46 protein-coding genes and 3 pseudogenes (2 of these 49 cut by a window edge) are annotated in these 57,288 nt (G+C 72.5%); 21 read left to right on the top strand and 28 right to left on the bottom strand.

All coding sequences use genetic code 11. The features are described from left to right. The 6 genes from ACIGQF_RS09230 to ACIGQF_RS09205 all read right to left on the bottom strand — a co-directional run. Window positions 1-761, bottom strand: partial view of an APC family permease gene (locus ACIGQF_RS09230; RefSeq protein ID WP_399707405.1) — the 5' portion only. Its footprint begins 748 nt before the window's first position; the window shows 761 of its 1,509 coding nt (coding positions 1-761); its start codon is at window positions 759-761; its stop codon lies beyond the left edge, outside the window. Further along, window positions 761-2,305 (bottom strand): GMC family oxidoreductase, encoded by a 1,545-nt coding sequence (locus ACIGQF_RS09225; RefSeq protein ID WP_399707403.1) that lies wholly within the window; start codon window positions 2,303-2,305, stop codon window positions 761-763. The genes ACIGQF_RS09230 and ACIGQF_RS09225 overlap by 1 nt, the downstream gene beginning before the upstream one ends. Before the next feature lie 36 nt (window positions 2,306-2,341). Next, the gene (locus ACIGQF_RS09220; RefSeq protein ID WP_399707402.1) at window positions 2,342-3,808 is read right to left on the bottom strand and encodes an aldehyde dehydrogenase family protein; all 1,467 of its coding nucleotides are present in this window, start codon (window positions 3,806-3,808) and stop codon (window positions 2,342-2,344) included. Between the two features lie 108 nt (window positions 3,809-3,916). After that, window positions 3,917-4,762, bottom strand: a complete 846-nt coding sequence (locus tag ACIGQF_RS09215) for a cytochrome c oxidase assembly protein (RefSeq protein ID WP_399707400.1) — start codon at window positions 4,760-4,762, stop codon at window positions 3,917-3,919. Then, window positions 4,762-5,295 (bottom strand): DUF2243 domain-containing protein, encoded by a 534-nt coding sequence (locus ACIGQF_RS09210; protein WP_399707398.1) that lies wholly within the window; start codon window positions 5,293-5,295, stop codon window positions 4,762-4,764. Before ACIGQF_RS09210 ends, ACIGQF_RS09215 begins: the two co-directional genes overlap by 1 nt. A gap of 75 nt (window positions 5,296-5,370) precedes the next feature. Further along, window positions 5,371-5,970, bottom strand: a complete 600-nt coding sequence (locus tag ACIGQF_RS09205) for an AAA family ATPase (protein ID WP_399707396.1) — start codon at window positions 5,968-5,970, stop codon at window positions 5,371-5,373. Window positions 5,971-6,077: 107 nt separating this feature from the next. Here ACIGQF_RS09205 and ACIGQF_RS09200 point away from each other — a divergent pair, with 107 nt between their 5' ends. Both ACIGQF_RS09200 and ACIGQF_RS09195 read left to right on the top strand, forming a co-directional pair. Beyond that, a complete protein-coding gene (locus tag ACIGQF_RS09200) occupies window positions 6,078-6,872 on the top strand; it encodes an SDR family NAD(P)-dependent oxidoreductase (protein ID WP_399707395.1) in 795 nt (264 codons plus the stop codon). A 115-nt stretch (window positions 6,873-6,987) separates the two neighbouring features. After that, window positions 6,988-7,950: a YihY/virulence factor BrkB family protein gene (locus tag ACIGQF_RS09195; protein ID WP_399707393.1), complete on the top strand. Its 963-nt coding sequence runs from the start codon at window positions 6,988-6,990 to the stop codon at window positions 7,948-7,950. A 126-nt stretch (window positions 7,951-8,076) separates the two neighbouring features. On the opposite strand, the gene ACIGQF_RS09190 is transcribed toward ACIGQF_RS09195, so the two are convergent. Then, window positions 8,077-8,388, bottom strand: coding sequence for a hypothetical protein (locus ACIGQF_RS09190; protein ID WP_399707391.1), 312 nt, complete (start codon window positions 8,386-8,388; stop codon window positions 8,077-8,079). Window positions 8,389-8,625: 237 nt separating this feature from the next. Here ACIGQF_RS09190 and ACIGQF_RS09185 point away from each other — a divergent pair, with 237 nt between their 5' ends. After that, window positions 8,626-13,101: an HAD-IC family P-type ATPase gene (locus ACIGQF_RS09185; RefSeq protein WP_399707390.1), complete on the top strand. Its 4,476-nt coding sequence runs from the start codon at window positions 8,626-8,628 to the stop codon at window positions 13,099-13,101. Window positions 13,102-13,122: 21 nt separating this feature from the next. On the opposite strand, the gene mdlC is transcribed toward ACIGQF_RS09185, so the two are convergent. Continuing rightward, on the bottom strand, window positions 13,123-14,715 hold the full coding sequence (gene mdlC / locus ACIGQF_RS09180; protein WP_399707388.1) for a benzoylformate decarboxylase: 1,593 nt from the start codon (window positions 14,713-14,715) through the stop codon (window positions 13,123-13,125). A 125-nt stretch (window positions 14,716-14,840) separates the two neighbouring features. Between mdlC and ACIGQF_RS09175 the strand changes: the two genes are divergently transcribed. From ACIGQF_RS09175 to ACIGQF_RS09165, 3 genes are all read left to right on the top strand, one after another. Further along, window positions 14,841-15,740 (top strand): LysR substrate-binding domain-containing protein, encoded by a 900-nt coding sequence (locus ACIGQF_RS09175; protein ID WP_399707386.1) that lies wholly within the window; start codon window positions 14,841-14,843, stop codon window positions 15,738-15,740. A gap of 107 nt (window positions 15,741-15,847) precedes the next feature. Further along, on the top strand, window positions 15,848-17,233 hold the full coding sequence (locus tag ACIGQF_RS09170) for an MFS transporter (protein WP_399707384.1): 1,386 nt from the start codon (window positions 15,848-15,850) through the stop codon (window positions 17,231-17,233). 52 nt (window positions 17,234-17,285) lie between these two features. After that, a complete protein-coding gene (locus ACIGQF_RS09165) occupies window positions 17,286-18,314 on the top strand; it encodes an alpha/beta hydrolase fold domain-containing protein (protein WP_399707382.1) in 1,029 nt (342 codons plus the stop codon). A 24-nt stretch (window positions 18,315-18,338) separates the two neighbouring features. On the opposite strand, the gene ACIGQF_RS09160 is transcribed toward ACIGQF_RS09165, so the two are convergent. Continuing rightward, window positions 18,339-19,799: an aldehyde dehydrogenase family protein gene (locus ACIGQF_RS09160; RefSeq protein WP_399707380.1), complete on the bottom strand. Its 1,461-nt coding sequence runs from the start codon at window positions 19,797-19,799 to the stop codon at window positions 18,339-18,341. A gap of 279 nt (window positions 19,800-20,078) precedes the next feature. Here ACIGQF_RS09160 and pstS (ACIGQF_RS09155) point away from each other — a divergent pair, with 279 nt between their 5' ends. The 4 genes from pstS (ACIGQF_RS09155) to ACIGQF_RS09140 all read left to right on the top strand — a co-directional run bounded on the left by pstS (ACIGQF_RS09155) (window position 20,079) and on the right by ACIGQF_RS09140 (window position 25,482). Next, window positions 20,079-21,239 carry a phosphate ABC transporter substrate-binding protein PstS gene (gene pstS, locus ACIGQF_RS09155; RefSeq protein ID WP_399707378.1) on the top strand — a complete coding sequence of 387 codons (1,161 nt, stop codon included), beginning with the start codon at window positions 20,079-20,081 and terminating at the stop codon, window positions 21,237-21,239. 438 nt (window positions 21,240-21,677) lie between these two features. Continuing rightward, the gene (locus ACIGQF_RS09150; protein WP_399707376.1) at window positions 21,678-23,153 is read left to right on the top strand and encodes an APC family permease; all 1,476 of its coding nucleotides are present in this window, start codon (window positions 21,678-21,680) and stop codon (window positions 23,151-23,153) included. Between the two features lie 113 nt (window positions 23,154-23,266). Further along, window positions 23,267-24,616 (top strand): S1 RNA-binding domain-containing protein, encoded by a 1,350-nt coding sequence (locus ACIGQF_RS09145; protein ID WP_399707374.1) that lies wholly within the window; start codon window positions 23,267-23,269, stop codon window positions 24,614-24,616. 134 nt (window positions 24,617-24,750) lie between these two features. After that, on the top strand, window positions 24,751-25,482 hold the full coding sequence (locus ACIGQF_RS09140; RefSeq protein WP_399707372.1) for a TetR/AcrR family transcriptional regulator: 732 nt from the start codon (window positions 24,751-24,753) through the stop codon (window positions 25,480-25,482). A gap of 28 nt (window positions 25,483-25,510) precedes the next feature. Here ACIGQF_RS09140 and ACIGQF_RS09135 read toward each other — a convergent pair whose 3' ends face one another. Then, window positions 25,511-25,999 carry a hypothetical protein gene (locus ACIGQF_RS09135; protein WP_399707370.1) on the bottom strand — a complete coding sequence of 163 codons (489 nt, stop codon included), beginning with the start codon at window positions 25,997-25,999 and terminating at the stop codon, window positions 25,511-25,513. A gap of 107 nt (window positions 26,000-26,106) precedes the next feature. On the opposite strand from ACIGQF_RS09135, the gene ACIGQF_RS09130 reads away from it, so the two are divergent. Further along, a complete protein-coding gene (locus ACIGQF_RS09130; protein ID WP_399707369.1) occupies window positions 26,107-26,976 on the top strand; it encodes an alpha/beta hydrolase fold domain-containing protein in 870 nt (289 codons plus the stop codon). 33 nt (window positions 26,977-27,009) lie between these two features. Here the strand turns inward: ACIGQF_RS09130 and ACIGQF_RS09125 are convergent, their stop codons facing one another. Next, window positions 27,010-28,131, bottom strand: coding sequence for an NADH:flavin oxidoreductase (locus tag ACIGQF_RS09125; RefSeq protein WP_399707367.1), 1,122 nt, complete (start codon window positions 28,129-28,131; stop codon window positions 27,010-27,012). Between the two features lie 203 nt (window positions 28,132-28,334). Further along, window positions 28,335-28,919, bottom strand: a complete 585-nt coding sequence (locus tag ACIGQF_RS09120) for a nucleosidase (protein ID WP_399707365.1) — start codon at window positions 28,917-28,919, stop codon at window positions 28,335-28,337. Window positions 28,920-29,082: 163 nt separating this feature from the next. Here ACIGQF_RS09120 and ACIGQF_RS09115 point away from each other — a divergent pair, with 163 nt between their 5' ends. Next, on the top strand, window positions 29,083-30,279 hold the full coding sequence (locus ACIGQF_RS09115; RefSeq protein ID WP_399707363.1) for an ROK family protein: 1,197 nt from the start codon (window positions 29,083-29,085) through the stop codon (window positions 30,277-30,279). Between the two features lie 31 nt (window positions 30,280-30,310). Here ACIGQF_RS09115 and ACIGQF_RS09110 read toward each other — a convergent pair whose 3' ends face one another. The 3 genes from ACIGQF_RS09110 to ACIGQF_RS09100 form a co-directional block, all read right to left on the bottom strand. Beyond that, entirely contained in the window at window positions 30,311-30,445 is a 135-nt protein-coding gene (locus ACIGQF_RS09110) for a hypothetical protein (protein ID WP_399707361.1), read from the bottom strand. Window positions 30,446-30,786: 341 nt separating this feature from the next. Beyond that, window positions 30,787-32,112 carry a DUF1479 domain-containing protein gene (locus ACIGQF_RS09105; protein WP_399707359.1) on the bottom strand — a complete coding sequence of 442 codons (1,326 nt, stop codon included), beginning with the start codon at window positions 32,110-32,112 and terminating at the stop codon, window positions 30,787-30,789. A gap of 130 nt (window positions 32,113-32,242) precedes the next feature. Beyond that, window positions 32,243-32,794, bottom strand: a complete 552-nt coding sequence (locus ACIGQF_RS09100) for a helix-turn-helix domain-containing protein (RefSeq protein ID WP_399707357.1) — start codon at window positions 32,792-32,794, stop codon at window positions 32,243-32,245. A gap of 122 nt (window positions 32,795-32,916) precedes the next feature. Between ACIGQF_RS09100 and ACIGQF_RS09095 the strand changes: the two genes are divergently transcribed. Next, on the top strand, window positions 32,917-34,197 hold the full coding sequence (locus ACIGQF_RS09095) for a benzoate/H(+) symporter BenE family transporter (protein WP_399707355.1): 1,281 nt from the start codon (window positions 32,917-32,919) through the stop codon (window positions 34,195-34,197). 22 nt (window positions 34,198-34,219) lie between these two features. Here the strand turns inward: ACIGQF_RS09095 and ACIGQF_RS09090 are convergent, their stop codons facing one another. Next, entirely contained in the window at window positions 34,220-34,819 is a 600-nt protein-coding gene (locus tag ACIGQF_RS09090) for a helix-turn-helix domain-containing protein (RefSeq protein WP_399707353.1), read from the bottom strand. Here ACIGQF_RS09090 and ACIGQF_RS09085 point away from each other — a divergent pair. Then, the gene (locus ACIGQF_RS09085) at window positions 34,818-35,366 is read left to right on the top strand and encodes a GNAT family N-acetyltransferase (RefSeq protein ID WP_399707351.1); all 549 of its coding nucleotides are present in this window, start codon (window positions 34,818-34,820) and stop codon (window positions 35,364-35,366) included. The two genes, ACIGQF_RS09090 and ACIGQF_RS09085, sit on opposite strands and share 2 nt — an antisense overlap. On the opposite strand, the gene ACIGQF_RS09080 is transcribed toward ACIGQF_RS09085, so the two are convergent. Beyond that, window positions 35,344-36,834 carry an MFS transporter gene (locus ACIGQF_RS09080; protein ID WP_399707350.1) on the bottom strand — a complete coding sequence of 497 codons (1,491 nt, stop codon included), beginning with the start codon at window positions 36,832-36,834 and terminating at the stop codon, window positions 35,344-35,346. The genes ACIGQF_RS09085 and ACIGQF_RS09080 overlap by 23 nt on opposite strands. Window positions 36,835-36,847: 13 nt before the next feature. Next, window positions 36,848-37,366, bottom strand: coding sequence for a MarR family winged helix-turn-helix transcriptional regulator (locus ACIGQF_RS09075; RefSeq protein ID WP_399707348.1), 519 nt, complete (start codon window positions 37,364-37,366; stop codon window positions 36,848-36,850). A 113-nt stretch (window positions 37,367-37,479) separates the two neighbouring features. On the opposite strand from ACIGQF_RS09075, the gene ACIGQF_RS09070 reads away from it, so the two are divergent. Both ACIGQF_RS09070 and ACIGQF_RS09065 read left to right on the top strand, forming a co-directional pair. Further along, a complete protein-coding gene (locus tag ACIGQF_RS09070; protein WP_399707346.1) occupies window positions 37,480-38,004 on the top strand; it encodes a hypothetical protein in 525 nt (174 codons plus the stop codon). Between the two features lie 370 nt (window positions 38,005-38,374). Beyond that, window positions 38,375-38,587: pseudogene (locus ACIGQF_RS09065) on the top strand (hypothetical protein); the annotation flags it as partial. A gap of 215 nt (window positions 38,588-38,802) precedes the next feature. On the opposite strand, the gene pstS (ACIGQF_RS09060) reads toward ACIGQF_RS09065, so the two are convergent. The 7 genes from pstS (ACIGQF_RS09060) to ACIGQF_RS09030 all read right to left on the bottom strand — a co-directional run bounded on the left by pstS (ACIGQF_RS09060) (window position 38,803) and on the right by ACIGQF_RS09030 (window position 49,462). Continuing rightward, window positions 38,803-39,945, bottom strand: a complete 1,143-nt coding sequence (gene pstS / locus ACIGQF_RS09060; RefSeq protein ID WP_399707344.1) for a phosphate ABC transporter substrate-binding protein PstS — start codon at window positions 39,943-39,945, stop codon at window positions 38,803-38,805. A gap of 169 nt (window positions 39,946-40,114) precedes the next feature. Next, complete coding sequence (locus ACIGQF_RS09055; protein ID WP_399707342.1) at window positions 40,115-41,836, bottom strand: chitinase; 1,722 nt, start codon at window positions 41,834-41,836, stop codon at window positions 40,115-40,117. 115 nt (window positions 41,837-41,951) lie between these two features. Next, window positions 41,952-43,151 (bottom strand): alpha/beta hydrolase, encoded by a 1,200-nt coding sequence (locus tag ACIGQF_RS09050; RefSeq protein ID WP_399707340.1) that lies wholly within the window; start codon window positions 43,149-43,151, stop codon window positions 41,952-41,954. Window positions 43,152-43,327: 176 nt separating this feature from the next. Next, window positions 43,328-44,830, bottom strand: a complete 1,503-nt coding sequence (locus ACIGQF_RS09045) for a CoA transferase (protein ID WP_399707338.1) — start codon at window positions 44,828-44,830, stop codon at window positions 43,328-43,330. Window positions 44,831-44,837: 7 nt separating this feature from the next. After that, complete coding sequence (locus ACIGQF_RS09040) at window positions 44,838-46,988, bottom strand: FUSC family protein (RefSeq protein ID WP_399707336.1); 2,151 nt, start codon at window positions 46,986-46,988, stop codon at window positions 44,838-44,840. 119 nt (window positions 46,989-47,107) lie between these two features. After that, window positions 47,108-47,842 (bottom strand): nitroreductase family protein, encoded by a 735-nt coding sequence (locus ACIGQF_RS09035; RefSeq protein ID WP_399707334.1) that lies wholly within the window; start codon window positions 47,840-47,842, stop codon window positions 47,108-47,110. Between the two features lie 66 nt (window positions 47,843-47,908). Then, window positions 47,909-49,462, bottom strand: coding sequence for a purine-cytosine permease family protein (locus ACIGQF_RS09030; protein ID WP_399707332.1), 1,554 nt, complete (start codon window positions 49,460-49,462; stop codon window positions 47,909-47,911). A 240-nt stretch (window positions 49,463-49,702) separates the two neighbouring features. On the opposite strand from ACIGQF_RS09030, the gene ACIGQF_RS09025 reads away from it, so the two are divergent. Next, window positions 49,703-50,950 carry an ANTAR domain-containing protein gene (locus ACIGQF_RS09025; protein WP_399707330.1) on the top strand — a complete coding sequence of 416 codons (1,248 nt, stop codon included), beginning with the start codon at window positions 49,703-49,705 and terminating at the stop codon, window positions 50,948-50,950. Between the two features lie 27 nt (window positions 50,951-50,977). On the opposite strand, the gene ACIGQF_RS09020 is transcribed toward ACIGQF_RS09025, so the two are convergent. Next, complete coding sequence (locus ACIGQF_RS09020; RefSeq protein ID WP_399707328.1) at window positions 50,978-51,877, bottom strand: helix-turn-helix transcriptional regulator; 900 nt, start codon at window positions 51,875-51,877, stop codon at window positions 50,978-50,980. Between the two features lie 87 nt (window positions 51,878-51,964). Here ACIGQF_RS09020 and ACIGQF_RS09015 point away from each other — a divergent pair, with 87 nt between their 5' ends. From ACIGQF_RS09015 to ACIGQF_RS09005, 3 genes and pseudogenes are all read left to right on the top strand, one after another. Further along, window positions 51,965-53,464, top strand: coding sequence for a UbiD family decarboxylase (locus ACIGQF_RS09015; RefSeq protein ID WP_399707326.1), 1,500 nt, complete (start codon window positions 51,965-51,967; stop codon window positions 53,462-53,464). A gap of 136 nt (window positions 53,465-53,600) precedes the next feature. Further along, a pseudogene (locus ACIGQF_RS09010) lies at window positions 53,601-54,287 on the top strand (hypothetical protein); the annotation flags it as partial. Window positions 54,288-54,324: 37 nt separating this feature from the next. Then, entirely contained in the window at window positions 54,325-54,684 is a 360-nt protein-coding gene (locus ACIGQF_RS09005) for a hypothetical protein (RefSeq protein ID WP_399707324.1), read from the top strand. Here the strand turns inward: ACIGQF_RS09005 and ACIGQF_RS09000 are convergent. Continuing rightward, window positions 54,666-54,833: pseudogene (locus tag ACIGQF_RS09000) on the bottom strand (VOC family protein); the annotation flags it as partial. The gene ACIGQF_RS09005 and the pseudogene ACIGQF_RS09000 overlap by 19 nt on opposite strands. Window positions 54,834-55,066: 233 nt before the next feature. Here ACIGQF_RS09000 and ACIGQF_RS08995 point away from each other — a divergent pair. Continuing rightward, on the top strand, window positions 55,067-56,623 hold the full coding sequence (locus ACIGQF_RS08995; RefSeq protein ID WP_399707638.1) for an APC family permease: 1,557 nt from the start codon (window positions 55,067-55,069) through the stop codon (window positions 56,621-56,623). A 71-nt stretch (window positions 56,624-56,694) separates the two neighbouring features. On the opposite strand, the gene ACIGQF_RS08990 is transcribed toward ACIGQF_RS08995, so the two are convergent. Next, window positions 56,695-57,288: the 3' portion of a prephenate dehydrogenase gene (locus ACIGQF_RS08990; RefSeq protein ID WP_399707322.1), read on the bottom strand. The gene runs 279 nt beyond the window's last position; 594 of the gene's 873 nt are visible here — the last part of the coding sequence; its start codon lies off the right edge, out of view; the stop codon is at window positions 56,695-56,697.

Here is a 57,288-nt window from a genome sequence, read left to right as displayed (position 1 = left end):
TGGGCGACCTCCTCGGCGGTGTCGCCGCACGCCTCGAAGCCGTAGTACTGGTAGAAGCCGATGATCGCGGCGGCGAGGAAGACCGGCAGGTAGCTGCCGTCGCCCTCGGTGCCGTAGGTGTCGAAGAGCACGCCCAGGTTGTGCTCGCGGTGCGTGACGAGCAGGTAGATGCCGACGATCAGCGCACCGATCAGCTCCGCGGCGAATCCGATCATGGCCGCCCACGAAAGCCATCTGGTGCCCGCATAGTTGATCAGTACGGCGATGATGATGAGCACCACCGTGCACAACACCGTGGTGTGCACGGTCGGTTCAAAACCGATCAGGATCGCGATGTACGGCCCTGCGCCGTACGCGACCGAGGTGATGGTCACCAGCAGCGCCCACATGTAGACCCAGCCGGTCATCCACGCCCAGCGCTTGCCCCACAGATGCCGGGCCCATGGATAGACCCCGCCCGCGATGGGGAACTGCGCCACGACCTCGCCGAAGACCAGCGCGACGAGGAACTGCCCGCAACCCGCCAGTAGGAACGCCCACACCATCGGCGGGCCGCCCTCGCCGAGCGCGGTGGCGAAGAGGGTGTACGTGCTGACGACGGGGGAGAGGTAGGTGAAGCCGAGCGCGAAGTTCGCCCAGGGCCCCATGTCCTTGCGGAATTCGGAATCGGGCACGGAGCCGTCGTCCGGCGTCCCGTCCGCCACCGCGTCCGGGCTTCCCTTGCCGTGTGCGTCGTCCGCCGGTGTGCTCGCCGAGGCCATCAGTGCCGCCCCCCGCCCGCGCCGACCCGGATCAGGTCGGCGGCCCGCTCGGCCGCCAGCAGCACCGTCACCATCGGGTTGATCGTCGGCATGGTGGGGAAGAGCGAGGCGTCGACGACCCGGAGGCCGTCCGTGCCGCGCACCCGAAGCTGCGGATCGAGTACCGCCATCGGATCGCCGTCGCCGCCCATCTTGCAGGTGCCGGCCGGGTGGTAGACGGTGTGCGCGGCGCGCCGCCCGTACTCCGACAGCGCCTCGTCCGACGTCACGTCCGGGCCCGGCGAGACCTCCCGCTTCAGCCAGTCCCGCAGCGGCGCCGTCGCCGCCACCTCCCGCGCCACCTTCAGCCCGTCCACGATCGTCTTCTCGTCGTGGCCCTCCGGGTCGGTGAAGTACCGGAAGTCCAGAGCCGGCTTCTCCGCCGGGTCCGCGCTGCGCAGCCACATCCGGCCCACGGACCGGGCCCGCGGCACGTTCGGCGTCATGCACACGCCGTGCTCCACCGGCGGATAGCCCAGCCGCTCCGTGTTGACGCTGAAGGGCACCTGGTAGAAGTGGAACATCAGGTCCGGGCGCGGCCCGCCCGCCGGATCGCGGCGCAGGAACAGCCCGGCGTCGGAGTCCATCGCCGAGTTCGGCGGCAGTGGTCCGTCCGTCTCCCAGATGATCACCGACTCCGGGTGGTCCAGCAGGTTCTCGCCCACCCCCGGCAGGTCGGCCCGTACCTCGATGCCCAGCTCCCGCAGCCGGTCCGCGGGGCCGATGCCGGACAGCATCAGCAGCCGCGGTGTGTCGATGGCGCCCGCGCACAGCAGCAGTTCGCGCTGCGCCCGCAGTGTCGATTCCGTGCCGTCCGCTGCCCGGACGCGTACGCACGTCATCCGGCCGTCGCCGTCCGGCACCACCTCATGCGCCCAGGTCTCCAGCTTCAGCGTCAGGTTCGGCCGGTCCATGACCGGGTGGAGGTACGCCACCGACGCCGAGGAGCGCTTGTTCTCCTCCGGCTCGTACGCCAGCGAGAAGAACCCCACCCCGTCGGCGAACGGCCGGGCGTTGAAGTCGTCCACGACCGGCACGCCGAGCGAGGCGGCAGCGGCCGTCACGAAGTCCTTCGCGATCGGATTGCGGTCCTTCTCCGCCACCGGGACGATGTTGTTCCGCAGCCGTTCGCGGTAGGGCAGGACCGTCGCGGCGTCCCAGCCCGTGCAGCCCAGCGCCGCCCACTCGTCCATGTCCTCGGGCAGCGGCAGGAAGCTGATCAGGGTGTTGTGCGAGGAGCAGCCGCCCAGCACGCGCGCCCGCGAGTGCAGGATGTGGGAGTTGCCGCGCGGCTGCTCCTCGGTCGTGTAGCCGTAGTCGTACTCCGAGTCCAGCAGGTTGATCCAGTTGCGCAGCCGCAGGATCTTCTCGTCGCCCACGTCGCTGGGCCCGCCCTCGACCACGCACACCCGGCACTCCGGGTCCTCGGTCAGCCGTGCCGCGAGCACACAGCCCGCCGTTCCGCCGCCCACGATGACGTAGTCGAACTCCGTACCGTCACCCATGTTCCGCTCCTCGGTCCTTCCGGTCACCGCGTCGCCTCAGCCCTTGAACCAGCCGGAAGGGGCCGGCCGGAGGTTCTGGTAGATGTGCTTCGCCTCCTGGTACTCGCGCAGCCCGGTCGGCCCCAGCTCGCGGCCGACGCCGGAGTGACCGAAGCCGCCCCACTCGGCCTGCGGCACGTACGGATGGAAGTCGTTGATCCAGACCGTGCCGTGCCGCAGCCGCTGAGCCACCCGCTGCGCCCGGCTCGCGTCGCTGGTCCACACCGCGCCCGCCAGCCCGTACTTGGTGTCGTTGGCGAGGCGTACCGCGTCCTCCTCGTCCCGGAACCGTTCGACCGTCACCACCGGGCCGAACACCTCCTCCTGCACGATGCGCATCGACCGGTCGCAGTCGGCGTAGATCGTGGGCAGGACGAAGAAGCCGCGGGAGAGCTCGGGGTCGTCCGGGCGGGCTCCGCCGCACACCAGCCGCGCGCCCTCGGAGCGTGCGACCTCCAGATAGTTCTCGACCTTTTCGCGGTGCTCGGGGGAGCTGAGCGGTCCGCTCTCGGTGTCCTCGTTCATGCCGTTGCCGAGCCGGATGCGCCGGGCCCGGTCGGCGAGTGCCTCGACGAACCGGTCGTGCAGGCCCTCCTGCACGATGAGGCGCGAGCCTGCCGAGCAGACCTGGCCGGAGTGGAGGAAGGCGGCGTCCAGCGCGTAGTCCAGTGCCGCGTCGAAGTCGGCGTCCTCGAAGATCACATTGGGGTTCTTGCCGCCCAGTTCGAGCGCCACGTTCTTCACGTCGGCCGCGGCGCCCGCCATGATCGTCCGGCCGGTGGACAGCCCGCCGGTGAAGGACACCAGGTCCACGTCCGGGTGCTGGGTCATCGCGGCGCCGACCGTGGAGCCCGGGCCGAGGACGAGGTTGGCCACCCCGGGCGGCGCCCCCGCCTCCTCCAGCAGCCGGAACAGGATGATGGTCGTCAGCGGCGTCGTCTCGCTCGGCTTCAGCACGAAGGTGTTGCCGGCCGCGAGCGCCGGCGCGACCTTCCAGGTCGCCTGGAGCAGCGGATAGTTCCACGGTGCGATCAGCGCGCACACCCCGACCGGCTGGTACACCACCCGGCTCAGCACGTCCGGGCCGACGTCCACCACCCGGCCGCCGTCCTTGTCGGCGATCTCGGCGAAGTAGCGGAAGGCGTTCGCGATGTCCTCGATGTCGAGCCGGGACTCCGCGATCGTCTTGCCGGTGTCCTGGGTCTCGGTGCGGGCGATGTCCTCCAGGTCGCGCAGCAGCAGCTCGTACACGCGGTGCAGCACGTCGGCGCGGCGCCGGGTCGGGGAGTCCGGCCACTTCCCGTCATCGAACGCGCGCCGCGCGGCCCGCACCGCCCGGTCGACGTCCGTACCGTCCGCGTCGTCGACCGTGCGCACCACGGACGCGTCGAACGGATTGACCACGTCGCGCCGGCCGCCCGCCGCCGCCCCGGTCCACTCGCCGTCGATGTACAGGTCAGCCATCTGCTGATCTCCTCGCTCCCGGGCCGTGCCGCTCCGCCTGGACTCTGGACCCGCACCATGGTCCAGAGTCCACGGCGGCGGACGGCGGGGCGCACCGAAGGACCCCGGCTACGGCGAGGAAAGTGACTCGGTCGGGCTAAGGCGCGGAGCGGCCGGGCGCCGCGGGCCGCGCGCCGGGCGCCAGGTGGCGACCAGCGCGCCCGCCAGCAGCAGCTCGGCGAGGTCGCCGCCGTAGTACATCAGCTCGGCGCCGCCCCGCACCTGGTCCACCGGTGCGTGCACGCCGATGAGGAAGCCGCCGTACAGGAGCTGCGAGAACGTCGCGTGCAGGGCGACCGCCACGCCCAGCAGCACCAGCCGGGCCGGCACCCCCGGCCGCGCCGGAGCCGGGTCGGGCCCCGCCACCACCCAGGCGAAGAGGCAGCCGGAGAGCAGGAAGTGCGCGTGCACCAGCCAGTGCAGCGCGGGGTGCGCCGCGGTCACGTCGTACAGCGGCGTGCCGTACAGGACGGCGAGCGAGCCGGTGCTCAGCAGCAGCGCGACGACCGGGTGGGCGACGCACCGGGCCGGACGGCTGCGCAGCAGCCCGGTCAGCCGCCGGGCACCAGCGGGCGGCAGCGTCCGCAGCAGCAGCGTGACGGGCGCGCCGAGTACGAGTGCGAGCGGCGCGTACATCCCGATCAGCAGGTGCTGGGCCATGTGGCCGCGGAAGTCACCGTGCGCGAACGGGCCCAGCGGCGGCAGCAGCGCCCCGGCCGCCAGGGCGCACCCGGTCAGGAAGCTCGCGGTGCGCCAGGGGTGCCGGCTCCTGCCGGGGTGCAGCCGCCCGGCCCGCCGTACGAGCAGCAGGTAGCCGGCGGCGAGCAGGAGCAGCAGGGCCACCGCGACGACGGTCGGGGCCGGGCCGCCGGGCAGCGGGTGCGCACCTCCGGTGTGGTGCGTGTGACCTCCCATCAGACGCCCCATTCAGGGTCGTAGGAGCGGCCACTGCGCTGCAGCGCCCAGCCCCCGAGCCAGAGCAGCGCCCCCAGCACCAGGAAGCCGACGTCCCACCAGACCTGGTACGGGCCGCCGTGCACATGGTGGATGCCGAGGATCTGGTGGTCCAGCAGCCCCTCGACCACGTTGAAGATCCCCCAGCCCGCCAGGATCCAGCCCCACAGCACCCTGGACGCCCACACGCGCCGCCGGCCGTGGGTGACCCGGGAGTACAACACGGCCAGGCCGATGAGCACCGCGAGCCAGCAGACGGTGTGGAAGATGCCGTCCCACACGGTGTTCATCCGCAGCCCGGACACCGTGTGCGGCGAATAGAACTTCACTCCGATGCGGTCGGTGTTGGTGCTGGTCAGCATGTGATGCCACTGCAGGAGCTGATGCAGCAGGATGCCGTCGACGAATCCGCCGAGGCCCACACCCAGTACGATCCCCGGCAGCCGGAGATTCCTCGGCGCAGGGCCTGCCCGCACCTCGCCCGTGGTGGCCATGCCCGCACTCCTTCCTGGTCGGTGCCGGGCTCCGCCGTCCCGGTCCCCGTACCGGTTCCCGGCCGCGGCGCTCCGTCACGTGTCGTTCCGGGCCCTTGCCACCCGGCGCAGCACGGACCGCACCCGCTCCTCGACCGGCGTCCGTTTCAGTTCGATCAGTTCGTAGCCGTACTCGCGGTAGGTGTCGACCATGGCCAGGTACGTCCGTTCGGCCTCCTCGGGGGACTGCTTCCGCTCCGCGTCCGCCGCGTAGATCTCCGGCCAGAAGGGCGCGACGAACACCCGGCGGTGGTAGCGGTACTCCCGCGCGGCGGCGTGCACGTGGTCCGGTACGGGCAGGCCCTGGAGCCGCAGGTAGCCGACGATGTCGGGCACTCCGCGGTCGAAGAAGACGGGCCCGGCGGGCGGCGCCGCGTGCGCCCCGGCGAGCCGGTAGGAGCGCAGCTCCCAGCTCAGCATCAGCTCGGCGAAGAGCGCCGGGTCGGTCCACGGCAGCCCGCGCCCGCCGATGGCCGCCTGATCCCGGATCACGCCCCGGCCGGCCTCCTCCGTCCGGGCGTACCCGGCCGCCGCCGCCAGCCGGTCGATCAGGGTGCTCTTGCCGGCGCCGGGCCCGCCGGTGACCACGACGAAGCGGTCGGAGTGCGCGGACGCGGGGGTGAATGACGAAGACATGCGGGGCGCCTTTCGTGCCGTTGGGGGCGGGCGGGGGTGGTACGTGGCAGCCTGCTGGCCGGGGGGGCGGCAGGCGGAGAGACGAGCCAGGAAACGGAGCGAATGCCATGCAGCTCGACCTGTCAGGACGGACGGCGCTGGTCACCGGCTCGACCCAGGGCATCGGCGCGGCGATCGCCGCGGGGCTGGCCCGCTCGGGCGCCCGGGTCGGGATCAACGGGCGGAACGCCGCCCGGGTCGACGAGGCCGTGGCCCGGCTGAGTGATGAAGTGCCCGGCGGCCGGTTCGTCGCGGCTGCCGCTGATGTGACGACAGAGGACGGGACCGCCCGGTTGGCGGACACGCTGCCGGACGTGGACATCCTCGTCAACAACCTCGGCGTCTTCGGTGCGCAGGACCCGCTGGAGATCAGCGACGCGGAGTGGCGGCGCTACTTCGAGGTGAACGTGCTGGCGGCGGTCCGGCTCACCCGGACGTACCTGCCCGGCATGACCGGGCGCGGCTGGGGCCGGATCCAGAACATCGCCAGCGACTCGGCCGTGGTGATCCCCGCGGAGATGATCCACTACGGCATGTCGAAGACCGCGCTCCTCGCGGTGAGCCGCGGCTTCGCCAAGCAGGCGGCGGGCACCGGCGTCACGGTCAACTCCGTCATCGCCGGGCCGACGCACACCGGCGGCGTGGAGGACTTCGTGTACGAGCTGGTGGACCGCGACCTGCCATGGGACGAGGCACAGCGGGTCTTCATGCGCGAGCACCGCCCGCAGTCGCTGCTCCAGCGGCTGATCGAGCCCGAGGAGATCGCGCACATGGTCGTCTACCTCAGCTCGGAGCAGGCGTCGGCGACGACCGGCGGCGCGCTCCGGGTGGACGGCGGCTACGTCGACTCCATCCTGCCCTGACCTGGCGCGGGGGCTCCGGCCGCTGTCCCTCCATACGGACCAGTCCGGCGGGCGGGCGTCCGCCGGGCGGGTGAGGCTGGAGATCCGGTCACCCGACGCGGAAGGTCCCGTACCCATGCAAGGGCATCAGCAGGACGACAACGACGGCGGCGGGTCGAGCGCCGGCATCCCCAAGGGCCCCGGCGACCTGCCCAAACAGTCGTGGAAAGCAGTGCTGAAACGCACCGCGAAGGAGTTCCAGAAGGACAACCTCACCGACCTGGCCGCCGCCCTCACGTACTACGGCGTGCTCGCCATCTTCCCCGCCGCGCTGGCGCTGGTGTCGATCCTGGGCCTGCTGGGCAGCGGGACGATTCAGCAGCTGATCGACAACGTGGGGGAGTTCGCCCCGGGCTCCACCCGCGACGTCGTCACGAACGTGCTCAAGCAGATGCAGGGCAGCGGCGGGGCCGGCATCGCCCTGATCATCGGCATCGTGGCGGCCCTGTGGTCGGCCTCCGGGTACATCGCCGCCTTCATCCGCGCCTCGAACACCGTCTACGACATCGAGGAGGGCCGGCCGACCTGGAAGGTCCTGCTGACCCGCTTCCTGACCACCGTCGTGACCGTCGTCCTGCTCGCGCTCATCAGCATGGCCGTGGTCTTCACCGGGTCGCTGGCGCAGAAGACGGGAGATGCCCTGGGGCTCGGCAGCACGGCGGTCACCATCTGGAACATCGCCAAGTGGCCCGTGCTGGTGATCCTGATCAGCTTCATCATCGCGCTGCTGTACTGGGCCGCGCCCAACGTCCGCCGGCGGTTCCGCTGGGTCACCCCCGGCAGCCTGCTCGCCGTCGTGCTCTGGCTTGTCGCCTCGGGCCTCTTCGCCCTCTACGTCGCCAACTTCAGCAGCTACAACAAGACCTACGGCAGCCTGGCCGGGATCATCATCTTCCTCGTCTGGCTGTGGATCTCCAACCTCGCCATCCTGCTCGGCCTGGAGTTCAACGCCGAGACGGAGCGGAGCCGCGCCATGGAAGCCGGCCATCCGCGGGACGAGGAGCCGTACGCCGAACCGCGCGACACCCGCAACATGTGAGTCGGCCGGCCGCTACGCACCCCGCGCGGGGTGTCCTCGGCCGGAAGACGGTGCCGGGCCCGGCTCCTTGTGGAACCGGGCCCGGCGCCGGTCTGTCCGGCGGCTCTTCCCTCCCCTTACCGGTCGTCAGTCCCGCTTCTTGGTGGGCGGTGTGGCCTGCGCGGAGGCGCTTTCCTCCGCCGGCTCGCGCCGTTCGGCCGATTCCTGCTGTCCGGAGCGCCGCAACAGGACAGTGGCGCCGCCGACGGCGAGCGCGACCGGCCACTCCAGCGCGCCCGCGACGGCGAGCGCGCCCAGGCCGCCGTAGTACCAGAGTTCCCTGGCAGGCGGCAGGGGCGGCAGCCACTCGGTCGCCGTCCGCGCGTTGTTCACCACGTCCCCGGGCGTGAAGTACGGGACGTGCAGCGGTGCGCGGACATCGAGGGTATGCACGCTCAAGCCCTGCTTGCTGCGGTGAATGTGCGTTTCCTCGGTGGGCTCTTGCGGTGCCGTCCGTTTCGCAGCGGTTTTCCGCGTGCTTTCAGCTGTACTGGGCATCCCAACTCCTTGTTTGGCCCGAGTACGGTGTGCTGTGCGTACTCCATTCTCGCGCGTCGAGGACGCGACGGGGCATCGGATCGAAGCGGGCGGGCACTGGCTTCGGGGGACCGGGTGCCAGGAGGCGGGTGGCGGACGGTGAAGGTTCCGGGGATCGGCATCGCGCGGACGGTGGCGCGGACCGCGGTGAGCGCGCTCGGCGCGCCGGCGCGACCACGCACGCGGATCATCGGCGAGCAGGCACACATCGCGGTACGCGGACTGCAGGAGGCGGACGGAACAACGGCACCGGCGGCGACGGCCGCCCTCGAACAGCGGCTGGCCGCCCTGCCCGCCGTCCGGTGGGCCGCGGCCAACGCCGTACTGGGGCACGTAGTGGTGGCGCTGGAGGCCGGGAGCGCCGCCGACCTCACCACGGCACAGGCACTGGCCGAAACGGTAGAGGCCGTCGAGGAGGAGCAGGGGCTGACCGGCCCGCTGCCCGAACACCCGGCGGCGCCAGGCGACATCCGGCGCGCCGCCCTCTCCCTCGCCCTGCAGGCAGTCGCGGTGCCGGTCGCCACCGCCGCCCGGCTCTCGCAGCACACTCCGCTGCCGGCCGGGCTCTCCGCACTGGTCAGCCTCGTCGACACCCAGCCGTCGCTGCGCCGCAGGGTCACGGCCGTGGTGGGTCCCCGCAACGTCGACGTGGTGCTCGCCGGGCTGAGCGCGCTCGCCCAGGCCGGCTCCGGAGGCTTCGCCGGACTGGGCGTGGACACCGCACGGCACGCCCTGCGGCTGGCCGAGACGGTCGCCCACCGCGAGGCGTGGGAAGCGGCGGAACCGCGCGTCACCGAGACCGAGCAGCACGCACGCGCCGCCGTGGTGCCCGATCTGCCGCGCGAGATGCCGCTGCGGGAGGGGCCGGTCGAGCGGTACGCGCGGCGGTCCGGCTGGGTGGCGGGCACGGTCTTCACCGGCACCCTCGCGGTGACCCGCAAGGCGATGCCCGCGGCGAGCGCGGCCGTGGCCGCCCTGCCCAAGCCGCCCTGGACGGCCCGTGAGGCCTTCGCCGGGACCCTCGGCCGGGGCCTGTCCCAACGCGGCACGCTGGTCGCCGCCCCCGGAGCGCTGCGGCGCCTGGACCGGGTACGCACCGTCGTCCTGGACACCGACGCGCTGCTGACGGGCAATCACCTCCTCGCGGATCTCTTACCGCTGGACGAGGAGCGTTCCACCGGCGACCTCGCAGCGACCGCGTACCGCTTGTTCGACGGCCGCCGGCCCACGGCGGCGCACGAGGAGGACGACTGGACGCTGGCGCCCCACCGGCCGGGGAACCGCGAAGGGCAGGACCGGCCGGACACGGAGGCGATGAGGGAGGCGGAGCAACGGCTGCGCCGCGGCGGCGCCGAACACATTTTGGCGCTCGCCCATCGTGGCCGGCCGTGCGCACTGGTCGCCGTGGTGCCCGAACTGCACGAGTCCGCCGAAGGGCTCGTCATGGCGGCCCGCCGGCACGGCCTCACCCTCCTGACCGCGGGCCGCCACGTTTCCCACGTCGCGCTGTCCGACGCACACGGCACGGTGCCCGGCGGCGACCGGCTGGCAGCCTCCGTCCGCGACCTGCAACGCGACGGCTCGGGCGTCCTGCTGGCCTCCGGAAACCGCACCGCGCTGGCAGCCGCCGACGTGGGCGTCGGCGTCACCGGACGGGACGGGGTACTGCCATGGGGCGCCGCCGTGTACGTGGGGGAGGACCTCGCGCAGATCGGCGTGCTGGTGGCGGCGTGCGGCGCGGCACGCCCGGTCTCGCAACGCGGCGTACGGCTGGCGCAGGCCGCGGCCGTGGTCGGAACGGTGACGACGCTCGCCGGGCGCAGGAAGCGCGGTATGACCGAGCGCAGCCTCCTCGCGGTCAACGGGGCCGCCGCGCTGGGCATGGCGCAGGGCGTGTGGTCGGCGGCGCAGGCATTGCGCGCCAACGGCGCCCCCATACCGGCGCGCCGCCCCTGGCACGCCATGACCGCGGACACCGTACTGGGCATGACCGGCGGCACCGAGGAAGGCCTGACCAACCGTCAGGCCCGGAGCCGTACGAGGACGGCGGACGATCAGGTCCAGCAGCCCTCGCTGCTGCGGGCGGTCGCCACCGAAACGGCCAACCCGCTCACCCCGGTGCTGCTCGGCGGCGCCGCCCTGTCGGCCGGCGTCGGTGCGCTGCTGGACGCGTACATCATCATCGGCGTCACCCTGCTGTCCGGCTGCATCGGCGGTGTCCAGCGGCACCTGGCCGACCGGGCCGTCGCCGATCTGCACCGCCGCTCCGCCGTCATGGCCACCGCGCTCAGGGACGGCGAGGAGCGTCAACTCCCTTCCGAGGAACTGGTGTCGGGCGACGTGGTCGCGCTGACCGCGGGCGACGTCGTACCCGCCGACTGCCGGCTCCTCGCCGCCCGCGGCCTGGAGGCGGACGAGTCGGCACTGACCGGCGAGTCGCTGCCGGTGGCCAAGGACGTCGCTCCCGTCCTCGCCGCCGATCTCGCCGACCGTACGTCCATGGCGTACGAGGGGACCACCGTGGCGGCGGGCCGGGCGCGGGCCGTGGTCGTCGCCACCGGCGCGGCCACCGAAGCGGGCCGCGGCGCGCAGGCCGGGCGAGGCGCCGCCGCACCGGTCGGTGTGGAGCGCCGTCTCGCGCAGATCACCCGCACCACGATGCCGGTGGCGCTCGGCGCGGCCGGCACCCTGATGGCCGTGGGCCTGATGCGCGGCCGTCCTGCCCGGGAGACCGTCGGCGCCGGTGTCGGCCTCGCGGTGGCCAGCGTCCCCGAGGGGCTGCCCTTCCTGGTCTCGGCCGCCCAACTGGCCGCGGCCCGGAGGCTGTCGGCGCAGGGAGTCCTCGTCCGGGACCCCCGCACCATCGAGGCGGTCGGCCGGACGGACGTGTTGTGTTTCGACAAGACCGGCACCCTGACCCATGGGCAGATCTCGCTCACCGCCGTCTCGGCGGCCGGCCGCAGCCTCGCACTGGAACGCCTCGGCACCGAGCAGCAGGACGTCCTGGCGGCCGGGCTGCGTGCCACCCCGCGGCGGCGCCGCAAGCAGCCGCTGGCCCATGTCACCGACAATGCGGTGGTCGCGGGCGCCGAGGTGGCCGGCGTGCACCGCACCCGGTCAGCGCCCGGCTGGAAGCGCTCGGCGCAGCTGCCGTTCGAGCCGAGCCGTGGCTTCCATGCGGCGCTCGGCAGGAGCGGCAAGGAGTGGGTGCTGTCGGTCAAGGGCGCGCCCGAGGAGGTGATCCAGCGATGTACGAGCCAGGCGGGCCGCAAGCTGGAGCCCGCCGACCGTGAGGAACTCCTCGCCGAGGGGGAGAAGCTGGCCGCCGAGGGGCACCGCGTCCTCGCGGTCGCCGAGCGCCGTGTGCGCAAGGAGCCGGCGGACGAGGAGAAGCTCACCGACGAGGCGGTCGGCAAGCTCGGCTTCCTCGGCTTCCTGGCCTTCTCCGACCAGGTACGCAGCACCGCGGGCGACTCCGTGCGCGAACTCGCGGACGCCGGCGTGCACATCGTCATGATCACCGGCGACCACCCGCAGACCGCCGAGTCGATCGCCAAGGAACTCGGCCTCATCAACGGCCACCGTGTCGTCACCGGCGCCGAACTGGACGCACTGGACGACGCCGCGCTGGACAAGGCGCTGCCGGACGTCGGCGTCGTCGCCCGCGGCACACCGGTCCACAAGGTGCGTGTCGTCCAGGCCTTCCAGCGTCTGGGCCGTACGGTCGCCATGACCGGCGACGGCGCAAACGACGCGCCCGCCATCCGGATCGCCGACGTCGGCATCGCGCTCGGCGGCCGGGGCACCCCGGCGGCGCGTGCCGCCGCCGACCTGGTGGTCACCGACGACCGGCTGGAGACCATCCTCGCCGTGCTCATCGAGGGCCGGGCGATGTGGGCCTCGGTGCGCCAGGCGCTCGCCATGCTCGTCGGCGGCAATCTCGGTGAGATCGCCTTCACCGTCCTCGGCGCCACCGTCTCCGGCACCTCGCCACTGACGGCGCGTCAGCTCCTGCTGGTGAACCTCTTCACCGACCTGCTCCCGGCCATCGCCCTCGCCGTCCGCGCGCCCCATCCCGAAGCCGCCGTCCGTCTCCTGCGCGAGGGGCCGGAGGCGTCGCTGGGCGCGGCGCTGACCGACGAGACGGCGCAGCGGGCGCTCGCCACGGCCACCGGCGCCGCCGCCGGCTGGCTCGCGGCACGCCTCACCGGCCGCCCGGCCCGCGCCCGTACGGTCGCGCTCACCGCGCTGGTCGCCACACAACTCGGCCAGACGCTGCTGATCGGCGGCCGGGACCGGTCGGTCGTGGCGTCGGCGGCGGGCTCGATGGCGGCGCTCGCGGCCGTCGTCCAGACCCCGGGCCTCAGCCATTTCTTCGGCTGCACCCCGCTCGGCCCGGTCGCCTGGACGATCGCGCTGTCCGCGGCCGGTGCGGCGACGGCGGGTTCGTCGCTGCTCCCGCCGCTGATCACCCGCATGGAGGCGCTGGCCTCCCGGAAGAAGGAGGAGGAGCCGGCCCCGGAGACGGCCCCGGAGCCGGCCCCGGAGCCGGTTCCGGAGCCGGTCACGACGTGAGTCCGCCCGGGGCGCCGGGGCTCACGGCTCGGTGAGCTCCGTCGCCACCTCGATCACCGCGGGCCGGCGGCTGCCGAGCGCGTCCTTCAGGGCGCGTACGAAGGCGTCGCCGGTCCGCACCGCGGTCGCGGCGACCCCGTAACCCCCGGCGAGCTGGACGAAGTCGATGCCGGGCACGTCCATGCCCGGTGTCTCGCCGGAGTCCAGGACCTTGGAGAACCAGCGCAGCGCTCCGTACGTACCGTTGTTGAGGATGACGATGATGACCGGGATGCCGTACTGGGCCGCGGTCCACAGCGCCGTGATGCCGTAGTTCGCAGAGCCGTCCCCGATCAGCCCGATCACCTGCCGGCCGTCGTGCGCGAGCTGCGCGCCGACGGCGGCCGGGAGTCCGAAGCCCAGGCCGCCGGAGGCCGGGAAGAAGTAGCTGCCCGGCCGGGACAGGTCCAACTGGGCCCAGAAGGCGCCGGTGGTGGAGGTGGACTCCTTCACGTACACCGCGTCCTCGGGTGCGGTCCGGCGCAACAGCGCGAACAGCTCCTCCGGATGCAGCCGGTCACCGGACACGGCCGCGGGCGCGGGCCGGAAGTCCGGCAGCGGCGGCAGCGCCGGGCGCCGCCCGCCGGTCACCGCGCCGGCCAGCCGCGCCAGCGCGTCCCGCACCCCGCCCACCAGCGCCTCGCCCATCGGGGCCCGCGCGGCCTCGCCCGGGTCGCTGGTGAGCTGGATCAGCCGCGCGCCCTCGGGGAGATACGGGCCGGGCGCGAACTGGTGGTACCGGAACACCGGAGCGCCGGCCACCAGGATCACGTCGTGCCCCGCCAGCGCGTCACTCACGCCCCGCACGGCGGCCGGCAGTACGCCACGGAAGGCGGGGTGCCGGGTGGGGAACGGGCAGCGGGACGCCGAGGGCGCGATCCACACCGGTGCGCTCAGCTGCTCCGCCAGCCGCACGGCGTCGGCGTTGGCCTCCTCGGCGTCGACCTCGGGGCCCAGCACCAGCACCGGGTTCGCGGCCCCGTCGAGGGCCGCGACGAGCCCGTCGAGCTGCGCACCGCTCAGCGAACCGGCGGCGGCCGTCCGACGCACCGTCAGATGCCGGGCCTCCTCCGGTGCCTCGCGCGCCCAGTCGTCGTACGGCACCGACACGTACACCGGCCCCTTGGCCGGCAGGTTCGCCAGCTGGATCGCCTGGCTCAGGGCGCGCGGTACGTCCGCCGCGCAGGACGGCTCGCACGCCCACTTCACCAGCGGCTTCGGCAGCGCCGCCGCGTCCACGTTGGCCAGCATGACCTCCTGGCCGACCGTCGAGCGGACCTGCTGGCCCGCGGTGATCACCAGCGGGCTGTGCGCGTACACCGCGTTGGTGAGCATCCCCATCGCGTTGCCGGTACCCGCCGCCGCGTGCAGGTTCACGAACGCCGCACCGCCGCGCGCCTGCGCGTACCCGTCGGCCATCGCCAGCACCGCCCCCTCGTGCAGCCCGAGGACGTAACGGAAGTCCGCCGGCATCCCGGCGAGGAACGGCAGCTCGTTGGAGCCCGGATTGCCGAAGACCGTCGTCAGACCGTGCGCCCTCAACAGCTCGTACGACGCTTCGCTCACGGTGGCCATCGGCTCTCCCCTCCTGCGGCAGTGACCTGCCGCACGGTAGGGAGGCCGCACCCCATAGGTCCAATGACTGTCATCGATGTCCGCATGGACCGTGTCTATGCCGGCCGTGCCCTAAGGTCGGCGGCGTGACGGACCTGGACCTCAATCTCGTGAAGACCTTCGTGCTGCTCTACGAGACCCGCAGCGTCACACGGACGGCGGAGGCCCTGTTTGTCACCCAGCCCTCCGCGAGCCACGCCCTGCGGCGGCTGCGACGGCACTTCGGCGACGAGCTGTTCGTCCGCGCCACCGAAGGGCTGCGGCCGACGGAGGCCGCGGGGCGGATGTACCCGCGGCTGCGCCAGGCGCTGGAGGTCATCACGGAGACGGTCTCCGACGAGGGCAGCTTCGACCCGTCGACCTCGCGGCGCACGTTCCGGCTCAGCGCCACCGACCTCGGCGAACTGATCCTGCTCCCGGCCGTGCTCGCGGAGCTGGAGACCCGCGCGCCGCACTGCCGCGTCGAGGTCACCCCGCTGGACTCCGCCGCTGCCGCCGAGGAACTGCGCCGGGGCCGGGCCGACGCGGTGATCTGCACGCCCCGCATCGACGCGCCGGACATCCGCCGCGACCCGCTCTTCCAGGAGCGGTACGTCGGCCTCTGCGCCAAGGATCACCCGCGGATCGGCGACCGGCCCGGGCCGGGGGAGTACCTGGCGGAGCGGCACATCGCCGTCGCCCCCGCGGCGGGCCACGTCGACGCCGACCAGGTGCTGGCCCGGCTCGGTCACCCGCGCGACATCGTGGCCCACGTGCCGCACTTCGCCGTGCTGCCCGAACTGGTGGCACGTACCGGGCACTTGGCGGTCGTGCCGAGCCGGGCCGTAGGCGCGTTCACCCGCGCAGCGCCGGTGCGGACCTTCACACTGCCCTTCGACATTCCCACCGTCGAGGTCGCGCTCCACACGTACCGCAGGACGCTCCCGGCGCCGGCGGTGGAGTGGCTGCGCGACATGGTCACCGGACTGCTCACGCCCAGCCATTGACAGCCGCCGGGCGGGCCCTGACACTCATGCCACCCACTTGGTGAATCAGATTTCACCAGGCGAACAGAGCCGCATGAGTTGCACCCCCACAGACTTCAGGGACACCCATGACTTCCTCCGGCACGCCGGACCACCTGGCCGGCGACCGCCCGCCGCACACCTTCCGCACGGTCTTCCCGGTCCTGGCCCTGTGCTGGCTGGCGGTCTTCTTCGACGGGATGGACGTCAACATCTACGGCGCCGTCATGCCGCACATGCTCGACGACCCCGGCCTCGGCCTGACCCCGGCGAGCGCGGGCACGATCGGCAGCTGGACCGCCTTCGGCATGTTCTTCGGCGCGCTCGCCGCCGGCAACATCACCGACTGGCTCGGCCGCCGCGCCACCCTCGTCGCCAGCGTCCTGCTCTTCTCCCTCGGCTCCGCCGTATGCTCCGTCGCCACCGGCCCGGACATTTTCGGCGCGGGCCGGTTCATCGCGGGCCTCGGCCTCGGCGGCCTCACCCCGCTCGCCCTCGCGATGGTGCTGGAGTTCGCGCCGCCCGGCCGCGCCGCGCTCACCACCGGCCTGCTGATGTCCTCGTACCACGCGGGCGGCATGGCGGCGACCGGCATCGGGCTCGGCCTCGCCCCCGCCGCCGGCTGGCGCGCCGTCTTCTGGGCCGGCGTCCTCCCCGCCGTCATCGCCGTGCCCCTGCTGCTGAAGTACCTCCCCGAATCGCCCGGCGTGCTCCTCGCGCGCGGTGACCGCACTCGTGCCGACGCCGTCGCCGACCGCTACGGCCTGCCCCGCCCCACCCCCGTCCAGGCGCCGGCCGCCGGGGCCAGGGGCCGACTGGCCGCCGTCCGCGCCCTCTTCGCCCCCGAGTCCCGCTGGGCCACTCTCCTGCTGTGGCTGGCCTCCTTCTGCGGGCTGCTCCTGGTGTACGGCGTGTCCACCTGGCTGCCCGAGATGATGCGCGCCTCCGGCTACGGCCTCAGCTCCTCCGTCACCTTCCTGATGGTCATCAACGGCGGCGGCATCGTCGGCATGTTCGTCGCGGGCCGCGCCGCCGACCGCTTCGGCGCCGTACGGATCTCCGCACTCTGGTTCGCGCTCACCGCGGCCGGTGCGCTGCTCCTCAAGTCCCAGCTGCCGCTCGGCGTCACCTACGCCGTCGTCGCCCTCACCGGCGTCTGGCTCTTCAGCGCCCAGGTCATGGTCTACGCCGTCACCGACACCGTCTACCGCGACAGCGAGCGCGCCGCCGGGCTCGGCATGGTCACCGGCGTCGGCCGGACGGGCGCCGCTTTCGGCCCCTGGCTCATCGGCGCCCTCGCCGCCACCGGCAGCCAGTCCTGGGGCTTCACCGCCTTCGCACTGGCCGGCCTGGCCGGCGCCGCAGCCATCGCCCTGGTCCCGCTCGCCCGCCGCAGCCGGGGAACCACCGGAACCACGCCCCTCGACGGCACCGCCCCGAAGGCCGCCCGGCCGACCGCCGCCCCCGAAGCCTGAGGCCGGCCCCGGACCGGCGGCCCGACGCCCCGTCACCGGAAAGGAACGCACCGTGCTCCGACAGCTCGCGCTCCTCACGGCAGGGCTCGCCGTCCTGGCGGCCGCCGCCGGCCCGCCCGCGGCGGCGGCCGGCCGCGGCCGCCCCGTCCACGTCACCAAGGACCTGGCCTACGCGCCCGCCGAACCCGCCGGCACCCAGGGGCACCTGCTCGACCTCTACGTCCCCCGGGCCGGCCGCCCGGCACCGCTGGTGGTCTTCACCCACGGCTCGGGCTGGCTCGCCGACAACGGCCGTGACGGCGCCGACCGGGTCGCAGCCCGGCTGAACCCGCACGGCTACGCCGTGGCCGGCGTCGCCGTCCGCGCCAGCTCCCAGGCCCGCTTCCCGGCCCAGCTCCACGACATCAAGGCGGCGATCCGCTGGCTGCGCGCGCACGCCGCCGAGTACCGCCTGGACCCGGACCGCATCGCCATCATGGGGGAGTCCTCCGGCGGCTGGGCCACCACGATGGCCGCCGTGACCGGCGACGTACCGGAACTGGAGGGTGACGTGGGCGTGACCGGCCCGTCCAGCGCGGTACGGGCGGCCGTACCGTTCTACGCGCCGAGCGATCTGCTGCAGATGGACGCGCACATGCTGGACGGCTGCGCGCCGTTCAACGAGGCATTCGGCCTGACCGCCTGTCACGCCGACCCGAAGTCCCCGGAATCCCTGCTGCTCGGCTGCCCGCTGCCCGAGTGCGCCCCCGAGAAGGCCGCGGCGGCGAACCCGCTCACCTACGTGAGCGGCCGGCGGGCCGTCCCGCCCTTCCTGATCCTCCACGGCGAGCAGGACACCTTTGTGCCGTACCACCAGTCCAGGCTGCTGTACGACGCGCTGGCGGCGGCGGGCGCCGAGGCCCGCTTGCTGACCTTCCCGCACGCCGCGCACGGCACGTACCTGGAGATGCTGAGCGACCCGCCCACCCGCCGGGACGCCCGGGAGGAGAGCACGCGGGCGGGGCACCGTACGAAGCCCCGCCCGGCCACCCCGACCTGGGGCACGGTGGTGTCGTTCCTGGACCGGCACCTGCGGAGCTGAGCCCCGCGGATGCCGGCCGCCCGCTCAGAACGGGTAGTGCGCCTGCTGGGTCGCCACCGTGACCCAGCGGGTGCTGGAGAACGCCTCGATGCCCCAGCGGCCGCCGAACCGGCCGTACCCGGAGTCCTTGACGCCGCCGAACGGCGCCTGCGGCTCGTCGCCGACGGACTGGTCGTTGACGTGCACGATGCCGGTACGGATGCGGCGCGCGACGGCCAGCCCGTGGGTCGCGTTCTCGGTGATCACGCCGCAGGTCAGGCCGTTGTCGGTGTCGTTGGCCAGGTCGATGGCGGTCGCGTCGTCGGCGAACGTCTCGACCACGCAGACCGGCCCGAAGGCCTCGCCGTAGTAGAGGTCCATGTCCTTGGTGACGCCGGTCAGCACGGTCGCCGGGTGCACCGCGCCGTCCGGCGCGCCGCCGCCCGTCAGCACCGTCGCGCCCTTGTCCACCGCGTCCTTCACCAGCGCCGCGACCCGCTGCGCAGCGGTGGCGCTGACCAGCGGCCCGACCACCGTGCGCGGGTCGCGCGGGTCACCCGTCGGCAGCTCGGCGACCTTCGCCGTGAACTTGCGGGTGAACTCCTCGGCCAGGCTCTCGTGCACCAGGATCCGGTCGCCGGACATGCAGATCTGCCCCGCGTTCATGAAGACGCCGAACGTGACCGCGTCGACCGCGTAGTCCACGTCCGCGTCGTCCAGCACGAGAATGGCGTTCTTGCCGCCCAGCTCCAGCACGGCGGGCTTGAGGTGGCGCGCCGCCTGGGTGCCGATGATGCGGCCGACGCCGGTCGAGCCGGTGAAGTTGACGGCCCGTACGCGCGCGTCGGCGATCAGTGCCTCGGCGACCTCGGCGGCGTCCTCCGGCGCGTTGGTGACCACGTTCAGCACGCCGTCCGGGAGCCCCGCCTCGCGCAGCACGTCGGCGACGAACAGGCCGCAGGCCAGCGGCGCGTCCTCGCTCGGCTTCACCACCACGGTGTTGCCGGCGGCGAGCGGCGCGGCGACGGCGCGTACGCCGAGGATCAGCGGCGCGTTCCAGGGCGCGAACGCCGCGACGACGCCGAGCGGTTCGCGGATCGCCATGCCCAGCGCGCCGGTGTCCTGGGAACTGAGCACCTCACCGCGCGGCGCGGTGATCGCGGCGGCGGCCTCGCGCAGCACGTTGGCCGCGAGCGCGACGTTGAAGTGCGCCCAGGGTGCCGTCCCGCCGACCTCCAGCGCCATCAGCTCAGCGGCCTGCTCCCCCTTGGCGTCGAGCAGGTCGGCGGCCTTGAGGAAGATGGCGCGCCGGGCGAACGGGGCGAGCGCGGCCCACTCGGGGAAGGCGGCGTCCGCGGCGTCCACGGCCCGCGTGATGTCCTCGGGCCCGCCGGCGGCGACGGTGGCGTACACCTCGCCGGTGAAGGGGCTGATGTCCTCGGCGATGCGTCCGGAGGCGGCGGGCACGTCCTTGCCGCCGATGAACAGTTCACGCGTGGTGGCCATGGGGTCAATGATCCTTTGTCGCTGGCGGGAGGCGGAAGCGGGGGAGGGCCAAGGGCAGAAGGCCACCCCGGGAGGTCGCATGTTCGTATAGTGAACTGTTGTTCACTTGTACCGGAAATGCTGCTTCCGGCCCCCGCGAATGTCAAGATCCGGGCACGGCCTCCTCAGGGAGCATGGCGTGCGGGTGAAGCCTCCGCCACCCGCCGGGCACCGGCGCCGCGTGGGGGTACAGAGATCTCGTGCGTGCCCCCGTGCCGAAACCCTGAGGAGTGGTCGACCGTGACCGCACAGCGACAACGGGGCCTGCGCCCCCTGGCCGCCGGAGTGGTGGCACTTTCGGGCGTACTGGCCCTTACGTCCTGCGGCTCGGACGACTCGCCGGAGTCCGGCGGGTCCTCCGCGTCCGGGAAGGCGACCGCCTCCGGCTCCCGCACCGCGTCGCCCGGGGGCGGGGTGAGGTGCGGCAAGAAGGCGACGGTGAAGGCTTCCGGCTCGACCGCGCAGCACAACGCGATGCGGTCCTGGACCAAGAGCTACCAGAAGGCGTGCCGGGGGACACGGATCGACTACGAGGACACCGGCTCGGGCGCCGGGCAGAGGGACTTCCTGAAGGGCCGTACCGCCTTCGCGGGCTCGGACGCCGCGCTGCGGCCCGCGCAGGTGGCCACTTCGAAGAAGACGTGCAAGGACGGCGGCCGCGCCGTCCACCTGCCGATGCTCGGCGGCCCCATCGCGCTCGGGTACAACCTGCCGGGCGTCGACAAGCTCGTACTGGACGCCGGCACCCTCGCCCGAATCTTCGACGGGCGGATCACCAAGTGGAACGACTCGGCGATCGCCCGGCTGAACCCGAAGGCCGATCTGCCCGCCACCGCCATCAAGACGGTGCACCGCTCCGGCGAGTCCGGCACGACCGACAACTTCACCGCCTATCTGCACGCCGCGGCGCCGAGCGCCTGGCCCCACCCGCCGGGTCAGCGCTGGCCGGCCGAGGGCGGCACCGCCGCCGGGGGGTCGTCGGAGCTGGCCGACGAGGTAAAGCAGACCCGCGGCGCCATCGGGTACGTCGAACTCGCCTACGCGATCCAGCGGTCCCTCCCCACCGCCGCGATCGACACGGGGGCCGCCACGCCGGTCGAAGCCACCGTCGTCAACGCCTCCAAGGCGCTCGCCGGTGCGCGGACCAAGGGGTCCCAGGGTGACCTGGTCCTCCGTCTCGACCACACGACCAAGGCCGCCGGTGCCTACCCGATCGCGATGGTCACGTACGAGATCGTCTGCGACAAGGGCAACAAGGCTGCGACCTGGCCGGCCACCAAGGCGTTCCTCGCCTACACGGCCGGCCTGGAGGGCCAGCGGGAACTCTCCTTCCAGGGCTATGCCACCCTCCCCGCCAAGATCATGGAGGAGGTCCGCTCCAAGCTGAGCGGCATCTCCTGACGCACACCCCCACCATGACCGCGCCGTCCGGACGGCGCGGTCATGGCCATGCGTAGGAAACGTCCCTGACCAGGGAAAATGATCGAGGCGACCGCTCTGCGGTTCCCGTAGTGCTGCGTCGGCGCGTGAGACAGGGCCGGTGAGGAGCGGCTTTCTCCTGCGTATCCCAGGAGTTCTTGTTGCTTCAACCTGTTATTAAAAGGTTCTCGCGCGGTTCCGGTGTGGACGACTCAAGCGTCAGCCGCTGTCGCGATGTGTGGAAAGCGCATCCATAGGAGCAATTGGCGACGAATTCCGTAGGTAATCACGCCTTGACGCTCCGGATCCAGTCGGGCTTCCATGTGCGCCGGGAGCACAGCGAAGCACGACACAGCCGTCCACGGAGGCGATACCGCTCCCGCACAGCACCTGCCGCACCCAGTCGATCGGAACCGCTCCATGACCGACACCCTCAGCCAGCCACCCGCAGACGACACCGCGGCCACCGCCGCCCCCGACGCTCCCGGCGTCGACGCACGCCCCGGCGACGGTCCCGCCCCTGACGGCGCGCGTACCCTCAAGCGCTCGATCGGCGTCGTGGGTGGCACCCTGCTGACGCTGTCCTGCGTCACGCCCGCCTCCACGCTCTTCGTCGTGGTGCCGGACCTCTTCGCCGACCTGGGCACCGCCACAGCCCTGACCATCGCGATCGGCTCCGTGCTCTGCATCGCGGTGGCCTTCTGCTACTCGGAGCTGGGCACCCTGATACCGAGCGCCGGCGGCGAGTACGCCATGGTCTCGACGCTGACCGGGCGGCTGGCCGGCTGGCTGGTGTTCGTCCTGTCGCTGCTGGTCGTGATGATCGTGCCGCCGGTGATCGCCATGGGCACCGCCGACTACCTCGCCCCCGTGGTGCACGTTCCCGCACCCGTCGCCGGCGCCGCCGTGATGCTCCTGGCCACCCTCGCCGGCCTGCTGGACCTGCGCGCCAACGCCTGGATCACCGGCGTCTTCCTGGTCCTGGAGGTCATCGCCGCGGGAGTCGTCGCGGTACTCGGCTTCGCGCACACCGAGCGCGGCGGTTCCGCGCTCCTGCACGGCGCGGTCGCAGGCCCCGGTGGCGTTCCCGGCCCGGTCACCGGCCTGCTCGTCGTCTCCGGGCTGGCCATCGCCCTCTTCGTCACCCAGGGCTTCTCCACCGCGGTCTACCTCTCCGAGGAGCTGGAGGACCCGCGCCGCAGCGTCGCCCGCACCGTGCTGGCCACGCTGGCCATCTCCGCCGCCGTCATCCTCGTACCGGTCATCGCCATCACCCTCGGCGCCCCGAGCCTTCAGGCGCTGACCTCCGGTGACATCAGCACCATGGTCATCGCGTGGAGCAACTCGGCCGTCGGCACCTTCGTCAGCCTCTGTGTCGCCCTGGCCATCATCAACGCCGGAATTGTCATGGTCATCCAGAACTCCCGGGTGCTGTTCGCCTCCGCCCGCGACAAGGCCTGGCCCCAGCCGGTCAACAACGCGCTGTCCAAGCTCGGCCGCTTCGGCTCCCCGTGGGTCGCGACCCTGGTCGTCGGCATCCCCGGCGCCGCGCTCTGCTTCGTCAACCTCGACACGCTCTACGGCGTGACCGGCGTCTCCGTCTCGGGTATGTACCTGCTCGTCGCGATCGCGGCGCTGGCGTCCCGGCGCGGCGCGCACAAGAAGGCCGCGGCCTGGCGGATGCCGCTCTGGCCGGCGGTGCCGCTGCTGCTGATCGTGGTCCTGGTCTACATCCTCACGCAGCAGGAGACGCAGTACCTGCTGTGGACCGGCGGCATCATGGCCGTCGCCACCCTGTACTGGGCCTGCTACCTCCGCCCCCGCCAGGAAACCCACTGGCTGGTGACGCTCCCGGAGGACACGCACGCGGAAGAGCCCGCCGCCGGGAAGAACTGACGAGCTCCGTGTCCACCGTGCGCCCCTGAAAAGACGTCAGGCGCGAGTATTCCCGTGAAGGTAAAGCAGCATTACTTTGTTGTTCACGGTTACTGCGCCAAGGGGGACGCACGGTGGACAAAATCAAGATCGAGAGAACGGACCGCCCCGACGACAACATCGTGTTCTTCGCGATGCCTTACGGCCGCAAGTCGGCCGCCGGCGGCCCGGAACGGGACTACGACGACCTGTACGACAACGCCTACGCCGCGGCGGTCCGCGATCTCGATCTCACCCCGTGCCGTGCGGACAGCATCTTCGGCACGAGCCAGGGCGTGCTGGAGTCGGCCTGGCGGGGAATCCAACAGGCGGGCGTCGTCGTCATCGACTTCTCGACCCGCTCCGCCGACGTGGCACTGGAATTCGGCTGGGCGATGTGCCTGCACAAGCGGATGATCGTCCTCGCCCAGGACATCGAGCGGGACGTGCCCACGGACGTGACGGGGCTGCTGCGGCCCATTCAGTACTCGTTCGACGGCACCGGGATTCCGCGGATGATGCAGGACCTCAAGGCGCATATCCGGCAGGCGCTGGCGGAGCCGGTCGGCACGGAGATGACCCTCAAACCACTGGAGGGGCACGCCGAACAGGACCGTGCCGAAGTGCTCATCGCGGACCGGGACCACGTCATCGTCAAGGGGGCCCGCACCGGCCGGATCGCCGAAATGCACAAGCAGGACGTCGACTATCTGCGGGACGTACCCGTGGACATGTCGAAGCGGTACCCGGTCGGGCGCGAGGTCTCCGGCACATTCGTCACCGAGGCGGACGGCCGGCCGCGCTTCTCCCAGCGGGTGAACCAGCGCAATCCCTGGCCGGATCTGCAGAATTCCTATCCGAAGGGACATGTGTTCGTCGGGCGCGTGGTGGACATCAAACCGGCCGGCGCCTATATCGCGGTCGCGCACGGCGTGAACGGTCTGCTGCCCGGCGCCCAGACCCGCGCCGCCGATCTGCAACTGGGCATGGAGGTCGAAGCGGTGGTCACCGGCGTCGACGCGGACCGCCAGCGCATTCACCTCGCGCTCTCGCGGCAGCCCGCGCCACCCGCCGGCCGGCCCGCCGCCGACACCTACCCGCGCTACGGCGACCGGCAGGTCGGAACCGTGACCAGGGTCGTTCCCGAACAGTCCGGCGGGGGCGGCGGCTACGTCCTCATGACGCTCCAGGACTGGCCGAACCTTCCGCTCGCCGCATTCCTGCACTGCTCCCGCATGACACCGGAATTGCGTACGCGGATGAATTCCCGGCTGCTCGCCGAGGGGGACACGCTCCCGGTCGAGGTGATCCAGGTGCATCCCTCGCGCAAGAACCCGCCGTTCCATGAGGTGAAGGTGCGGGATCTGGCCGAGCTGCCGGACGTCGTGGCCGATGATCCCGCCGCCGACGACGGCGATCTCGACGGCGTCCCCGCGGCGACGTGACGGAATTCCGCCGGTAAGAGCCCTTGGGGTGGGCCGGATGACGATCCCGGGCCCACCCCGCCCGCGCGGGACCGCATATCGTCGCCCCTGAGACGCCCTTCGAGGAGACCCGAGGCAGAGGAAGGCACGGCCCGTTGCGCACCCCCACCCGACGCGACCGACTTCGCGCGCAGATGTCCGAGGACGTACGGGCCGTCGCGCGCGAGATCATCACCAAGGACGGGGTGGAGGCCCTCTCGCTCGCCGAGATCGCCCGCCGCGTCGGTGTCACGCCCGCCGCGCTGTACCGGCACTTCGACGACCTGGCCGACATCGTCCGGCACACCGCCCGCGACATCGTCACCGAGCTGACGGGTGAACTGCGGGCCGCGGTGGACGCCGAGGAACAGACCGACTACGCGGCCCGGATGATCGCCCCGTCCCGGGTGTTCCGGCGGTGGTCCCTGGCCCACCGCCAGGAATTCAGCCTGCTGTTCGGCACGCCGACGACGGCGGCGGGCGACGCGCACGGCGACCTGACCAGTGAATGGGTACGGGAACTCGCCGGTGTCTGGGGGCGGGTGTTCATGCAGTTCTGGGCCGCCCGCCCCTACCCGATCCTCGCCGACGGCGAACTCGCCCCCGCGCTGCGGCGGCAGATGGCGGCCTACCGCGCCGCCACCGGCGTCGACATGCCGCTGGGCGCCCTGGTCGTGATGCTCTCCTGCTGGCGGTCGATCTACGGCCAGGTGGCACTGGAGGTGTTCGACCACTTCGCGCCCCTCGTACCGGGCGGCCAGGAGCCGATGTTCGAGCTGCTGATGCAGGAATTGATGGCCAGGATGGGGCTGGCCGAGGACTACCGGCCGCCCGCCCCGGAGTCGTGACCCCGGCCGCGACCGGACGCCGCGGGCCTCAGCCCTTGCGTGCCGCGCCGGCCGGCCAGACGACGTCCACCGCGATCCCGCGGGCACGGGCCTCCTGCACCACATCGGCGGTCCCGCCGCCCTTGCCGGTCGGCGGCTCGCCGTTCCACACGGCCACCAGCCGGTCCGCCCGGTCCAGTACGGCCGCGTTCGCCGCCTCGTACGCGGCGCGGCCCGCCGTCTCGTACGGCATCACGCACACCTCACCGGCCGCCGCCAGCAGCCGGTCGAAGAACGGGGCGTGGGCGGGGGACACCGCGGCCTGCCGGTAGTCGCGGGAGGGCAGGACGACGACGAGCCGCCCGCCGGCCCGCAGCACCTCATCGGCGAAGAGCGAGTCCGCCCCTTCCGCAATACAGGACACCCCGACCAGCCCGTCCCCGCCGTGCCGTAGGAGCAGCGCGCGCAGCCCCTCCCGCACCGGCCCGGCGCTCGCCTCGGTGAGATCCATATGCCCTGTCACGGAAAGCGTCGTCACGCACACCACCAGCCCTTCTGTCCGGTCCTGACGCTATCGCGCGCGGGAGGGGCCGGTCGCCGTGACCCGTACCGGCCCGTTTCCGATCCGCGTCGGGTGGAACGCGTGTGTGCACAGGGACGCGCAATGAACCGCGAGGAAAGCGTGGAGAGGGAGGTGGGTGCCGTGCCCAGCTCGAGCAGCCGGGCCCTGCTGCTCGTCGCGTCGGCGTTGGGGCACAAGATGGGGTACCGCGACCTGGAAGAGGTGCGGAGGTCGCCCCGCGGGACGGCGCCGCGCGCGTACAGATTCTGTCTCTGCACGGCGGTGCCTACATCGAGGAGATCGGCGGCAACCACTGGCACCTGATCGAGCAGTTGGTGACCGAAGGGGCGGCTCGGGTGACCGTCGCGGTCCACCCGCTGGCGCCGCGCGGCACGGCTTCGGCCGTCGTCCCCGACCTGACCGCGCTGGCGGGCCGGCTCACCGCCGACGGCTCGCTGCCCACCGTCTTCATGGGCGACTCGGCCGGCGGTGGGCTGGCCGTGAAGCCGGCGCAGCGGCTGCGGGACACCGGCGGCACCCTGCCGGACGAGCTGGTGCTGATCTCGCCCTGGCTGGACGCCGTGATGGACTCCCCGGGCATCGCGGACCTGCAACCGTACGACCCCATGCTGGGCGTGGAGGCGCTGCGCTACTGCGGCTCGCTCCGGGCCGGCGAACTGGGCCTCGCGCACCCCTGGGTGGGCCCGCTACGGGGGAGCCGGGCCGGGCTGCCCCGTACGACGGTGTTCGCCGGTACCCGCGACATCCTCACCGCCGACGCCCGCCGCTTCCGCGACCTGGCGACGGCCGAGGGTGTCGAGGTGGACTACGCCGAGGCGGCGGGCCAGATCCACGTCTATCCGCTGTGGCCCACCGCCGAGGGCCACCGGGCCCGCCGTCACCTGCTGGCATCACTGCCGGCGCTCGCCGGATCACCGATCGTGAGGCGGTGATCCGGCGGGCGGACGAGGCGGGCGGACGGGCCGTCAGCTGAGCGTGCGCAGCATCGAGGCGTCGAACGGGACGAGTTCACCGGTGCGGCCCTCGAAGATCTTGGCGGCCCACTCCGGGTCGCCGAGCAGCGCCCGGCCGACGGCGATGAGGTCGAACTCGTCGCGCTCCATGCGGTCCAGCAACCGCTCGATGCCGGCGACACCGGCCTGCTTGCCCTGGAACGCCTGGATGAACTCGCTGTCGAGGCCGACGGATCCGACGCTGACCGTCGGCAGGCCGGAGAGCTTCTTCACCCAGCCCGCGAGGTTGAGGTCGGAGTCCTCGAACTCCGGCAGCCAGTAGCGGCGCGTCGAGGCGTGGAAGGAGCTCACGCCGGCCGCGGTGAGCGGCGCGAGGACGGCGTCCAGCTCCTCCGGGGTCTCGGCGAGCCGCGCCTGGTAGTTGTTCATCTTCCACTGCGACATCCGGAAGAGGATCGGGAAGTCCGCCGAGACGGCCGCCCGGCAGGCCGCGACGATCTCCGCCGCGAAGCGGGTGCGCGCCACCGTGTCGCCGCCGTAGGCGTCGGTGCGCTGGTTGGTCTGCGCCCACAGGAACTGGTCGATGAGGTAACCGTGCGCGCCGTGCAGCTCGATCCCGTCGAAGCCGATGCGCTCGGCCTCGGCAGCGGCCTTGGCGAACGCCGCGATGACGTCGTCCAGGTCCTGCAGCGTCATGGCGTGCCCGGCCGGCGTGCCGTCGATGGCGAGACCCGAGGGGCCGGACGGCGGGGCGTCCGGGAAGGGCGGCGCGCCCGCTTCCCGGGCCATGCCCACGTGCCACAGCTGCGGCATGATCGTGCCGCCCGCCGCGTGCACCTTTTCCACGACGCGCTGCCAGCCGTCGAGCGCGTCGTCGCCGTGGAAGCGGGGGACCTTGCCGCTGGTACCGGCGGCCGGGTGGTCGACGTAGGTGCCCTCGGTGATGATCAGGCCGACGCCGCCGGCGGCCCGGCGCGCGTAGTAGTCCGCGACATCGGCGCCGGGCACGCCGCCTGGGGAGAACTCACGGGTCATCGGCGCCATGGCGATGCGGTTGGGCACGGTGAGCCCGCCCAGCGAGAAGGGGCGGGAGAGTACCTGAGCCGCACGGGCGGTGGTGTCGCTGGATGTCACGTGGTTCTCCTCGGTCGGAAAGCGGTGCGAACGCCGCGGACGGGCGGACGTTCCGCTGTTCCGAACACCGCGAAGCGGAGCCACCATCCGTTTCCCGGTGTAGCCTTCGTCACAGTCGCAGCCGGCAGGTGAAACCCGCAGTCACAGCCCGCAGTCTTGGCTCACGGCCGGCCGCCGTGGCGCCTCGGAAGTTCGCGGGTGCCTCAGGCCCGTGCGGGCACGTTCGCCGCGACCCAGGCGGCCAGCTCGCGGGCGCAGGCCGTCAGCGTCTCCTGCCAGGTCCGGTCGGCGCCGTCCCCCGCCTCGTCGCTGACGTGCTTGGCGAGCCGTATCGGCACGCCCGCCTCCTGCGCGACGTGCGCCAGCGCGTACCCCTCCATGTCCACCAGCGCGGCCCGGGCCGCCAGCCGGTCGCGGGCCGCGTCGTCGGCGATGAACGAATCGCCGGTGGCCAGCACGGGGCCGCCGAGGTCGGCCAGGTCCAGCGGCGCACCGGTGACCTCGCCGGTCAGCGTGGCCAGCAGTTCGCTGTCCAGGTCGTGCTGGATCACGGAGCTGATGACATGGGTGCCGCGCAGGCCGGGGCGGAGTGCGCCTGCGGTGCCGAGGTTGACGATGCCCGAGGGGCGGGTGCCGCGCGCCAGTACGGTGGCGAGCGCGGTCGCCGCGTTGACCTTCCCCATGCCGGTGAGCAGGACCGGGTGATCGGCCCCGAGGAACTGCGCCTCTTCCTTGAGGGCGAGGACGAGCAGGGGACGGTCGGCGGCTATCTCACCTATGAGTTCCATACCGTCACGGTAACCGCAGCTGTCACACGGCCCGGCAGTGGGGCGGCGGGCCCTCGGGGCGCCGGGGACCTCGGGCCCGCCCCAGGTCAGGCGCGCGCCCTCGGCGATCCGCTGCCGATAGGCTGAGCGGCGGCAGCATCGGCGCGCGGCGGACGAGGGTGGCATGACATACCGCAGAGGGGTCGGCGGGCTCGGCCGCGCCGCACTGCCGAGCATGACGCTGCTGCGCGAACTCACCGACCAGATCGTCCTGGACACGGTGTTCGAGCGGGCGCCCATCACCCGAGCCGAGATCGCCCAGGCGACCGGCATCTCCAAGCCGACCGTCTCCGAGGCGGTGCGCCGCCTGGAGGGCGCGGGCCTGTTGCTGCCGGCCGGCGCCCAGACGGGCCGGCAGGGCCGGGTCGGTACGTACTACAAGGTGGCCGCCGACGCCGGCTTCGTCCTCGCCGTCGCACTGGACTCCACCGAGGTACGGCTGACCGCCGCCGACCTGTTCGGCACGCCCTTCCACGAGACCGCGGCGCCGCCGGCCGGATCGGGCCGGCCCGAGGACGCGGCCGAGCAGCTGCGCACGATGGTGCGCGAGGCGCTGGCCCGCGGCGGTGACGCGCGGGGCCCGCTGCTCGCGGTGGGGCTCTCCCTGGCGAACCCGGTCGACCCGGAGACCTCCGCGGTGGTCGCACTGCCGGAGACGCCGCATCCCGCCGGGCTGTTCCGGCCCCGGTCGGCGCTGGCCGGCGTCACCGACGCGCCGCTGCTGGTCGAGAACGACATCAACCTCGCGGCCCTCGCGGAGCGTTGGCACGGCGCGGCACGGGAGGCCGCCAGCTGTGCGTACGTCCACATCGGCGCGGGGATGGGCATGGGGCTGGTGATCGGGGACGAGCTGGTGCGCGGGGCCCGCGGCATGGCCGGCGAGATCGGCTACCTCGGCGGAAGCCCCGGCCGGGCCGGTGACCGCCACGGCTTCGCCCGCGCGGTCGCCGAGGGCTTCGCCACCGCCGGGGAGCCGGGGCCCGGCGGTGCGGCGGCCGTCGAGGCGGCCCGCACGATCCTGGACCGGGCGGCAGGGGGCGACGCGGCGGCCCGGGCCGTGGTGGCCCGCGAGGGCCGCACCATCGGCGAGGCCGTCGCCGCCGTCTGCGCGGTCGTCGACCCCGAACTGGTCCTCCTCGGCGGCCCCATCGGCGCCCACCCCGCGCTCCTCGAACCGGTCCGCGACACCGTCGCCGACCTCGCCCCCCTGCCCCCGCACGTCCGCACCGGCACCCTCGCCGAACACGCCTCCCTCCAGGGCGCCCTCACCCAAGCGATCCACCGCGCCCGCACCGACCTCTGGTCCCGGGCGAACAGCTGACCGCGGCCCACCACTGCACGGAGCGGCGCTCCTACCGCTCGGGGAAGGGGAGGAGCAGCTGCTCCCATTCCTCCGCCGCCCGGAGCACCGCTGCCCGGTCCGTCGCGACCTCGATCCCGTACCGGTACACCTCCAGGTCCTCCTCGTCCCGCCGCCATGGCGGCACGGCCGTCAGCGACAGGTGGACCCGCAGGAGGCCTTTGCCGTCCCGCCACCGGACCTGGCCGAAGGCGAGGTCCGGTTCGAGGAAGGCCAGTCCCGGTTCGAGGCCGCCGTCCGGGTCCGGAGTCAGGTCGGTGCCCGCGACCCGGCCGGCGGCGACCGCACGCAGCCAGCCGGACAGCTCCCCGGGCCTCGTCCGTCAGCAGGCACGGATCGGTGAAGGACCACGCGCCTTCAGGTGTCGTCACCTCGGCTGCCACGACGAGCCAGTTGTCGTCGAAGGTGTCGCCGGAGTCCCCCGGGAACCGGTAGCGCAGGGGCCGCAGCGCGATGCGGCTCGAGCCGTCAGCGAGCAGCACTGTCGAGCGCCAGTCCGCGGCGGCCCGTCGCGTTGAGCCGGTCCGGTGTGAAGCGGCCGTGCCAGGTGCGTTCGTAGTGTTCTTCGGGGAAGTCGGCGGGGCTGGAGCCGGTGCGGAAGGCCTGCCGGACCTCGGCCGCGTACCGCTCGTTGCGAGGGCACCAGGGGGCGGCGGGGATGTACATGACGTTGCCCCAGCCCTGCTGGGCGGTGACCGGGGCGACGCTGTGGATCATGTCGCAGTGCCACCACACGGAGTCGCCCGCCCGGACGTCCGGGATGCCGGTGAGTGCCTCCAGCAGCAGCGGGTGCCACTTCTCCGTCGCGGGGAAGACCTGGTTGGTGGTGACCCCGCACATGTCGTCCTCCGGCACGTCCGGCAGCAGCGGACGCAGCATCAGATACGCCATCGCCTCCGGGATCGGGACCGTGTGCAGCACGCCCTGATCGTGGTCCATGTCCGACAGGGCGGTCCAGCCCTGGAAGGTACGGAACGCCGAGCACATCGTGGAGCCGGGGTACTGCGGCCCGGCGGTGCGGTGCGCGGCGTCCCACGGGTCGTACTCCTCGACGCTGCCGTCGAAGAGGTGGCGGAAGGCCTGCTGGTACGCCCGGGTCATCCACAGGTCGAGGGTCCCGGGGTCGCAGTGGGTGCCGAGCCCGGCGGAGTCGGTGCCCGGCGGCCGGCGCCGGATGCGGTCGGGGTACAGCGCGTCGCGGTCCGGCTCGAACCACCGCACGCCCTCGGACTCGTGCTTCCAGAGGGAGTTGAGGAAGGTCCGCACGCGGGCCATGCGGTCGCTCTGCCGGGCCTCCATCTGCGCCTGCGACCAGTAGATCGGATAGATCTCGGGCTTGGAGCCGACACTGCCGAAGAAATCGTCACCGGGGCCGGTGTAGTGCGCGAAGAACTCGTTCCGCTCGACGTAGTCGACGATGCCGGCGTCCCAGGCCAGGGCCTGGTCGCGGTCGAAGTGGCCCCGTACGACCAGACAGCCGCGCTGCTTGAGCCGGGCGAGCCGGTCGGCGGACACGGTGCCGTTGGCGATGTCGGCGTACTCGATGACCGGCCACACCTCTTCGCCGTGCTCCTTCGCGGCCCTGATCTCGGCCACCCGGGCGGCGACCCGGCGCTCCACGGCGGCGAAGACCTCCTCGACGCTGCGGCCGGAGGCTTCGATGCGGGCGCGCAGGGCCGGCTTGAGGCGGCGGATCGCCGCGGGGAGGTCGTCGGGGACCGTCTCCCAGTGGGGCAGGTCGGGCAGTCCTCGGTCCCGCTCGTCGGAGGGTGCGGTGCTCACGTCGTCGGTCACGGTCTGGCTCCTTTGGTAAGGGCTCCTTACTGAATCTCTGCGCAGCAACGTAACCCCGGGGTGAGCTTTGGACAACCCTCCTTACTAAAGGAGGTCCAGGGGGCGCGGCTGTGAGTGAGGGGGAGTTGCGTCAGCGGGGTGGCGTCGCCCGCGGATAGCGGACGAAGAGGATGCCGTGCACGTCGCCGTCCGGGGCGCTGTAGAGGTGCGGGGTGTCGGCGCGCCAGTGCGCGTACTCGCCGGGACCGGCCGTCTGCGGTTCCGCCGGATCGCCCACCACGGCCTTACCGGTGAGCACCATCAGGCTCTCCGAGGTGTCCGCGATGTGCGCGGCCGACTCCTGGACGCTGCCGGCGGCGATCCGGATGCGGAAGATGTCGGTGACGGCCGGGGGCTCCTCGAAGCGTTCGACGAGCACCGCGGTGACCGCACTGCCCGAGACGCCCTCGGCCCGCGCCTCGAAGGCGTGCCGCGGAGGGTCGCCGAGGACGGCGCTGAGCGGACTGTTGAGTGCGGTGGTCAGCGCGTACAGGGTCTCCAGCGTGGGGTTGCGCTGCCCGGCCTCCAGCTCCGAGAGCGTGCCCTTGCCGACGCCGGAACGGCGGGCCAGTTCGGACAGGGACAGTCGCTGCTGCTGCCGGAGCTCCCGCAGTCGGCGCCCCACCTCGTCGTTCAGGCCCATAGCGTGCGCGTCCGCTCCTCTTCGTGCTCGCTCGCCCTTGTCGGGGAGGTCGTTGACGGCCGACCAGCCTACTCTCTACTGTTCCGTAAAAAGAACGTTCCGTAAACAGAACCCTGGAAACCATGTCCCTGATGGCTCGAATACGCGCCGCCGCCCCGCCCTCCGCGGTCGTCGCCGGCCTGATCGCCGTGCTGGTGGGCGTCACCAGTTCGGCCGCCCTCGTCTTCACCGCGGCCAAGGCGGCCGGCGCCGACTCCCGCGAAATCTCCTCCTGGATGCTCGCCCTCGGCGTGGGCCTGGCCTGCACCTGCATCGGTCTGTCCGTGCGTTACCGGGCGCCCGTGGTGACCGCCTGGTCGACGCCGGGGGCCGCCCTGCTGACCACCGGCCTCAGCGGGGTCTCCATGGCGCAGGCCGTCGGTGCGTTCCTCTTCTCCGCGCTGCTCATCCTCGTCAGCGGGGTGACCGGCTGGTTCGCGCGCGCCATGAACCGCATCCCTGTACCGCTGGCCGCCGCGCTCCTGGCCGGAGTCCTCTTCCAGTTCGGCACCGGCCTCTTCGCCACCATGCACACGAGCTTCGCCGTGGCCTTCCCGATGTTCCTGGCGTACCTGCTGGGCCGCCGGCTGCTGCCGCGCTACGCCGTACTGCTCGCCCTCGCGGCGGGCATCGCCGCCACGGTGTTCACCGGTGGCTGGCACGCCGACCGGGTACGGCTCTCCGTCGCAGCGCCCGTGTTCGTGGCCCCGGAACTCGACTGGAAGGTCCTGGTCAGCGTCGGCGTCCCACTGTTCGTGGTCACCATGGCCTCGCAGAACCTGCCCGGCGTCGCGGTTCTCCGGGGCGCGGGCTACGACGTACCGGTCTCGCCGCTCATGACCTGGACCGGCACCGCGAACTTCCTGCTGGCACCGTTCGGCGCGTACGGCCTCAACCTCGCGGCGATCACCGCCGCCATCTGCACGAGCGAGGAGGCCCACCCCGACCGCCGCAGGCGCTATGTCGCCGGTGTCTGGGCCGGCGTCTTCTACCTCTGCGTCGGCCTCCTCGGCGCCACGGTGGCGTCCCTGCTCGCCGCCATGCCGCACGCGCTGGTGCTCGGGATCGCCGGCATCGGCCTGCTCGGCACCGTCACCAGCTCCCTGACCACCGCCGTCTCCGACCCCGGCGCCCGGGAAGCGGCCGTGGTCACCTTCCTCGCCACCGCGTCCGGGGTGACCCTGCTGGGCATCGGCTCGGCCTTCTGGGGCCTGCTCGCGGGCGTCCTGACCAGCCTGCTCCTCTCCGCGGGCGGCAAGCGCCGGGGGAAGCGGGACGCGACACCGGAGGAGGACCGGGAGGACGACGGCAGGGCCGCCCGGGCGGAACCGGCCGCGGAGCCCGTGCCGCCCGCCGCCCGCTGAACGGGCGCGGCGCGGCTGCGCCTCAAGGTGCCTCGGACCGTACGCGGATCACCGCGTACCGGCACTCCTCCGTGCTGTCGTTGACGAAGGCGCAGGCGGCCGGAGCGCCGAGTTCGAGCCGCTGGCCGGCTTCCAGCGCGTGCACCGCGTCGCCCTCGTGGAAGGTCAGCCGGCCGTCCAGCACCCAGACGATCTGCCGTACGAAGGCGAAGGTCTCGGCCGGGTACGGGATGCGTGCGCCGGCGGGCAGCCGGACCTCCGCGATGTCCGCCGGGAATCGCGGCCCGGAGATCTGGCGCCGGCTGTACCCGGTCGCCGGGTCGCGCCACTCGGCCATGGCGCCGGTGTTCGCCCCGGCGCTGTCGTCCCGCTCGTCCGCCGGGTGCTCCGCCGTGCCCTCGGCCAGGGCCATCAGCGCGGACACGCTGATCCGGAAGGCGCCGGACAGCTTGCCGAGGACGACTGCCGTCGGGCTGCTCTCGCCGCGCTCGATCCGGTGGATCATCGCCCGTGAGACGCCCGAGGCCTCGGCCAGCTGGGCCAGGGTCCACCGGCGCCGGTCGCGCTCGTCACGGACCCGCGCACCGATGCGCGCCACCAGTGGATCTATCATATTGGACATGGATCCAATATATGAGAACGGGGTGGCCGTAGCGGAGGCGGGAGCGGCGCCGGACGCGGTACGGGTCCGCGCGGCCCGGCCCGACGACCTGGCGGCCGTGCTCGCCATCCGCAACGACGCCGTCGCCACGTCGACCGCGCTGTGGACCGAGACGCCCCAGACGCCGACCGAGGGCGCCGCCTGGTTCGCCGCGTACCTGGAGAAGGACGCCGCGTTCGTCGCCGAGTACGCGGGCGAGGTCGTGGGGTTCGCGGTCTACTGCCCCTGGCGGGCGCTGGAAGGCTACCGGCACTCGGCGGAGAACTCCGTCTACGTCCGCGGGGACCGGCACGGCCTGGGTATCGGGACCGAGCTGCTGACCGTTCTCATCGCCGCAGCGCGGCAGGCCGGCTACCACGTCATGATCGCCGACATCGAGGCCGGCAACACCGCCTCGATCCGTCTCCATGAACGCTTCGGCTTCGAGACCGTCGGGACGGTGCGCGAGGTCGGCACCAAGTTCGGCCGCTGGCTGGATCTGGCGATCATGCGTCTGCCGCTGCACTGAGGCCCCGCGCCCGGCCGCGCCGCAGGCGCCCCAGCGCGGCGACGGCGAGGCAGCCGCTGATCGCGGCGATGGCCAGCCCGGTGTGGTGCAGGCCGCCGTCGGTGGAGTGGGTGCCGATCAGCAGGGCGAGCATCGCGGCGGCCAGGTTGGCGCCGACGTACTGCGCCGTGCGGTACAGCCCGCCCGCGGCACCGGCCTGGGCGGCGGGCGCGGCCTCGTACACGGCGTTCTGGTTGGCCATCGAGTTGTAGCCGTTGGGGATGCCGAGCACCAGGCACAGCAGGACGAGCAGCCAGACCGGGGAGGTGTGCGTGGGCAGCGTCAGCAGCAGACCGCCCACCGCGAGCACCGCCGAACCGATGAGCAGCAGCGGGCCGGGCCCGCGCCGCTTCTGCACCCGCGTGGCGGTGAGCGTGGAGACGATGCCCATCAGCGCCAGCGGCAGCATGACCAGGCCGGCCCCGGAGGCGCCCAGGTCCCGGGACTCCTCCAGCCACTGCGGCAGGCCGTAGAAGATGCCGTAGTACGCGGTGTAGGTGGCGATCGTCCGTACGTAGGTGAAGGACAGGTCGCGGTTCGAGAGCAGCCGCAGGTCCAGGAACGGCACCGGCGCCCGCAACGAGCGCCACACGGTGCACAGCCCGGCGGCCACCGCACCGCCCAGCGCCCACCAGAGCGGCGTCTGCGCGAGGGACAGCAGCCAGTACATCAGCAGGCCCATGGCGGCCACGAAGAGGAGCATGCCGGGCAGGTCCAGCTCGGCCAGGGTCCGCCGCAGCGCACTCGACTCGCGTTTCGGGTCGGCGGGGGCCCACAGCAGGATGGCGGTCGCGCCGATCACCGTGAGCGGCACGTTGGCCCAGAAGATGCCGGACCAGCCGAAGCCGCCCACCAGTACGCCGCCCAGCGTCGGGCCGAGCGCGACCATGACCTGGGAGCAGACCGTCAGCGCCGCCAGCGCGTTGTGCGAATCGGCCCGCATCCGGTCGGCGGCGCGGCGGACCATCGCAAGCCCGCACGGGTACTGCGCCGCGGTGCCGATGCCGATGACGACGCGGCAGGCCACCAGTACGCCGACGGAGGGGGCGAAGGGCGCGGCGATCGAGGCGAGCGCGACCAGCGCGAGCCCGGCGAGGGACACCTTGCGCGGCCCGAGGGTGTCGGCCAGCCGGCCCGCGGCGGGGGCGGCCACGGCGGTGGCGAGGTAGAGGCCGGAGACCAGCCACGCGGTGGCGGGTCCGGCGCCGAAGTGCGCCTGGATGCCGACCAGCGCCACGGCGATCATCGAGGAGTTCAGCGGCTGGAGGATCGTGCCGAAGGCGATGGGGCCGACCATGCGCTGCGGCAGCTGCGGCCGGACCCCGGGGGCGGCGCTGTCACCGGCCTGGGCGGGCTGGCCTTCAGCAGTGCTGGCTATCTCCTCGCCCGGCGTACGGGGAGTGGGGGAGTTCTCACAGGAGGGGGGCACCGGAGCGGTCCTTCTACGGGCGCGTGGGGGTGGGGGCTACAGCGGCCGTCGTCCCGTCCGAGGACGCGGGGCCGGTCTCGTCGGGGGCGGTGGCCAGCCGGTCCAGCAGGCGGGTGGTGAGCCGGAGCAGATCGCGTTCGACGTCGTTGAGGTGCGTCGCCATCGCGCGGGCCAGCCAGACGTCCCGCCGCTCCCGGTCGGCCCGGACGAACTCCAGGCCCTGTTCGGTGGGGTGCAGCAGGGTCTGCCGCCCGTCGGCCGGGTCGGGGCGCCGCTCGACCAGCTCCATGTCCACGAGCCTGGCCACCGGGCGCGCCATCGACTGCGGGGTGACGCGCTCCGCCGCTGCCAGCTCGCTCGCGGTGGCCGGCCCGTCGCGCTCCAGCCGGCCCAGTACGGCCATCGCGCCGAGCGTCAGTTCACCGGGCGGACGCTGCGCCCGGAGGCGCCGCGCGATGCGCATCAGGCTGTTGCGCAGTTCGACGGCCGCGTGGTCGAGCTCTTCGCCGGAAGGCGGTTCGCCGGAGGACATTTCTTCAGCATAGCTCAATAAATATAGGGCGAACTCGGAGCGGCCCCGCGCACCACGGCTGACCTGCCGCAACCGGATACTCTGAGCGCTGCCGCAGAGATCTTGAGGGAGACATGCTCAGCAAGCAGCGACTGATACGTGCCGGTGTGACGGTGTTTCTGGTGGCCGGGCTCGGCGCCTGCGGCACGGGAGCCGGTCAAGGGGGAAGCGGCGGTCACGGTACGGCAGGCAGCCACAGCCCCGGGGACGCCCGGCCGCAGCAGGACGGTGTCTCCGGGCTGCGGGCCGGTGTCCGCCACGTGCAGAAGAAGACGGTCAGGGCCGAGCGGCCGCACATGGTGAAGAAGTGCGACTCCGCCACCAAGCGGGTCAAGCACACCAAGCGCAGCGGCCGCGGCAAGAAGAAGACCTGGTACACCACCGAGCGGTACCAGGACTGCCGGAAGGTCCGGCAGGGCACCGAGCCCTACCGGCGGGTGGTCCGCCACGAGCGCTGGTGCGTACAGCTCGACGACGTCAACGGCCGGCCCGGCAAGGACCACGTCTGGTACCGCGTCACCCCGGCGACGTACCACACGGCCCTCGGCAAGGACGAGCACACGCACCTGCGTTTCACCCCGACCGGCACCGGCTGCTGAACCCCTCGGCACACTCCTCGGGGCCGGGCCCCCTTTGTGGCGGATAAGAGCGGCGTGGCCTGCGCGCGGGCGGGGCTCTACGGACTTACCTTGTACGGCGATTGCGTCGTTGAAGCAGTATGCCCGTAGACGTTATGCCCGTAGACGTCTGCCGACCAGGTCGTGTCATCCGGTGCCGAGGGGATGCGATGAGCGAGGTGGCCGCAGAGGGCTCCGCGCCGACGCGCGGAGCGGCCGACGCGCTGCTGCGGCTCGGCGGCTTCTTCACCGGGGTGAATCCACGCGAGATCCGGGCGCGATGCATCTCAAGGGCGGCCGGGACGGTGACGTTTTCTACCGGGGCCGCCACCGGGACCGCTGGGCGCACGACAAGGTGGTGCGCACCGCCCGGGAGTTCGCGCGGACCGCGGAACGCACCCGCGGCCGCTGCATGATCCTCATGGGTGCGGGGGCCAACCAATGGTTCCACTCCGAGACCAGCCACCGCACCTTCCTGACCCTGCTGCTGCTCACCGGCTGCCGGGGCCGCAACGGCGGCTGGGCGCACTGCGTCGGCCAGGAGAAGCGCCGGCCGCTCACCGGCCGGACCGCGCCGACCACCCGCCCGTCGGCGCCACCACCCTCATCGTCGCCCTGGGCCTGCTCCGCAGCCCCGCCGAGCGGGCCACCGGCATGCTCGCGGTGCTGGTGCTCACCGCCAGGGCTTCCTCATCAACCGCCTGGCCGGGCTCCCGTACCCCCTGTGGCGCCACCCACGGGACGAGCGGAAAAGCGCCTGATGGCAGCACCGCCCGTCGTTCAGGACAGGGTGCGTACCGCCCGGCGGACCTCCTTGGCGACGGCGTCCGGCAGCGGGGCGTAGTGGAGCGCGGCGAGGTGCTTCTGGCCCTCGGCGCCGGCGGTGTAGCCCAGGAACGACTTCAGGACCGGCAGCGAACCGGCCTGGTTGCCCTTGTCGCAGACGACCTCGTAGGTCATCAGGACGATCGGGTACGCGCCGGGCTTGGGTGCGTCGTAGTCGAAGGCGAGGGTCTTGTCGTTGCCCTCGCCGACGATGTCCGCGGCGCCGATGCCTGCCGAGGCGGTCTTCGTGGTGGGCGCCACCGGCTCGCCGGCGCCCGTGTCGATGCTGACCGTGGTGATGCTGCGCGAGGCGGCGAAGGACAGCTCGAAGTAGCCGATGGTGCCGGGGGAGGACGCCACCTCCGAGGCGATGCGCGAGGACCCGCTGCCGGCCCCGCCGCCCTTGCCCTGCCAGGTCTTGGCGACGGGGTGCGGCCAGGCGTCGGGCGCGGCACCGGCCAGGTAGTCCTGGAAGTTCTGCGTGGTGCCGGAGTCGTCCGAGCGGTGCATCGGCCGGATGGGCAGCGACGGCAGCTCCGTACCGGGGTTCAGCTTCCGGATGGCCGGCGCGTCCCAGGTGGTGATGCGGGAGTCGAAGATCTTCGCGAGCGTCGGGGCGTCCAGAACCAGATGGTCCACGCCCGGCAGGTTGAAGCCGATGGCGACGGGGCCGCCGACCATCGGGAGGTGGATGGCCCGGCCGCCCCGGCAGGTCTCCCGCGACCAGACGATCTCCTGCTTGCTGAGCACGCCGTCGGTGCCGCCGAACGCGGTCGCCCGTCGTTGGAACTGCGCGACGCCGGCGCCCGAGCCCAGGGGGTTGTACGCGATGCGGGCATCGCGGCAGGCCCGTTGGTACTCGTCGATCCAGTGCTCCATCGCGCTCTGCTGTGCCGTCGAGCCCGAGCCGCGCAGCCGCCCCTCGCCGACGCAGTCGACGCCCGCGGGCGGGGGCTCGGCTGCCCGGTCGTTCCCGTCCGCCCCACCGGTGGCCTGCGCCCCGCACCCGGCGAGCAGCAGGGTGCTCGCGCAGGCCCCGGCGAGCAGAGTGCTCCATCGACTTGTGCGTCCCGGACGGACCGGACGTCGGCTTTGCACTCTTGTTCCCCTCACGGCGCCACATTCACTCGACACAACGAACTGAGCATGAATGCTCGCTGATCTTTCGTATGGGGTGCGTGTCATGCGGGCGAACGGAAGGTGATGTCTGGGTCACGGTCAGGTGAACTGCGACCCGTCCGTGCACGTGAGGACGTGCGGGCCGGTGTTACGGCAGCGCGTGTACGTGCGGGCCGACCGTGTTGGACCAGGCGTTGCCGCTGGTCGCGTCCCAGTTGGTGGACCAGGTCATCGCGCCGCGCAGGGCGGGGTAGGTCTTCGCGGGCTTGAAGGTACCGCAGCCGGTGCCCTTGGTGAGGCAGTCCAGCGCGGCGTTGACGACGCTCGGGGCGACATAGCCGCTGCCCGCGCCGCGGGTGGAGGCCGGCACGCCGATCCCGACCTGCGAGGGGTCCAGGCCGCCTTCGAGCTGGATGCAGGCCAGCGCGGTCAGGAAGTCCACCGAGCCCTGGCTGTAGACCTTTCCGTCACAGCCGAGCATCGAACCGCTGTTGTAGTACTGCATGTTGACGACGGTCAGGATGTCCTTGATGTTCAGCGCCGTTTTGAAGTAGCTGCCGGACGTCGACTGCATGTCGATGGTCTGCGGCGCCATCGTGATGACGAGCCCGCTGCCCGCCTTCTGCGACAGGGAGCGCAGGGCCTGCGACATGTAGGTGGGGTTGAGGCCGTTCTCCAGGTCGATGTCGACGCCGTTGAAGCCGTACTGCTGCATCAGCGCGTACACGCTGTTGGCGAAGTTCGCCGCGGAGGCGGCGTCGTTGACCGAGACCGTACCCTTCTCGCCGCCCACCGAGATGATGACCGACTTGCCGGCCGCCTGCTTGGCCTTGATGTCGGCCTTGAACTGGTCGACGGTGTAGCCGTTCAGGCCCGCGGTGTCGAGATTGAAGGTGACCGCGCCGGGCGTGCTCGTGGCGTCCGCGAAGGACACCGCGATGATGTCGTACTGGCTCGGCACATCGCTGATCTTCTGGACCGCCGCGCCGTTGTTGAAGTTCTGCCAGTAGCCGGTGACCGCGTGCTTGGGTACCGCCGGGTTGCCGCCGGAGCCGCCGTCGGGCGCGGTGGTGCCGGTGACCTCGGCCGACTTGGCGGATTCACCGGTCGCGTTGGTCGCCGCGACCTGGAAGCGGTACGCGGTGGCCGGGCTCAGTCCGGTGATGGTCGCGGAGGTTCCGCTGACGGTCTGTGCCTTGGCGCCGTCGCGGTAGACGGTGTAGCCGGTGGCGTCCTTGGCGGCGTTCCAGGAGAGCGCGACCGAGGACTGGGTCACGGTGCCGACGCTGAGGCCGGTGGGCGTGGCCGGTATGCCGGGAACCGGGTCGGTGCCGCCTCCGCCGTCGGGCCCGAAGACGCTGATGTCGTCGGCGAAGTAGGGGGCCTGCCCGTACCAGCCGTGCGTGTAGACGGTGACGGACGTGGTGTTGGGCCCGGCGGTGAAGCTGGTCTGGAGCTGCTGCCAGGACGAACCGCCCGTCGTCCACGTCGAGACGTCGGTGGTGCCGGTGCCCGAGGCGCCGAGGTAGACGTAGGCGCCCTGGACGTACGCGCTGAGCCGGTACGTCGCGCCGGGCTTCACCGCGACGGTCTGCGTGCACTTGGCGTTGTCGGAGCCGGCGGGGGTGGCCTTCAGCGCGCTCGTACCGCCGTGCACGGGGCTCGTGACGGTCGTGCCGCTGCCGTTCGAGCAGGTCCAGTTGGACAGCCCGGACTCGTAGCCGGCGTTCTTGGCGACGTTGACGTCCGCCTGCGGCGCGGCGACCGCCTGCGTGCCGCCCGCCGCGCACACGGCGGCCGCGACGGCGGCGAGGAGAGTGGTGAACCGGCGTCTGTGTCGGCCGGGTCGGACATCTGCGGTACGGGGCATGGCTGTCTCCGGTGCGAAAGAAGCGGACCAGGAAGTCGTGCGGGTCACTGCACTACGAGACGGCGGCCACCGTGTCTGCGCTAAAAATGGTTCAGACCAATGCCGTTGTCAAGGGTCATGACGAGGGCCGGTCGCTCTTCCGCGGCCGCGGCGCCACGTCCTGCGGGAAGGTCAGCGTGGAGCCCATCCACCGCATCGCCGGTGTGATCTCGCGCCGCCAGGTCGTGAAGTGGTGGCTGCCCCGCGGCAGGATGAGGGAGTCCACGGTCATCGGTGGCTTCGCCGCGCGCACGAAGCGCATCGTGTCGGCGTATCCCGGCTCGCCCTGCCGGCTGCTGGCCACCAGTACGGAGATCCGGGGCGCAGGCAGCCGGTCCAGCCGCCACAGCAGGTCGTGCTCGCGCTGCCGCTGGGCGGCCGGCGGACCGGAGCCGAAGAGGCTGCCGGTGGTCAGGTCGTCCCGGATCCGGTAGTCGGCGGAGAGCGCGGCGGCCGCGGTGTAGACGCCGGGGTGCCGCATGGCGAGCTGGAGCGCGCAGCTGCCGCCGGAGGAGTAGCCGAGGGCGCCCCACGCGCTCGGATCGTGGCCGACGCGATAGGCCGATTTCAGTGCGTCCGGCAGGTCCTTGGTGAAGAACGTCTCGGCCCGCGGGCCGCCCGGCACGTCCACGCACTGGGTGTCCCGCGGCGGCGCGACGGTCGGCCGGATCATCACGACGACGGTCGGCGGCATCGCGTCCCGGGCGATCAGCCGCCCCGCGGTCTGCGGTACCTGGAGGTACTGCGCGAGGTTCATGATGCCGCCCGGGTAGCCGCTGATGGCGACGACGACGGGGAACCGCTGCCGCTGGAACTGGCGTTGGAAGTACTGCGGCGGCAGGTAGACGAAGGCCGGATTCACCACCCGGGTACGGCGCCCCATGACCCGTACGGACTCCACCCGGCCCACCTTCTCCGGTGGGCCGGCGGGCAGCCCCGTCACCCGGTCCAGCCCCTGCGGCCCGGCTGCCTGCACCAGCCCGCCGCGCACCCCGGCGACCACGTCCCGGCCGCCGTGCTGGATGACCGGATCCGGCGCCTTCTCGTTGCGTCCCAGTAGCTCGTCCCACGAGCCGTAGAACTCGAAAGCGGAGTTGACGCCCAGCGCCAGCGAGCAGACGAGCGCGAGCTGGGTGACGGCGATGGCGGCGAACCGGCCCAGTACGGGCCGCAGTCCGCGCCCGGCCAGCCGAGGCCACAGCCACACCGTGAGGACCACACACACCACGGCGGCCACCGCCACCGCGTAACCGAGCGACCGGCTGGTCGGACCCATGCACCCATCACTCCCACACGTCGAGATGTCCGGGGCCGGGCCGCCGGCGAAGCCTTCACGGCAGGCGGCCCGGTCCCCGCTCGTCGATAAGGAGGTGAGCGAAGCACGGTGCGTTCCGGCTTGGCACAGTTCTTGCCAAGGGCGTGCGTCCCCTTGAGATGCCGGGCCCGAAGTGCTCAGCCCGCGAGCCACTCCGGTCGGCAGGAGCCCCGGGCGGCCAGCGTGAACGGGTAACGGCCCGGCGTACCGGACATCCGCACCTGGTCCGTGACGCCCTGGTACGCACCGAGCGGGGTGTCGGCGGTGAAGGTCTCGGGGTCGAGATAGGCGTGGCGCTCCCCGGTGCCGGCGATCTCGGTCGCGTACGCCTTGTCGAAGACGCCGAGGCTCAGGATCCACAGTGCGGCACGGGTCAGTGAGACGTGCACCCGGTAGCTGCCGCCCTCGCGCGCCCGGCGGGCCAGCGCCTCGCTGACTCCGGCGGCCATCAGCCAGGAGACGATGTAGTCGTTGACCACCAGGATCGGCGGCAGGCCCGGCCGCTCGCCGTCACCCTCCAGGTTCATCATGCCGACCAGGCTGCCGGCCGTCTGGTCGAAGCCGACCCGGTCGGCCCAGGGCCCCGTGGGGCCGTTGAGGGTGGCCGTCGCGTGCACGACGCCGGGCCGGACGGCCGCTGCCTGCTCGGGGCCGAGCTCGATGCTCTCCAGATAGCCGGGGCGGCGGTTGGCGTAGAACACATCGGCCCCGCCCAGCAGTTCGCGCAGCCGGGCCGAGCCGTCGGCGGAGCGCGGATCGAGCGTGGCGGAGCGGACGCCGACGTTCGCCGTGGCGTACGTCGCGTCGTGCTCGTGCTCGCCCGGACGCCAGATGTTCAGTACGTCGGCACCGTGCAGCGCCAGCGCACGCCCTGCGCCCGCACCGGCGATCACATGTCCCATCCCCAGTGCCCGGATGCCCGACAGGGGCTGCTCGACGCCCTCAGACAGAGGCTCGACCGGGCTGTCGCCGATCTTCTCGATCTCGATGAGCGGCATGTGCGCGAGGTGGTCGCGGTACTGCGGTTCGTCCAGGATCTCCAGCGGGGAGCGCAGCACCGGCATCACGACCCCCGCCTCGACGCCGGCCCGCTCCAGGTCGTCGGCGTTCCACCTGGCGATGGCGTCGGCCACGGCCTCCGGATCGTCCGGGGTGCCCAGCAGCTTCTGGGCGGCCGTCTTGATGCCGGGGTAGGGGTTGAGCGGCATCACCCAGCGGCCGTCCGCTGTGGGGTAGAAGGAGAAGCCGAGCGCCTGGTTCACGTTGGAGGTGGAGGCCGGCGGATAGCCGTTCAGCAGCTCCCAGCGGCGGTCGTAGAACGGGCAGAGCCGGTGCGGGGCGCTGCGCAGGTCCACGGAGATGTCCTGCCCGGCACCGCCGCGCAGCCGCCAGAGCTTGGCGATTGCGGCGGACTTGGCCGCCAGCGCGATGCCGGCCGCCGCGCCGAGGCGCAGGGTGCTCGGTACGACGGGGTCGGCGCCGTGGAAGGTGATGTCGCCACCGGTGTCCCGCGGGCTCATGCCGATGCCCGCGAGGACGTCGGCGAGGGCGGCCCCGACGTCGAAGGCGTCGTCGGTCGCCGGTGCGGCCACGGCGTCCTTGATCCGCTGGGTGAGCGTCTGTGCGTGCCCGGTGGTCATCTGTGGGTCAGCTCCCTGCGAGGGTGGTGGAGGCCCGGCGGACTGCCGGACCGGCGGGCGGTGCGGGCACCGGTGCTTCCGCGCCGGACGCCAGCCGGGAGACGAGCCCCTCGACGGCGGTCACGGTGCGCAGGCACAGGGTGAGGGCGCGGCCGCGGGCGTGCGCGACGCCGTCCGGTGCGGTGGTGTCGGCCAGGTCGGCGAGGCCGCTGCGGGTGGCCGTCGCGTCGAAGGCGGCGCGCAGTGCGCCCTCGGCCGGGCGGCCCTTCGCGGCGACCACGGCGGCCAGCTCCGCCAGGTGGTGATCGAGGACCGCGGCGAACTCGGCGGTCTCGGGGACGGCGTCAGCGGCGCTGCCCGGCTGCCGGTCGTAGAGGACCGAGGCGCACTGGCTGATCTCGTGGACCGCGTGCTGGATTCCGGTCAGCTCGGTGGCGGACCAGCGAGAACGGTGCCGGCGCGGCTCGTGGCCGAGGCTGGCCACCGCCGAGTCCAGGCGCTCGCGGGCCTGCCGGGACTGCCGCCGCAGTACGTCGATCTCCGCCGGGTCCACGGCACCGGCCTCGGTGTACCCGGTGACCAGTGCGGGCAGCAGCCGCCGCTGCACCCGCAGCCAGTCGGCGAGCAGCTCGTGCGTGCGGTGGTGGTGGTACGTGGGGATCGCCACGAAGACCACCAGGCCGAGCAGCGCGCCGACCAGGGTGTCGGCCGGGCGGCCCCACTCGATCAGGTGGGCGGCCGAGCCGAGGCGGGTGATGAGGAAGACGATCCAGGCCGTGATGAAGAAGTTCAGCACGAGCTGCCCGACACGGAGGGTGAGGAAGACGCACGCGGCGAGGACGGTCGCCACGGCCACCAGCCAGCCGGCGTTCCAGCCGCCGGGCAGCAGGACGACCCAGGCGACGAGCCCGCCGAGGATCGAGCCGATCGGCCGGGCCCAGCCGCGGGCGAAGGTGTGCCCGTAGTCGGGGAAGAGCACCAGCATCGTGGTGAGCGCCGCCCAGAAGCCGTGGTCGGGCAGGGCGTGCCCCCAGAAGTCGCCGAACGCGCGGCCCACCGCCTCACCGGCCGCGGTACCGACCGCGATGCGGATGGCGTGCAGGAACAGCGGGGCGCCCGGACGCAGCTCGGCGCGCAGCCGGCGCCACCCGGAACGCAGCGCGTTCTCGGCGGGGAAGGCGTCCAGGACCTGGTCCAGCCCCTCGGGGCCGCGCGACTCGAGCCAGTGGTCAGCCAGCCGGGCCGCCTCCCGGAGACGGGGGCGCAGCGCCTCGGCCTCCGGGCCGGTCCAGGAGTCCAGCAGCCGTGCGCTTTCGGCGTCCGCGTCCTGGCGCTGTGCGGTCTGCACCGTACGGGCGACCGCGTCGAGTGCCTCGGCGATCGCCGGCCGCGGCAGGCGCGCCGTACGCCCCGAGCGCGGCAGGAACAGCAGCGCCCGCCGGATGTTCTCCGCCTCCGCGAGCAGCCCGTAGAGCGGGGCCGCTGCGGGGCGGGTGAAGGCCGGGAGCAGGTCGAGGGCCGAGCGGGCCGCGGTGAAGGGCGCGGACGACAGGTACGGCGCGGGCTCGCCGGCCCGGGCGGTGTCCGCCAGCGTCCGGTACACGGCCGCCACCGCCTTGCGCTGCGCCGGGTGGCGCCTGCCGTACGGCGGCAGCAGCTGGACGAGGACCACCAGTCCGGCGCCGGTCGCGATCCACTGAACCATCGTCAGCCCGGCGGAGACGCCGGGGGAGAGGTCCGCGGTGATCATGAGCCCGATGGTGACCAGGCAGGCCCGGATGCCGGGGGCCACGCCCAGGGCGCGCCACAGGCCGGCGACGTAGGACGCGACCGCGAGGACGATCAGGAACCACCAGCCCATCGGGTGGAGGAACACTCCGATCAGGGTGGCGAGCGTGAAGCCCGCGCCGAGTGCGAGGGCGTTCACCGCGCGGTGCCGGACGGGGGCCAGTAGTGTGCCGATGCCGCAGATGAAGGTGCCCACGGTCATCATGGCCCAGGCCGGCGGGTCGTGCAGCAGCCAGCCGATGACGGATGCGGCGACGACGGCGAGCACGGCCCGGCCGATCGCCCAGGGATCGGAAAATACGCGTTCCACCTTCAGCGCCGCTCGGAAGCTGCGCCGGAGGGCGGAACCCCATGCCTTGACCTCACTCATATAGATGCATATTACACCTAATGAAGTGGGTGAGGCGAGCCGACACCGGGTGAGACGGGCCACCCGGTGTCGGCGTCGGTACGACGGCACCGGGACCCGTCTCGCGGAGCCCGCCCCGCTCACCAGCCGTTGCGGTGCACGACCTCCGAGACGGGGCGACGCCGCACCGGGCCGAAATTGCCCTGCGGCCACCCCAGCGGAATCGCGGCGAAGGTGCGCATGTCGGCAGGGATGCCCAGCGCCTCCTTCCACTCCGCCTCCAGCATCAGGTGCCAGATGGTGATGTTGGCGGCCAGGCCGAGGCCACGCGCCGCGAGCAGCAGGTTCTGCACGCCCGGATAGACGCACGAACCCTCCGCGAGCGCCGTGAAGCGCTCCTGTGTCTGTGCCAGGTCCGCCGCCGCGGTCGGGCCCAGCGCCGCCACGTACGCCTGCACCCCGGCGTCGTCCGTTTGCAGCTCGGGCATCCGGTAACAGGGGATGATCAGCGCGGGCGTCTCCGCGAAGTGGTCGCGCTGGTACTCGATGGCCGCGACCATCCGCCGGTACGCCGCCTCCGGCATCCCCTCGGGGCCGTGCTTGCCGGTGGTGGCCAGATACGCGTCGACGCACCGCTTCCACAGCGGCGCCAGCCGCGCCATGACCGCCGGATCGGTGACGACGACGTACTCGTACCGCTGCATGTTGCCGCCGCTGGGACCCCAGACCGCCGCCTGTATGAGCTGGTCCAGCAGCTCATCGGGCAGTGGTTCGGGCTTCAGCCGGCGCATCGCGCGCATGGTCGACATCGTGTCGAAGAGCGCCGGTTGGCCGGCGGAAGGAGTGGTGGGGGAGGTGGTCGTGGTCGTGATCATGGTCGCCGAGTGTAGGTGCCGGGGCCTTGCGTCGGCACGGCCCGCGGCGAACCGTACTGCGGCCGCTCAGTGGGCAGTTGCCGGTACGTCGGCGGGCTCCTCCGGGCCGCCGCTGATCGGCGGCACCCCGGCGGCCGAGGCCCGGGCGAACCGGGGCCCGGCCGGCCCGTACACCGCGCGCGGCTCGGGGAAGACGGCGAGCAGCGCGAGGTACATCACCGCCGCGAGGACGAGCCCGACCGGCAGGGAGATGTCCGCGCCGCCGGCGAGGTCCCCGAGCGGGCCGACGAACTGACCGGGCAGATTGGTGAACAGCAGCCCCACCGCGGCCGACACCAGCCAGACGGACATGGCGCGCCAGTTCCAGCCGTGCGTGAACCAGTAACGGCCGCCCCGCTGACGGCGGTTGAATACCTGGATGGCGTCCGCGTCGTACCAGCCGCGCCGGGTGACGTAGCCGAGGATCATGACGACCATCCACGGTGCGGTGCAGGTGATGATCAGTGTGGCGAACGTCGAGATGGACTGGGTGAGGTTCAGCGCGAAGCGCCCGGCGAAGATGAACGCGATCGACAGCACCCCGATGAACAGCGTGGCCCGCACCCGGCTGAAGCGCGGGAAAACACTGGAGAAGTCCAGCCCCGTCCCGTAGAGCGCGGTGGTCCCCGTGGACAGGCCGCCGATCAGCGCGATCAGGCAGAGCGGCAGGAAGTACCAGCCCGGCGACACGGCGAGCAGCCCGCCCACGTAGTTCGGCGCGGCCGGGTCCAGGTACCGCGCGCCCTTCTCGGCGATGACCGACGCGGTGGCCAGCCCGAAGACGAACGGCAGCAGCGTGGCCAGCTGGGCGAGGAACGCCGCGCCCATGACCCGGCGGCGCGGGGTGCTCGCGGGAATGTAACGGGACCAGTCGCCGAGGAACGCGCCGAAGGACACCGGGTTGGAGAGCACGATCAGCGCCGCGCCGATGAACGACGGCCAGAACAGCGGATCGGCGGTCGACGCGAAGGAACCCGCGTAACCGGGATCGAAATCCCCGGCGAACGCGAAGGCGCCGAGGACGAACAGCGCCGACGCCGCCACCACGGCGACCTTGTTGACCAGCAGCATGAAACGGAAGCCGTACAGGCACACCACGAGGACGAGCCCGCCGAACAGCGCGTAGGCGAGGCCGTACAGCACGCCCGACTCCGGGACCCCGGCGAGCCGGTGCGCGCCGCCGACGAGCGCGTCCCCGGAGGACCACACCGAGATGGAGAAGAACGCCACTGCGGTGAGGAGGGAGAGGAAGGACCCGACGATCCGGCCGTGCACCCCGAGGTGGGCGGAGGAGGAGACGGCGTTGTTGGTCCCGTTGGCCGGGCCGAACAGCGCCATCGGAGCCAGCAGTGCAGCGCCGGCGACCAGCCCGAGGACGGTCGCCGCGAGTCCCTGCACGAACGACAGCCCGAACAGGACGGGGAAGGCGCCGAGGACGCACGTGGCGAAGGTGTTGGCCCCGCCGAAGGCCAGCCGGAACAGGTCCAGGGGGCGCGCCGATCGATCCTCGTCAGGTATCCGTTCCACGCCGTAGGTCTCAATTTCGGTGATCGACGTTGTCACGGTGCTCCGCTTCCTCATGCCGCCGGTGCGGTTCCTACTGTTCTTACGGGTCTCGTTGTCTTTGCCGTTTTTGCTGGTCGGAGGGCGTGTGCCTACGGGCCGGACGCACAGTCTGTGCCCGGCCGCCGGATGGTGACAAGTGTCTCGGCCGACCGCCGGGTACGGTCCGCCGACGACGTACGCCGGGAAAGATGTTCCACTGGGACCGGCGGCCCCTCCGGGCCGTGCACGATGTGGGCGGCTGCATGTGGAGGCAGGATGAACGACAAGGGCACACGGGAGATCTGGTCCGGTGTGGTTCGTCTGCCTGCCGCGGCCGGATGGCTGCAGATGTTCGGCGCCGAGGGGGCGCTGGAATCCGGTGACCACCCCCTCTTCCCTGCGATCCTGGAGACGGAAGGAGAGCCGCAGGCCGTCGCGGTCGACCTGTCCGGCGTACAGGAAATGACTTTCGCCGCGGCCTGCGCCCTGGCCAAGTGCGCGGAGGAACTGCGCCGCCGGGACATTCACCTCATGGTGGCCGCGCCCTCCGAACAAGCCGCCCGGGCCCTCGCCGTCGACGAGGTCGCCGACTCCGGTGCGGTCCTGCTGCCGGCGATCCACGACCTCATCACCGCCTGCGTGCCCGACCTGCCGGACGCCCTCTGGAACGGCGGCGCGAGTGCGGAGGTCCCCGTCCCGGCCACGGCACTGGACGGCCTTCCCCAGCAGGAGTTCGACCGGCTGCGCGGCAAGGTACGCGACCTCCAGGCCAAAGTCCGCACGCACCCCCTCATCGCACAGGCCCAGGGCATCCTCCAGGAGCGGTACCGGCTGCCCGACGGCCAGGCCGCTTTCACACTGCTGCAGGCGGCCTCTCAGCGGTACAACGTCAAGCTGCGAACCCTGGCCTCCGCGGTGCTCAGCGCGCCCCGCCCCGAGAGCGGCGCGACGCGTTGGTTCGCCGACCGCGTCCGCACCCGCGCACCGAAGCTGGCGGCGCTGCCCCAGGTGAACTCCGAGTCCGCCAACCGCAGTGCCGTGCTCTCGGCCGTACTGCACCAGACCCTGCTGATCTCGGACACCCCAATGGGCAACGTGCAGCTCGCCGACCGCCACGCCGGGGGACTGCGGATGGAGAAGCACGCGGGCCTGAACGAGGAGTTCGTCGACTACTTCGATGTCGTGGGCAAGGACGGCACCTCCTGCTCGCTGGCGGCACGCAACGTCACCCGGGTCACCGTCACCGACGTGGCCACCGACCCGGTCTTCGACGAAGAGGCCCGCTACAAGATCCTCCAGGCCGGCAGCCGTGCGGCGCACAGCACGCCGCTGACCACCGGGCGCGGCATCTGCCTCGGCATGGTCTCCAGCCACCACGAGCGCCCCGTCCAGCTTCTGAGCCCGGCCCAGGCCCGCGCCATGGACCGCATCGGCGACCAGGCCGGCCGCTGGCTGGCCTGGTACCAGCGCACCGTCGTCCTCGACGCCCTGGAACACCTCCACCGCATGGCCCTCAGCGACTGACCGGCACCGCGGCCCGCGGAACCGGCGTCAACGGGCGGGTGGCCGCGCACCGGTGGCCCGCAGCCGGAAGGCGGCCGGGGTCTCGCCCGCACGCTCGCGGAAGAACCGGTTGAACACCGTGGCCCCCGGGAACCCCAGGCGCTCGCCGACCGCCGTGGCCGACAGATCGGTGTGCAGCAGCAGCCGCTTGGCTTCGAGCACGATGCGGTCGTCGATGAACCGCTTCGCGCCGCACCCGACCGCGGCGCGGGTGGCGCGGGTCAGGGTACGGACGCTGTAGCCCAGCCCGGCCGCGTAGTCCGCGACGTGATGGCTGCGGGTGAAGTCACGCTCCACGGCCTGCTGGAAGCGGCGGAACGCCGTGCCGGCCGCCGTCGGACCCGGCCGGTCCCCGGGCAGGTGGGACAGGCGCAGCACGAGGATCGACAGCAGGTGCCGGACCACCTCGACGTGCACCTCCAGCGGCAGGTCCGTCAGCCGGCGGTACTCGCTCTCCAGCATCTCCAGGGTGTGCCGTACGGGACCGCGCGCGGTGCCCGTGGGAACCAGCGGGAGCTGCCGGGGACGCTGGTCCACATGGGCGGCGTCGGCGGTGGCCGTACTGAGGAAGCTGGGCTGGAAGAGGACGACCGTCCCCTCCGCCGCCGTGAGGCCGGAACGGAACTGGAGTACCTGCCCCGGCCGCACCCAGACCCAGCCGCCCTCCTCCACCACGTACTCCGCGAAGTCCACGGAGCAGAGCAGCACGCCGGACTTCACCGTGATCAGCTGATGGAAGACCGGCCTGAGCGGTGCGTACTCGTCCTCGCCGCGCCTGCGCGCCGCGGCGGCCAGCCCGGCGAAGTCGACCACCTCCACGCCCGGCGGCCCGCCCGGGGTGGCCGGGAACCGCGCCTCCGTGACGGCAAGGTGTCCGCTTCTGCTCATGTCCTGTCCTCAGTCCGTGCCGACCAGTGCATTTTCCGTACCTAGCGTCGGAGCCGCACGCGCTCATCTACGTGAAAGGCACCGTCCATGACACAACACGGTCCGGCGCTGAACTTCCGCGACTTCCTCGGCACACTGCTGGCGGACGGTGACGCCGTAGCCATCGGCCGGCCGGTCGACCCGGAGCTGGAGGTGGGCGCGGTGACCCGGCGGGTCTACGAGACCAAGGCCCCAGCGCCCTTGTTCAACCGCCTCACCGGTGCCGCGCCGGGCTTCCGCATCCTCGGCGCACCGGCCGGCCTGAACACCCCCGACGGAACGGGCAAGGGCGCGTACGGCCGGCTCGCGGCCCACTTCGGCCTGGCGCGCGACAGCACACCGCGCGACATCCTGGAGCGGCTGATCGCGGCGATGCACGCGGATCCGCTGCCGCCGGTCGTCGTGGCGGACGGCCCGTGCAAGGAGAACATCCATACCGGCGACGCCGTCGACCTGGCGGCGTTCCCCGTACCGCTGCTGCACCAGGAGGACGGCGGCCGGTACTTCGGCACGTACGGCTTCCACGTCGTCCGCAGCCCGGACGGGACATGGACGAGCTGGTCGGTCGCCCGCACCATGCTGAACGGCCGCGACACTCTGGTCGGTCCGGCGATGCCGCAGCAGCACATCGGCATGATCCACGACATGTGGCGGGAGAAGGGGCAGGCCACGCCGTGGGCGATGGTCCTCGGCGCACCGCCCGCCGCCCTTGCCGCAGCCGGGATGCCGCTGCCGGCCCAGGTCGACGAGGACGGTTATGTCGGCGCGCTGACCGGCAGCCCGGTGGAGGTCGTCAAGGCCGAGACCCACGACCTGTACGTACCGGCCAACGCCGAGATCGTCCTGGAGGGCTGGATCAGCCACGACGAGACGGCGCCCGAGGGGCCGATGGGGGAGTACCACGGCTACTCCTTCGGCCACAGCAAGCCGCAGCCGGTCTTCCACGTCGAGGCGGTCACCCACCGGAACGACCCGGTCCTGCCCGTCTGCGCGGCGGGCCTGCCCCCGGAGGAGAACCACACCATCTGGGGCACGATGATCTCCGCGGCGAGCCTGGACGTGCTCCGCTCCGCCGGCCTCCCCATCGACCTCGCCTGGTGCTCGTACGAGGCCGCCACCTGCTGGATCGTCCTCTCCGTCGACACCGGGCGGCTGGCGCGGCTGGACATCGGCGAACGCGAACTGGTCGACAGGGTGGCCGAAGTGCTGTTCGGCTCCCACGCGGGCTGGCTGGTCCCCAAAGTGATCCTGGTCGGCGACGACATCGACATCACCGACATCGGCCAGGTGGTGTGGGCGATGGCCACCCGCTACCGCCCCGGCGAGAACGAGTACTGCTTCCCCGAGGCCCCCGGTATTCCGATGGTGCCCTACCTCACCCCCGGGGAAGCCGCCTCGGGCCGGGGCGGCAAGGCGGTCATCAGCTGCCTGCAGCCGGAACAGTTCCGCGGCGCCTCGCGCGGCACCACGGCCTCCTTCCGCACCTCGTTCCCCGCGGAGCTGCAACAGCACGTCCTCGACAACTGGGCGTCCTACGGCTACCGCTGACGGAGGGCCGGGGCGGCCGGGGCAGCGCGGACGGTGACCGGCTTCCCGCCGCCCCGGAGCCCGGTCACCGCGGATCGTGTCCCGCGCGCATGCTGAGGACGGCGTTCACCGGCAGCACGCCTAGGAAGGCGAGGAGCAGCGCCACGGGCTCGTCCTCGATGCGTACTGGATACCCACTCCGGACGCCGAACCTGCCGGTTCCCTCACCGGGTTCGACGCCGTGTGGCTGGTGCCGGGCAGCCCGTACCACAGCGAAGCGGGCGCGGTCGCGGCGGTACGCACCGCACGTGAGCACGGCATCCCGTTCCTCGGAACCTGTGGTGGCTTCCAGCACGCCCTGCTGGAATTCGCGCGCAACGTCTGCGGGCTCACCGGCGTGGGCCACGCCGAGAACCACCCGGGGACCGGCGACCCGCTGATCGTTCCGCTGGGCTGTTCCCTGCGCGGCCACGAAGGCGCGGTCGAGGTGGCGGCCGGTTCGCTGGCGGAGCGCGTGCTGGGCGCCGGGCGGACGGTCGAGCGGTACCGCTGCGCGTACGGCCCCAGCCCTGACCGTCTCGATGTGCTGCGTGCCCACGGGATGCGTTTCAGCGGTGTGGACGCGGGCGGTACCGGCGAGGGTGTGGAGGCGGCCGGCGCAGGAGGCGGGCCGGAGGACAGGCGGAACCAAGTGCGGATCGCGGAGCTTCCCGACCACCTCTTCTTCCTCGGCACCCTCTTCCAGCCCGAACTCGCCGGTGACGGCACCCGCCCGCACCCCCTCATCCGCGCACTGGCCGCGGCGGCAGCCCACGCGGCCGGGCGCGCTGCATTGCCGTACTGAGTACGCGGAGCGTGTCGTGGCGCTACGCTCCCCGGTCATGTCGAACACCCACTCGTTGCAGGCGGGACAGCCCGGCCGGTCGGCGCGTTCCGCTCCTCCCAAGTGGCCGTGGGGCGCGTTCGCCGTCGCGTCCGCGCTCTTCCTCCTCACCTGGGCCCTCTGCTGGTTCAACGCGAACGTGGTGAACGAGGACCTGCAGAACTACTGCGCCGACCTGCACACGCAGAGTTTCCCGCCGGAGAAGACGTGCGTGGCCGGCAACGGGACGGTCACCGGGGCCAACGCCGGGTGGGTCACCGTAGCGTTCTTCACCTCCGCCACACTGTCGGCCGCGTCGCTGGCCGGAGCGCTCACCCTGCAGTTCGCGGCCCGGGCCGGCTACTCGTCCGGCAGGTGACTGCCACTCGGTGCCTTGCTCAGGTCGACGACGCAGAAGGCGTTGCCGTCCGGGTCCGCGAGGACGACGAAGTCGGGGGCAGGCGGGTACTGATCCCAGTCCACCCGGCTCGCCCCCAGCGCGACGAGCCGTTCGACCTCTGCTTCCTGCCGTGACCCGTCACGCACCTGCCGCGCCTCCTCTGTGCTCCGTGCCTCGTCCGGCCGCGGCGTGGACTCGGCGGAATGAAGTCTTCCGCTCCCGTGTCCGTCGAGTAGGGTCCGGCGAGCGAGCAGTGCGGATCAAGGAGGAGAGTGTCGTGACGGGGCATCAAGTGCCGGCAGACGGGGGCGGCGGGGCCGTGACGGCCGGACCGCAGGGGGTCCAGGCCGAGGAGCGCCGCTTGCGCCGCGACCTGGGGTTCTGGGGGCTGACCGGCATCGGATTCTCCAACATCGTCGGCTCCGGCTGGCTGTTCGCCGCGATGTACGCCGCGCAGACGGCCGGCCCCGCTGCGCTGCTGTCGTGGGTGGGGGCCGGACTGCTGTGCGGCCTGGTCGCGATGGTGATGATCGAGCTCGGCGCGACCCGGCCGGAGGGCGGCGGAACCGTCCGCTGGCCGCTGTTCGCCAGTGGACGCCTCGTCGGCACCCTCGTCGGCTGGTCCGTCCTGCTGTCCGTCGGCGCCACCGCCGCCGAGATCAGCGCGATCATGCAGTACGCCGCCCACTACCTCCCGGGCATCTACAACGGCCACACCCTCACCCTCTCCGGTGTGGCCCTCGCCGCCGCGCTCAGCATCCTGCTGACGGCGGGGAACTGGTTCGCCGTCCGGCTGTTCGCGCGCCTCAACAACCTCGTCTCGGTGTTCAAGATCGTCGTACCGATTCTCACCGTGCTCGCACTGGTCGCCTCGGGCTGGCACTCCGGCCGCCTCACCGACCACGGCGGCTTCGCACCGTACGGCTATGTCGCCTGCCTGACCGCACTGGCCGGCGGCGGCATCGTCTACTCCGTCAACGGCTTCCAGGCCCCACTGGACTTCTCCGGCGAGACCCGCAACCCCCGCCGCACCATCCCGGCAGCGGTGCTCACCAGCATCGGCCTCGCCTTGCTGATGTACCTGGCCCTCCAGGTGGCCTTTCTCTTCACCGTCCCCGAGCACCTGCTCGGCAACGGCTGGCAGGGCGTCTCCTTCGACTCACCGTTCGGCCAGCTCGCGCTGGTCCTCAACCTGCACTGGCTGTCCAGCCTGCTCTACGCGGACGCGGTGATCTCGCCCGGCGGCTCGGCGTACGTGGGCGTGGCGCTCAACGCGCGGCACACCTACGCACTGGCGAAGAACGGCACGATTCCGCGGTACTTCATGAAGGTCAACGAGCGGTTCGGCGTCCCGCGCCGCGCCCTGGTGGTCAACCTGGTCGTCATCATGGTGTTCCTGCTGCCGTTCGGCGGCTGGCAGGACATTGTCAGTGTGATGGGCGACATGTATCTGCTGATCTACGCCGCGTCCGCGGTGGCCGTCGCCGTCTTCCGCGCCGAACCCGGCGGCCGCACCGCCGGCTGGGTCCCCGGACTGCGCTGGATCGCACCGCTCAGCTTCGTGGTGGCCAGTGAGTTCGTCTACTGGTCGGGCTGGGACGACCTCCGCCTGGCACTGCCACTGGTGCTGGGCGGCCTGCTGATCTTCCTGGCCATGCGCCGCCCGGGAGTGGGGGAGAGCGCCGACGCCGGCCCGCGCCACCGCCCGCTCACCGCCGAACTGCGTGCCGGCGCGTGGCTGGTGGCCTACCTCGTCGCCCTCACGGTGCTCTCCGGGCTCGGCACCTTCGAGGGCTCCGCTCTGCTCCCCGCCCCGTACGACTCACTCGCCGTCGCCGTGATGGCCACGGCGGTGTTCTTCTGGGCCGTCCGCTCGGGCGTCCGCCAACGGGCGGCCTCCCGCCCCGAGGCCGAGTGACCGGCGCGGCCCGGCGTGCGAGTGGCCGGCTCGGCTCGCCCTGAGGCGACGGGGCGGGGGAGCGACCGCTCTCAGCCGGCGGACGCCCGGTAGAGGCCGCGCCCGGCACGCTGGGCGCGGGAGGTGGCGACCAGCCGGTCCAGGGTGCTGCGTACGGCGTTGACGCCGGCCGGAGAGTCGGCGCGACCCACGGCCTGAGCGATGTCCCGGGCACGCACGGGGGTCGCACCGCTCTCGGTGAGGGCGCTGACGACCTGCTCGGTCAGACCGTCCTTGGCGGAACCGGCCGAGGCCGTCGCCTTCTTCGCCGCGGCGGCGGGCTTGGCGGCGGGCTTGGCGGCGGCGTCCTTCGCCTTCGCGTCCTTCGCCGTGGTGTCCTGGGCCTTGGCGTCCTTCGTGTCCTTCACGGACTTGGTGGCCTTGGCCGCCTTGGCGGTGGTGCCGGCCTTGGCGGTGGTCGAGGACTTGGCGGCCTTCACGGTCTGCGCCGCGGCGGCCTTGCCGGCCGTGCTGCGCTTGCGGCCCTGCGCGGCGGCCGGGGCCTTCGCCGCCTTCTTCCGGCCGGTGCCGGCGGGCGCCTTACGGGCCTTGGGCACGGTGGGGGCCGGGGCCGCGGCCTTCTCCTCCTTCGCCGGCGCGGCGGCCGCCTTCTCCGGTGCGGTGCT

The organism is Streptomyces sp. NPDC053560, assembly GCF_044544605.1.
In the GTDB taxonomy this organism is placed as follows: Bacteria; Actinomycetota; Actinomycetes; order Streptomycetales; family Streptomycetaceae; genus Streptomyces.
The sequence above is the reverse complement of the archived record's forward strand: the minus strand, read 5'-3'. Positions and strand labels throughout refer to the sequence as shown.

Bases quoted from the DNA above. Each gene is read 5' to 3' on its own strand.
- ACIGQF_RS09150 (WP_399707376.1), top strand. From the start codon at position 21,678: ATGACCGACACCCTCAGCCAGCCACCCGCAGACGACACCGCGGCCACC.
- ACIGQF_RS09075 (WP_399707348.1), bottom strand. From the start codon at position 37,366: ATGTCCTCCGGCGAACCGCCTTCCGGCGAAGAGCTCGACCACGCGGCC.
- ACIGQF_RS09025 (WP_399707330.1), top strand. From the start codon at position 49,703: ATGAACGACAAGGGCACACGGGAGATCTGGTCCGGTGTGGTTCGTCTG.
- ACIGQF_RS09210 (WP_399707398.1), bottom strand. From the start codon at position 5,295: ATGGCCACCACGGGCGAGGTGCGGGCAGGCCCTGCGCCGAGGAATCTC.
- ACIGQF_RS09160 (WP_399707380.1), bottom strand. From the start codon at position 19,799: ATGGCCACCACGCGTGAACTGTTCATCGGCGGCAAGGACGTGCCCGCC.
- ACIGQF_RS09035 (WP_399707334.1), bottom strand. From the start codon at position 47,842: ATGATCACGACCACGACCACCTCCCCCACCACTCCTTCCGCCGGCCAA.
- ACIGQF_RS09205 (WP_399707396.1), bottom strand. From the start codon at position 5,970: ATGTCTTCGTCATTCACCCCCGCGTCCGCGCACTCCGACCGCTTCGTC.
- ACIGQF_RS09115 (WP_399707363.1), top strand. From the start codon at position 29,083: ATGACATACCGCAGAGGGGTCGGCGGGCTCGGCCGCGCCGCACTGCCG.
- ACIGQF_RS09020 (WP_399707328.1), bottom strand. From the start codon at position 51,877: ATGAGCAGAAGCGGACACCTTGCCGTCACGGAGGCGCGGTTCCCGGCC.
- ACIGQF_RS09220 (WP_399707402.1), bottom strand. From the start codon at position 3,808: ATGGCTGACCTGTACATCGACGGCGAGTGGACCGGGGCGGCGGCGGGC.
- ACIGQF_RS09040 (WP_399707336.1), bottom strand. From the start codon at position 46,988: ATGAGTGAGGTCAAGGCATGGGGTTCCGCCCTCCGGCGCAGCTTCCGA.
- ACIGQF_RS09170 (WP_399707384.1), top strand. From the start codon at position 15,848: ATGACTTCCTCCGGCACGCCGGACCACCTGGCCGGCGACCGCCCGCCG.
- ACIGQF_RS09195 (WP_399707393.1), top strand. From the start codon at position 6,988: ATGCAAGGGCATCAGCAGGACGACAACGACGGCGGCGGGTCGAGCGCC.
- ACIGQF_RS09215 (WP_399707400.1), bottom strand. From the start codon at position 4,762: ATGGGAGGTCACACGCACCACACCGGAGGTGCGCACCCGCTGCCCGGC.
- ACIGQF_RS09095 (WP_399707355.1), top strand. From the start codon at position 32,917: ATGTCCCTGATGGCTCGAATACGCGCCGCCGCCCCGCCCTCCGCGGTC.
- ACIGQF_RS09120 (WP_399707365.1), bottom strand. From the start codon at position 28,919: ATGGAACTCATAGGTGAGATAGCCGCCGACCGTCCCCTGCTCGTCCTC.
- ACIGQF_RS09050 (WP_399707340.1), bottom strand. From the start codon at position 43,151: ATGGGTCCGACCAGCCGGTCGCTCGGTTACGCGGTGGCGGTGGCCGCC.
- ACIGQF_RS09055 (WP_399707342.1), bottom strand. From the start codon at position 41,836: ATGCCCCGTACCGCAGATGTCCGACCCGGCCGACACAGACGCCGGTTC.
- ACIGQF_RS09090 (WP_399707353.1), bottom strand. From the start codon at position 34,819: ATGTCCAATATGATAGATCCACTGGTGGCGCGCATCGGTGCGCGGGTC.
- ACIGQF_RS09015 (WP_399707326.1), top strand. From the start codon at position 51,965: ATGACACAACACGGTCCGGCGCTGAACTTCCGCGACTTCCTCGGCACA.
- ACIGQF_RS09005 (WP_399707324.1), top strand. From the start codon at position 54,325: ATGTCGAACACCCACTCGTTGCAGGCGGGACAGCCCGGCCGGTCGGCG.
- ACIGQF_RS09100 (WP_399707357.1), bottom strand. From the start codon at position 32,794: ATGGGCCTGAACGACGAGGTGGGGCGCCGACTGCGGGAGCTCCGGCAG.
- ACIGQF_RS09085 (WP_399707351.1), top strand. From the start codon at position 34,818: ATGGATCCAATATATGAGAACGGGGTGGCCGTAGCGGAGGCGGGAGCG.
- ACIGQF_RS09070 (WP_399707346.1), top strand. From the start codon at position 37,480: ATGCTCAGCAAGCAGCGACTGATACGTGCCGGTGTGACGGTGTTTCTG.
- ACIGQF_RS09200 (WP_399707395.1), top strand. From the start codon at position 6,078: ATGCAGCTCGACCTGTCAGGACGGACGGCGCTGGTCACCGGCTCGACC.
- ACIGQF_RS09030 (WP_399707332.1), bottom strand. From the start codon at position 49,462: ATGAGGAAGCGGAGCACCGTGACAACGTCGATCACCGAAATTGAGACC.
- mdlC (WP_399707388.1), bottom strand. From the start codon at position 14,715: ATGGCCACCGTGAGCGAAGCGTCGTACGAGCTGTTGAGGGCGCACGGT.
- ACIGQF_RS09225 (WP_399707403.1), bottom strand. From the start codon at position 2,305: ATGGGTGACGGTACGGAGTTCGACTACGTCATCGTGGGCGGCGGAACG.
- ACIGQF_RS09045 (WP_399707338.1), bottom strand. From the start codon at position 44,830: ATGACCACCGGGCACGCACAGACGCTCACCCAGCGGATCAAGGACGCC.